The sequence below is a fragment of the Achromobacter sp. ACM05 genome, assembly GCF_019218915.1.
Lineage (GTDB): Bacteria > Pseudomonadota > Gammaproteobacteria > Burkholderiales > Burkholderiaceae_B > Achromobacter > Achromobacter animicus.
The window spans coordinates 1,024,731-1,079,973 of the sequence record NZ_JAHUWQ010000002.1 but is presented as its reverse complement, the minus strand read 5'-3'; the positions used below and the strand labels follow the sequence as shown (position 1 = coordinate 1,079,973).

Annotated in this window: 59 protein-coding genes (2 of these 59 only partly in view); 29 read left to right on the top strand and 30 right to left on the bottom strand. The window is 66.0% G+C overall.

The annotated features are described in order from the left end of the window. The 9 genes from KW836_RS15835 to kdgD (KW836_RS15795) form a co-directional block, all read right to left on the bottom strand. Positions 1-1,090, bottom strand: the 5' portion of a protein-coding gene (locus tag KW836_RS15835; protein WP_218343964.1) for a M14 family metallopeptidase. It extends 20 nt beyond the left edge of the window; the window shows 1,090 of its 1,110 coding nt (coding positions 1-1,090); its start codon is at positions 1,088-1,090; its stop codon lies off the left edge, out of view. 1 nt (position 1,091) lies between these two features. Then, entirely contained in the window at positions 1,092-1,961 is an 870-nt protein-coding gene (locus tag KW836_RS15830) for a VOC family protein (RefSeq protein WP_218343961.1), read from the bottom strand. A gap of 292 nt (positions 1,962-2,253) precedes the next feature. Then, positions 2,254-2,994, bottom strand: a complete 741-nt coding sequence (locus tag KW836_RS15825) for an amino acid ABC transporter ATP-binding protein (RefSeq protein ID WP_056318048.1) — start codon at positions 2,992-2,994, stop codon at positions 2,254-2,256. 18 nt (positions 2,995-3,012) lie between these two features. Then, the gene (locus KW836_RS15820; RefSeq protein ID WP_218343958.1) at positions 3,013-4,113 is read right to left on the bottom strand and encodes an amino acid ABC transporter permease; all 1,101 of its coding nucleotides are present in this window, start codon (positions 4,111-4,113) and stop codon (positions 3,013-3,015) included. 1 nt (position 4,114) lies between these two features. After that, positions 4,115-5,305 carry an amino acid ABC transporter permease gene (locus KW836_RS15815; protein WP_254594260.1) on the bottom strand — a complete coding sequence of 397 codons (1,191 nt, stop codon included), beginning with the start codon at positions 5,303-5,305 and terminating at the stop codon, positions 4,115-4,117. Between the two features lie 3 nt (positions 5,306-5,308). Next, positions 5,309-6,517: an aminotransferase class I/II-fold pyridoxal phosphate-dependent enzyme gene (locus tag KW836_RS15810; protein WP_175121456.1), complete on the bottom strand. Its 1,209-nt coding sequence runs from the start codon at positions 6,515-6,517 to the stop codon at positions 5,309-5,311. Positions 6,518-6,613: 96 nt separating this feature from the next. Then, positions 6,614-7,630 carry an amino acid ABC transporter substrate-binding protein gene (locus KW836_RS15805; protein WP_175121457.1) on the bottom strand — a complete coding sequence of 339 codons (1,017 nt, stop codon included), beginning with the start codon at positions 7,628-7,630 and terminating at the stop codon, positions 6,614-6,616. Positions 7,631-8,019: 389 nt separating this feature from the next. Then, entirely contained in the window at positions 8,020-8,745 is a 726-nt protein-coding gene (locus KW836_RS15800) for a FadR/GntR family transcriptional regulator (protein ID WP_175136454.1), read from the bottom strand. Positions 8,746-9,008: 263 nt separating this feature from the next. Beyond that, on the bottom strand, positions 9,009-9,923 hold the full coding sequence (kdgD, locus tag KW836_RS15795; RefSeq protein ID WP_175121459.1) for a 5-dehydro-4-deoxyglucarate dehydratase: 915 nt from the start codon (positions 9,921-9,923) through the stop codon (positions 9,009-9,011). A gap of 275 nt (positions 9,924-10,198) precedes the next feature. Here kdgD (KW836_RS15795) and KW836_RS15790 point away from each other — a divergent pair, with 275 nt between their 5' ends. Beyond that, positions 10,199-11,185: a tripartite tricarboxylate transporter substrate binding protein gene (locus tag KW836_RS15790; RefSeq protein WP_175121460.1), complete on the top strand. Its 987-nt coding sequence runs from the start codon at positions 10,199-10,201 to the stop codon at positions 11,183-11,185. A 214-nt stretch (positions 11,186-11,399) separates the two neighbouring features. Here KW836_RS15790 and KW836_RS15785 read toward each other — a convergent pair whose 3' ends face one another. Continuing rightward, entirely contained in the window at positions 11,400-12,983 is a 1,584-nt protein-coding gene (locus tag KW836_RS15785) for an aldehyde dehydrogenase (NADP(+)) (RefSeq protein ID WP_218343956.1), read from the bottom strand. Positions 12,984-13,098: 115 nt separating this feature from the next. Next, positions 13,099-14,013 carry a 5-dehydro-4-deoxyglucarate dehydratase gene (kdgD, locus tag KW836_RS15780; protein ID WP_218343955.1) on the bottom strand — a complete coding sequence of 305 codons (915 nt, stop codon included), beginning with the start codon at positions 14,011-14,013 and terminating at the stop codon, positions 13,099-13,101. A 244-nt stretch (positions 14,014-14,257) separates the two neighbouring features. On the opposite strand from kdgD (KW836_RS15780), the gene garD reads away from it, so the two are divergent. The 5 genes from garD (at position 14,258) to KW836_RS15755 (ending at position 19,197) form a co-directional block, all read left to right on the top strand. Beyond that, entirely contained in the window at positions 14,258-15,826 is a 1,569-nt protein-coding gene (gene garD / locus KW836_RS15775; RefSeq protein ID WP_175121463.1) for a galactarate dehydratase, read from the top strand. Positions 15,827-15,885: 59 nt separating this feature from the next. Continuing rightward, entirely contained in the window at positions 15,886-16,935 is a 1,050-nt protein-coding gene (locus KW836_RS15770) for an SMP-30/gluconolactonase/LRE family protein (protein ID WP_218343953.1), read from the top strand. Positions 16,936-17,006: 71 nt separating this feature from the next. Beyond that, complete coding sequence (locus KW836_RS15765; protein WP_175121465.1) at positions 17,007-17,984, top strand: tripartite tricarboxylate transporter substrate binding protein; 978 nt, start codon at positions 17,007-17,009, stop codon at positions 17,982-17,984. A gap of 95 nt (positions 17,985-18,079) precedes the next feature. Then, positions 18,080-18,445: a hypothetical protein gene (locus KW836_RS15760; protein ID WP_255595763.1), complete on the top strand. Its 366-nt coding sequence runs from the start codon at positions 18,080-18,082 to the stop codon at positions 18,443-18,445. A 155-nt stretch (positions 18,446-18,600) separates the two neighbouring features. Then, positions 18,601-19,197, top strand: coding sequence for a DUF4202 domain-containing protein (locus KW836_RS15755; RefSeq protein WP_218343952.1), 597 nt, complete (start codon positions 18,601-18,603; stop codon positions 19,195-19,197). 87 nt (positions 19,198-19,284) lie between these two features. Here KW836_RS15755 and KW836_RS15750 read toward each other — a convergent pair whose 3' ends face one another. The 7 genes from KW836_RS15750 to KW836_RS15720 form a co-directional block, all read right to left on the bottom strand. Then, a complete protein-coding gene (locus KW836_RS15750; protein ID WP_255595761.1) occupies positions 19,285-20,073 on the bottom strand; it encodes a ProQ/FinO family protein in 789 nt (262 codons plus the stop codon). A gap of 82 nt (positions 20,074-20,155) precedes the next feature. Next, complete coding sequence (locus KW836_RS15745; protein ID WP_175136461.1) at positions 20,156-21,628, bottom strand: hypothetical protein; 1,473 nt, start codon at positions 21,626-21,628, stop codon at positions 20,156-20,158. A gap of 230 nt (positions 21,629-21,858) precedes the next feature. Next, positions 21,859-22,080, bottom strand: a complete 222-nt coding sequence (locus tag KW836_RS15740; protein WP_056318016.1) for a hypothetical protein — start codon at positions 22,078-22,080, stop codon at positions 21,859-21,861. Between the two features lie 8 nt (positions 22,081-22,088). Continuing rightward, positions 22,089-22,478: a hypothetical protein gene (locus KW836_RS15735; protein ID WP_175121468.1), complete on the bottom strand. Its 390-nt coding sequence runs from the start codon at positions 22,476-22,478 to the stop codon at positions 22,089-22,091. Between the two features lie 164 nt (positions 22,479-22,642). Next, complete coding sequence (gene hpaI / locus KW836_RS15730; RefSeq protein ID WP_218343950.1) at positions 22,643-23,449, bottom strand: 4-hydroxy-2-oxoheptanedioate aldolase; 807 nt, start codon at positions 23,447-23,449, stop codon at positions 22,643-22,645. Positions 23,450-23,474: 25 nt separating this feature from the next. Continuing rightward, on the bottom strand, positions 23,475-24,998 hold the full coding sequence (locus tag KW836_RS15725) for a UxaA family hydrolase (RefSeq protein ID WP_175121470.1): 1,524 nt from the start codon (positions 24,996-24,998) through the stop codon (positions 23,475-23,477). 6 nt (positions 24,999-25,004) lie between these two features. Beyond that, positions 25,005-26,027 (bottom strand): tripartite tricarboxylate transporter substrate binding protein, encoded by a 1,023-nt coding sequence (locus KW836_RS15720; RefSeq protein WP_218343949.1) that lies wholly within the window; start codon positions 26,025-26,027, stop codon positions 25,005-25,007. Positions 26,028-26,169: 142 nt separating this feature from the next. Between KW836_RS15720 and KW836_RS15715 the strand changes: the two genes are divergently transcribed. Further along, positions 26,170-27,129 (top strand): LysR substrate-binding domain-containing protein, encoded by a 960-nt coding sequence (locus tag KW836_RS15715; RefSeq protein ID WP_218343948.1) that lies wholly within the window; start codon positions 26,170-26,172, stop codon positions 27,127-27,129. 25 nt (positions 27,130-27,154) lie between these two features. Here the strand turns inward: KW836_RS15715 and KW836_RS15710 are convergent, their stop codons facing one another. From KW836_RS15710 to KW836_RS15675, 8 genes are read right to left on the bottom strand one after another with little or no spacing between them, the layout of a single operon-like run. Continuing rightward, on the bottom strand, positions 27,155-28,156 hold the full coding sequence (locus tag KW836_RS15710) for a metal ABC transporter solute-binding protein, Zn/Mn family (protein WP_218343947.1): 1,002 nt from the start codon (positions 28,154-28,156) through the stop codon (positions 27,155-27,157). Continuing rightward, the gene (locus KW836_RS15705; protein ID WP_175136466.1) at positions 28,153-29,058 is read right to left on the bottom strand and encodes a metal ABC transporter permease; all 906 of its coding nucleotides are present in this window, start codon (positions 29,056-29,058) and stop codon (positions 28,153-28,155) included. Before KW836_RS15705 ends, KW836_RS15710 begins: the two co-directional genes overlap by 4 nt. Continuing rightward, on the bottom strand, positions 29,055-29,825 hold the full coding sequence (locus tag KW836_RS15700) for a metal ABC transporter ATP-binding protein (protein WP_246282786.1): 771 nt from the start codon (positions 29,823-29,825) through the stop codon (positions 29,055-29,057). Before KW836_RS15700 ends, KW836_RS15705 begins: the two co-directional genes overlap by 4 nt. Beyond that, on the bottom strand, positions 29,822-30,775 hold the full coding sequence (locus tag KW836_RS15695) for a metal ABC transporter substrate-binding protein (protein WP_218343945.1): 954 nt from the start codon (positions 30,773-30,775) through the stop codon (positions 29,822-29,824). The genes KW836_RS15700 and KW836_RS15695 overlap by 4 nt, the downstream gene beginning before the upstream one ends. A gap of 44 nt (positions 30,776-30,819) precedes the next feature. Next, positions 30,820-31,428: a DUF6162 family protein gene (locus tag KW836_RS15690; RefSeq protein ID WP_218343943.1), complete on the bottom strand. Its 609-nt coding sequence runs from the start codon at positions 31,426-31,428 to the stop codon at positions 30,820-30,822. Between the two features lie 18 nt (positions 31,429-31,446). Beyond that, positions 31,447-31,773, bottom strand: coding sequence for a hypothetical protein (locus tag KW836_RS15685; RefSeq protein ID WP_175121477.1), 327 nt, complete (start codon positions 31,771-31,773; stop codon positions 31,447-31,449). Then, positions 31,770-32,309, bottom strand: a complete 540-nt coding sequence (locus KW836_RS15680; RefSeq protein ID WP_218343941.1) for a thiamine pyrophosphate-binding protein — start codon at positions 32,307-32,309, stop codon at positions 31,770-31,772. Before KW836_RS15680 ends, KW836_RS15685 begins: the two co-directional genes overlap by 4 nt. Further along, positions 32,306-33,481, bottom strand: coding sequence for a PepSY domain-containing protein (locus KW836_RS15675; RefSeq protein WP_218343938.1), 1,176 nt, complete (start codon positions 33,479-33,481; stop codon positions 32,306-32,308). Before KW836_RS15675 ends, KW836_RS15680 begins: the two co-directional genes overlap by 4 nt. A 207-nt stretch (positions 33,482-33,688) precedes the next feature. Here KW836_RS15675 and KW836_RS15670 point away from each other — a divergent pair, with 207 nt between their 5' ends. The 5 genes from KW836_RS15670 (at position 33,689) to KW836_RS15650 (ending at position 38,685) form a co-directional block, all read left to right on the top strand. Then, complete coding sequence (locus KW836_RS15670; protein WP_218343936.1) at positions 33,689-34,153, top strand: DUF2946 family protein; 465 nt, start codon at positions 33,689-33,691, stop codon at positions 34,151-34,153. A 73-nt stretch (positions 34,154-34,226) separates the two neighbouring features. Further along, positions 34,227-35,642: a PepSY domain-containing protein gene (locus KW836_RS15665; protein WP_218343934.1), complete on the top strand. Its 1,416-nt coding sequence runs from the start codon at positions 34,227-34,229 to the stop codon at positions 35,640-35,642. Between the two features lie 88 nt (positions 35,643-35,730). Beyond that, entirely contained in the window at positions 35,731-36,144 is a 414-nt protein-coding gene (locus KW836_RS15660; protein WP_218343932.1) for a DUF2946 family protein, read from the top strand. A 210-nt stretch (positions 36,145-36,354) separates the two neighbouring features. After that, positions 36,355-38,415, top strand: coding sequence for a TonB-dependent copper receptor (locus tag KW836_RS15655; RefSeq protein WP_218343930.1), 2,061 nt, complete (start codon positions 36,355-36,357; stop codon positions 38,413-38,415). Positions 38,416-38,487: 72 nt separating this feature from the next. Beyond that, positions 38,488-38,685 carry a hypothetical protein gene (locus tag KW836_RS15650; RefSeq protein ID WP_175136469.1) on the top strand — a complete coding sequence of 66 codons (198 nt, stop codon included), beginning with the start codon at positions 38,488-38,490 and terminating at the stop codon, positions 38,683-38,685. A gap of 38 nt (positions 38,686-38,723) precedes the next feature. Here the strand turns inward: KW836_RS15650 and KW836_RS15645 are convergent, their stop codons facing one another. Both KW836_RS15645 and ppk2 read right to left on the bottom strand, forming a co-directional pair. After that, positions 38,724-38,978 carry an RNA-binding protein gene (locus tag KW836_RS15645; RefSeq protein ID WP_218343928.1) on the bottom strand — a complete coding sequence of 85 codons (255 nt, stop codon included), beginning with the start codon at positions 38,976-38,978 and terminating at the stop codon, positions 38,724-38,726. Positions 38,979-38,995: 17 nt separating this feature from the next. Further along, positions 38,996-39,817 (bottom strand): polyphosphate kinase 2, encoded by an 822-nt coding sequence (ppk2, locus tag KW836_RS15640; RefSeq protein WP_218343925.1) that lies wholly within the window; start codon positions 39,815-39,817, stop codon positions 38,996-38,998. 236 nt (positions 39,818-40,053) lie between these two features. On the opposite strand from ppk2, the gene KW836_RS15635 reads away from it, so the two are divergent. The 8 genes from KW836_RS15635 to KW836_RS15600 all read left to right on the top strand — a co-directional run bounded on the left by KW836_RS15635 (position 40,054) and on the right by KW836_RS15600 (position 46,801). Next, positions 40,054-40,299 (top strand): hypothetical protein, encoded by a 246-nt coding sequence (locus KW836_RS15635; protein ID WP_218343923.1) that lies wholly within the window; start codon positions 40,054-40,056, stop codon positions 40,297-40,299. Positions 40,300-40,328: 29 nt separating this feature from the next. Further along, a complete protein-coding gene (locus KW836_RS15630; RefSeq protein ID WP_218343920.1) occupies positions 40,329-40,721 on the top strand; it encodes a PRC-barrel domain-containing protein in 393 nt (130 codons plus the stop codon). A 59-nt stretch (positions 40,722-40,780) separates the two neighbouring features. Further along, positions 40,781-41,062, top strand: a complete 282-nt coding sequence (locus KW836_RS15625) for a hypothetical protein (protein ID WP_239213693.1) — start codon at positions 40,781-40,783, stop codon at positions 41,060-41,062. Between the two features lie 19 nt (positions 41,063-41,081). Next, positions 41,082-42,083, top strand: a complete 1,002-nt coding sequence (locus KW836_RS15620; protein WP_218343918.1) for a Ku protein — start codon at positions 41,082-41,084, stop codon at positions 42,081-42,083. Positions 42,084-42,085: 2 nt separating this feature from the next. Further along, a complete protein-coding gene (ligD, locus tag KW836_RS15615) occupies positions 42,086-44,821 on the top strand; it encodes a DNA ligase D (protein WP_218343916.1) in 2,736 nt (911 codons plus the stop codon). A gap of 132 nt (positions 44,822-44,953) precedes the next feature. Beyond that, the gene (locus KW836_RS15610; RefSeq protein WP_255595744.1) at positions 44,954-45,499 is read left to right on the top strand and encodes a cytochrome b; all 546 of its coding nucleotides are present in this window, start codon (positions 44,954-44,956) and stop codon (positions 45,497-45,499) included. Positions 45,500-45,532: 33 nt separating this feature from the next. Continuing rightward, positions 45,533-45,772, top strand: coding sequence for a hypothetical protein (locus KW836_RS15605; protein WP_062839450.1), 240 nt, complete (start codon positions 45,533-45,535; stop codon positions 45,770-45,772). A 177-nt stretch (positions 45,773-45,949) separates the two neighbouring features. Continuing rightward, on the top strand, positions 45,950-46,801 hold the full coding sequence (locus KW836_RS15600) for a symmetrical bis(5'-nucleosyl)-tetraphosphatase (RefSeq protein WP_255595740.1): 852 nt from the start codon (positions 45,950-45,952) through the stop codon (positions 46,799-46,801). 10 nt (positions 46,802-46,811) lie between these two features. Here KW836_RS15600 and KW836_RS15595 read toward each other — a convergent pair whose 3' ends face one another. After that, positions 46,812-47,093 (bottom strand): hypothetical protein, encoded by a 282-nt coding sequence (locus tag KW836_RS15595; protein WP_218343911.1) that lies wholly within the window; start codon positions 47,091-47,093, stop codon positions 46,812-46,814. Between the two features lie 214 nt (positions 47,094-47,307). Between KW836_RS15595 and KW836_RS15590 the strand changes: the two genes are divergently transcribed. Both KW836_RS15590 and KW836_RS15585 read left to right on the top strand, forming a co-directional pair. After that, positions 47,308-48,747 carry an NAD-dependent succinate-semialdehyde dehydrogenase gene (locus KW836_RS15590; protein WP_175121493.1) on the top strand — a complete coding sequence of 480 codons (1,440 nt, stop codon included), beginning with the start codon at positions 47,308-47,310 and terminating at the stop codon, positions 48,745-48,747. 335 nt (positions 48,748-49,082) lie between these two features. After that, a complete protein-coding gene (locus tag KW836_RS15585; RefSeq protein WP_255595738.1) occupies positions 49,083-49,706 on the top strand; it encodes a class I SAM-dependent methyltransferase in 624 nt (207 codons plus the stop codon). 70 nt (positions 49,707-49,776) lie between these two features. Here KW836_RS15585 and KW836_RS15580 read toward each other — a convergent pair whose 3' ends face one another. Next, positions 49,777-50,523, bottom strand: a complete 747-nt coding sequence (locus tag KW836_RS15580; protein WP_255595736.1) for a carbonic anhydrase family protein — start codon at positions 50,521-50,523, stop codon at positions 49,777-49,779. A 244-nt stretch (positions 50,524-50,767) separates the two neighbouring features. Between KW836_RS15580 and KW836_RS15575 the strand changes: the two genes are divergently transcribed. From KW836_RS15575 to ribA, 7 genes are all read left to right on the top strand, one after another. Beyond that, on the top strand, positions 50,768-51,004 hold the full coding sequence (locus KW836_RS15575) for a DUF1049 domain-containing protein (RefSeq protein WP_218343906.1): 237 nt from the start codon (positions 50,768-50,770) through the stop codon (positions 51,002-51,004). A gap of 77 nt (positions 51,005-51,081) precedes the next feature. Continuing rightward, the gene (locus tag KW836_RS15570) at positions 51,082-51,516 is read left to right on the top strand and encodes a hypothetical protein (RefSeq protein WP_175121497.1); all 435 of its coding nucleotides are present in this window, start codon (positions 51,082-51,084) and stop codon (positions 51,514-51,516) included. 40 nt (positions 51,517-51,556) lie between these two features. Continuing rightward, complete coding sequence (locus KW836_RS15565; protein ID WP_175121498.1) at positions 51,557-52,054, top strand: glycine zipper 2TM domain-containing protein; 498 nt, start codon at positions 51,557-51,559, stop codon at positions 52,052-52,054. Between the two features lie 290 nt (positions 52,055-52,344). Further along, positions 52,345-53,001, top strand: a complete 657-nt coding sequence (locus tag KW836_RS15560) for a response regulator transcription factor (RefSeq protein ID WP_218343904.1) — start codon at positions 52,345-52,347, stop codon at positions 52,999-53,001. Position 53,002: 1 nt separating this feature from the next. After that, complete coding sequence (locus tag KW836_RS15555; RefSeq protein WP_218343902.1) at positions 53,003-54,418, top strand: ATP-binding protein; 1,416 nt, start codon at positions 53,003-53,005, stop codon at positions 54,416-54,418. A 108-nt stretch (positions 54,419-54,526) separates the two neighbouring features. Continuing rightward, positions 54,527-54,946 (top strand): YgiW/YdeI family stress tolerance OB fold protein, encoded by a 420-nt coding sequence (locus tag KW836_RS15550; protein WP_218343900.1) that lies wholly within the window; start codon positions 54,527-54,529, stop codon positions 54,944-54,946. 130 nt (positions 54,947-55,076) lie between these two features. After that, a protein-coding gene (ribA, locus tag KW836_RS15545) for a GTP cyclohydrolase II RibA (RefSeq protein ID WP_255595902.1) crosses the window boundary here: on the top strand, positions 55,077-55,243 show its 5' end (the start). It continues 415 nt past the right edge of the window; 167 of the gene's 582 nt are visible here — the first part of the coding sequence; its start codon is at positions 55,077-55,079; its stop codon lies off the right edge, out of view.

Below are 55,243 nucleotides of genomic sequence, written 5' to 3'. Positions count from 1 at the left end.
CGATGGCCTGGCGGGTGATGTGCAGGCCATGCGAGACGACGCTGCGCCGCCACACGCTGGATACCGGTACAAACGCGTCCACCAGGTCCGCGCGCAGTTGCGCATCGCGGGCGGCATCGGGCGTCTGCGGCGCCTTGAAGCGCAGCCATTGGTCCAGCCGCAGCGCGGGCCGCATCTGCAGACCGCGCGTGCCGAATTCGACGACCGCGCCGGCCAACGGACGATCGCCCAGGGCCTGCTGCACGCCGCGGAACACCAGGCCCTGATAGTCGGGGCGTGCCAGGCCGTGCGGGCGCTGGTCGCGCACGCGTTCAGTACCCCACCAGCGCGCGGCCTGCGTTTGCTCGGCGCTGTCTTCGTCGTTGAAGCACAGGAAGAAGGGCTCGCCGTATTCGCCGATGCCGGTGTGCCAGTCGATGAACGCGACACGCTCGCTGGCCGCCAGGTGCTCGTCCACAATGCGCCGCAGCGTGCGGTTGGACCATTCCGGCCCCTGGCCGCCGTAGACGAGGCCGTCCGGATGCGTGTACTGGCCGCTGGCCGTCACGTTGAACAGGGTATCCGCGCCATGTGTGGCCTTGAACGTGTCCAGCGCCTGCGCGGCGGCCTCGTGCGTGGCCTCGGTCCATTGCGCCGGAATCAGGTGGGGATGCAGCGTCGCGTAATGCGGATTGGCGGGATAGGGCCGCGTGTGGTCGACGAAGTTGCGATTCAGGTCGACGTTGTTTTCGGTGGTGCGGGTGTCGTGGGCGTAGCCGTACGGGTTCAGCGCGTGCACCAGGACGACGTTCACGTCGTCGGGCAGGGGATTCGCGCCGTCGGCGGCCAGCCATGCGCGCTGCACCGCGGACCCGGCCGCGCCTTCCAGCCCGTGGGTGCCGCTGATCGCAAGGTGCGTGCGCGGCGCATCGCGGCGGCCCAGGATCGCGACGTCCACGCTCAACGCGTCGCCCTGCGGGTCCTTGAGCGTGGGGTGTTCATAACGGAACAGCGCGGCCCCGCGCGCGGCCGCGTCGTCGACGAAAGCCTGCCGCGCGGAGGAATAGTCGTTGGCAAAGCAGGCCCAGTAATCGGGCAGGGGCTGGCTCATGTCACGCCTCCTGCACGAAGACCTGCAACGCGCCGCCGGCGTCGTCCGGCGCCACTACCAGTTCGCCGCGTGCGTTGGCGCGGTACGTCACCTGGTTGGCGTCAAACAGCGCGCGTGTCTTGTCCAGATTCCGAACGCCGATCACGGAGCCCGCGAACCATCCGCCCTGCGACGCGGCGGGTAGGCCGGTGGGCACGCGAACCTGCGGGTAGCGCGGCTCGAACGCGGCGGGCGTTAGGAAGTCGATGCGCAGGCTTCCGCGCCGCACCTGCAGACCGCCGTCGGGCAGGTCACTGGTCGCGATGGCGCCGAAGACGCGCCCGTAGCCTGCGCGCAGCGAACGGGGCTCGGGATGCAGGACGATCAAGGACTCGATGCGGCGCGCGCCGTTGGCGTGGTCCTGCCATTCGGGGCGGTAAACCAGATGGCGCGTCAGATGGCCGCAGGTGAAGAAGTCGGGCACGCCAAGCAGGCCAGCGGGAAACTGAGTGTTGTTCCAGGCCGCGTCTTCGCTGCCCTCAGGCAGATGCACCGGGCGGCCGCCGCTGATGGGCGGTTCGGCATCGATGCCCAACTTCGCCAGTTCCGCGTGCACGGCCGTGCTGTCTGTGGTCTGCAAGGCAGTGGCCACCGGGCCTTCGTACGCATCGTCAAATCCGCCGAAGCGCGACTGCGCCTTGAGTTCTTCGGGGAACGTCAGCAGTTCAAGATAGTTGGCATCCAGAATGATCGTCTGGTTGCGCGTGCCGCGATGGTGCCGGCCCTGCGGGGCCAGGCTGAAACCCAGCTTGACGTAGCGGTCGGTCGCCGCCTGCAGGTCGTTGACCCGGATGATGTAGTGGTCCAGGCCCGTGACTGAAGGAAGGGACATCGGTATTCCTGTATGCGCTTAGAGAAAGACGCAGTCTGGCCGATGCGCCGTCGCGCTAGAACGATTGAATTCTCATGTCGATATCTGATTTCTGATTCGGCGCCCCTGGGCCGCAGCGGGGCTGCAGCGGCATATTCAAATCACTAATACGCATTCCGGGGGGATGCGGGGCGGCAGCGCCGCGTTCTGGTTCTTTCGGCCGCTTGTTGCGGAGACGCCAAGCAATCCCCAAAAGAAAAAGCCGCCTTGCAGGAAGGCGGCTTGAAGCACTGCTTGGCGGTTTTTCAGCGCGTCAATGCAGGATCTGGCTCAGGAACAGCTTCGTCCGTTCGCTCTGCGGATGATCAAAGAAATCGTCCGGATTGTTTTCCTCGATGATCTCGCCGCGGTCCATGAAGATCACGCGATTCGCCACCTTGCGCGCAAAACCCATTTCGTGGGTCACGCAGATCATCGTCATGCCGCTTTCCTGCGCCAGCGTCACCATCACGTCCAGCACTTCCTTGACCATTTCCGGGTCCAGCGCTGACGTGGGCTCGTCGAACAGCATGACCTTCGGGTTCATGCACAGCGACCGCGCGATCGCCACGCGCTGCTGCTGCCCGCCGGACAACTGGCCGGGGAATTTGGCGGCCTGATCGGGAATGCGGACGCGCTCCAGGTACTTCATGGCCGTGGCCTCAGCCTGGGCGCGCGACTGCTTCAACACCCACATCGGGCCCAGTGTCAGGTTTTCCAGCACCGTCAGGTGCGGGAACAGATTGAAGTGCTGGAACACCATGCCGACTTCGCGGCGGATGGTCTCGATGTGCTTGAGGTCGCTGGTCAGCTCGGTGCCGTCGACGATGATCTGGCCCTTCTGGTGTTCCTCCAGCCGGTTGATGCAGCGGATCATCGTGGACTTGCCCGAGCCCGACGGGCCGCACACCACAATGCGCTCGCCCTGAGCGACGTTCAGATTGATGTTGCGCAGCACGTGGAACTGGCCGTACCACTTGTTCACGTCCTGCAGACGAATGATGGCATCGGACATGCCTGTTCTCCTTCGGGTTTACCGGGCGTGCCCGGTGGCCAGGCGCTGCTCGAGCGCGCGGCTGTATTTGGACATGGAATAGCAGAAGACGAAGTAGATCAGCGAGATGAAGAGATAGGCCTCCACCCCGAAACCTCGCCATGCCGCGTCGGACAGAGCCGCCTTGGCCGCCAGCGTCAGATCGAAGATGCCGATGATCACGACCAGCGACGTGTCCTTGAACAGGCTGATGAAGATGCCCACTAGCGGCGGAATCACGATCTTGAGCGCCTGCGGCAGGATGATCTTGCGCATCTGCTGCCAGTAGTTCAGGCCCAGCGAATCCGCGCCTTCATACTGACCCTTCGGAATCGCCTGCAGGCCGCCGCGCACCGTTTCCGCGATATACGCCGCGGCAAACATGATGATCGCGATCTGCGCGCGCAGCAGCTTGTCGATGGTGAAGCCTTCCGGCAGGAACAGCGGCAGCATGACCGACGACATGAACAGCAGGCTGATGAGCGGCACGCCACGGATCAGCTCGATGTACACGACGCACAGGGCCTTGATGGCCGGCATTTTCGAGCGGCGTCCCAGCGCCAGCAGCACGCCGATCGGAAACGCGAAGGCAATGCCGAAGGTCGCCAGGATCAGCGTCAGCGGCAGGCCGCCCCAACGGGCGTTCTCGACGTAGGTCAGGCCCAACACGCCGCCCCACATCAGGACGGACACGGCCGCCAGTCCCAGCGTCCAGATGAGCGCCAGCTTGCCGTTCCAGAAACGGCGCATGCCGCTGGCCACGATCACCGCGATCAGGATGCCGGTGGCGATCAGCGGACGCCATTGCTCGTCGAACGGATAGGTGCCGAACAGGATGAGCCGGTGCTTTTCAACGATGAACGCCCAGCAGGCGCCGCCCGCGGCGCGGCATTCCTGCGCGTTGGTGGCGTCAAAGCTCGCCTTGATGAAGGCCCATTCCACCAGCGCCGGCACGGCCATCAAGAGGCACCATGCCAGCAGCACGGTGATCAGGATGTTGAGCGGCGAGGAGAACAGGCGCGACCGCATCCAGGCCCAGGCGCCGGTTTGCGCGCCGGGCGGAGCGACATTGGCGCTCAGGGTTTGCGTAGTGCTGCTCATCTCAACGCTCCACCAGCGCGATGCGCTTGTTGTACCAGTTCATGAATATCGAGATCGACAGGCTGACAGTGAGATAGGCGGCCATGATGATGAGGATGCCCTCGATGGCCTGGCCCGTCTGGTTCAGCGTGGTGTTCACCACCGACACGATGTCCGGATAACCGATGGCCACCGCCAGCGAGCTGTTCTTCAGCAGGTTCAGGTATTGGCTGGTCATCGGCGGGATGATGACGCGCAACGCCTGCGGCAGGATCACCAGGCGCAGCACCAGCCGGCGCGGCAGACCCAGCGAACCGGCGGCTTCCCACTGGCCGTTGTTGACGGCCTGGATGCCCGAGCGCACAACTTCGGCGATGAAGGCGGACGTATAGACGGTCAGACCCAGGAAGAGGGCGACGAACTCCGGCGAGAGCGTCAGGCCGCCCACGAAGTTGAAGCCCTTGAGCGCGGGCATGTCCAGCGTCAGCGATGCGCCGCTGGCGAGCCAACCGACGACCGGAAAGGCGACCAGCAGGCCGATGGCCGTGCGTCCCAGCTTGAACGGCTGTCCCGTCGCTTCCTGGCGCTTGGTGGCCCAATGACCCACGGCGATGATCGCCAGGATGGCCAGCCCCAGTCCGCATAGCACCCAGTCCAGCGATGCGCCTTCCAGCCCCGGCACCTTGAGGCCGCGGTTGGAGATGAAGACGCCCGGCAGCGGGTTATGCGCCTGGCGCGGGCCCGGCATGTTCTCGGTGATCAGCGCATACCAGAAGAACAACTGCAGCAGCAGCGGCACGTTGCGCATCACCTCGACGTACACCGAGGTGATCTTGTTGACCAGCCAGTTCTTGGAAAGGCGGCCGATGCCGATGAAGACGCCCAGGACGGTCGCGGCGATCAGCGCCAGCAGGCCCACGCGCAGCGTGTTCAGGATGCCGGCGAAGATGGCGCGTCCGTAGGTGTCGGCGGGCGTGTAGGCGATGACGGATTCGCCGATGGCAAAGCCGGCCTCGCGGTTGAGAAAGCCGAAACCCGTCGCGATGTTGCGCAGCGACAGGTTGTGCAGCGTGTTGTGGACCAGGAACCAGACGGCGGCCCCGACGAGCGCCAGGGCCAGCGCCTGGTACACCAGCGCCCGCGTGGCCGGATCGTTCCAGGAAACCCGGCGCGGCGGCCGCTGCACCGGGTGTTGAGCGGTGTGCTGCGCCACAGTTCAGCCCGCCATCAGGGCGCTGACCGCGACGGCCAGACGGTCCATGCCTTGCTCGATGACCTCGGTGGAGGTCGCGAACGAGAAGCGCACGTACGGCGACAGGCCATACGAACCGCCGTCGATCACGGCCACGCCCGCTTCGCGCAGGAAGAACAGGCTCACGTCCAGGTCCGTCTTCAACTCGCCGTCGGGACCCTTCTTGCCGATCAGGCCCTGCACGTTGGCATACACATAGAACGCGCCGTCCGGCATGGCGCACGAGATGCCGGGGATGGCGTTCAGGCGGCTCACGATGAGGTCGCGGCGCTTCTTGAAGATCCCGACCATTTCCGTAACGCTGGACTGGTCGCCTTCCAGGGCTGCCTGCGCTGCCGCTTGCGAGATCGCGCTAGGGCACGAGGTGCTTTGCGACATCACGGTGCTCATGGCCTTGATCAAATCGGCAGGGCCGGCGCCGTAGCCGACGCGCCAGCCGGTCATGGCGTAGGACTTGGACATGCCGTTGACGATCAGCGTGCGCTCAACCAGCCTGGGTTCGACCTGCACGGGCGAGGCGTGGGCCTGGCCGCTGTACGTGAAGGGCGCGTAGATCTCGTCGCTCAGAATCCACACGTGCGGATGGCGCAGCAGCACGTCGGTCAGCGCGCGCAGCTCGGTGGCGCTGTAGACGGCGCCGCTGGGGTTGCTGGGCGAATTCAGGATCAGCCAGCGCGTGCGCGGCGTGATGGCCGCTTCCAGCGTGGCGGCGTCCAGCTTGAAGCCTTGCGACTCGGGGCCGGTGACGACGACAGGCTTGCCTTCGCCCAGCAGCACCATGTCCGGATAGGAAACCCAGTACGGCGCGCAAACGATCACTTCGTCACCCGGCTCCAGGCTGGCGGTCAGCGCGGCGGCGATGATCTGCTTGGCGCCGGCGCCCACGGTGATCTGGTCCATGCCGTAGCGCACGCCCACGGTCTGTTCGAGGCTGTTGGCGATGGCTTTGCGCAGTCCCACGGTGCCGTTCGGGCTGGTGTAGCGGATGTCGCCGCCCGCGATGGCTTCCTGGCCGGCGCGCGCGATGTGCGCGGGCGTGGGCATGTCGGGCTCGCCCAGCGTGTAGTCGGCGATCTCGCGGCCCTGGCGGCGGAGTTCGTCCACGACGATCTTGGCGGCCATGCTGGGCGAGGGTTTGATCTGTTTGAGTCGGGCGTTGACGATGCTGTTCATGGTGTTGCTGCGTAAAGAGTGTTCTGGCGCGGGCGTGCCCGCAGGCCGGGGAAATGAAGCGCGGCCCCGCACAGGGCGGAGCCGCGGGAGCGATGCTTAGCGCACCGGCCAGCCGTACATCAGGCCGCCTTGCGTCCACAGCTTGTTCAGGCCGCGGTCCAGCTTCAGCGGGCTGTCCTTGCCCATGGCGCGGTCATAGCTTTCGCCGTAATTGCCGACTTGCTTGATGATGTTGTAGGCCCACTTGTCGTCCAGGCCCAGGTTCTTGCCCATGCCCGGCGTCACGCCCAGGATGCGCTGGACGTTCGGGTTGGTGCTCTTCAACATTTCATCGACGTTCTTGGACGTGATGCCGTATTCCTCGGCTTCCAGCATCGCGTTCAGCGACCAGCGCACGACGTTGAACCACTGCTCGTCGCCTTGGCGGACCATGGGGCCGAGCGGTTCCTTGGACAGGTTCTCGGTCAGGATTTCCCAGTCGTCGGGCTTGGCCAGGCGCGTGCGCATGTTGGCGGCGGTATTGGACTTGTCGTTGGTGTAGGCGTCGCAGCGGCCCGATTCCAGCAGACGGAAGTTTTCGTCGTAGTTCTCGACCAGCACGGGCTTGAACGTCAGGCCGCGGCTGCGGAAGTAGTCGGCCAGGTTCAGTTCGGTGGTGGTGCCGGGCTGCACGCAGATGGTGGCGCCGTCCAGTTCCTTCACGCTCTTGACGTTCATCGCCTTCTTCACGATCAGGCCCTGGGCGTCATAGAAGTTCACGCCCACGCCGATCAGGCCCAGCGTGGTGTCGCGGGTCAGGGTCTGCGTGGTATTGCGCGACAGCATGTCGATCTCGCCGGATTGCAGCGCCGTGAACTTCGCCTGCGCGGTCAGCACGTTGCCCTTGACCTTGGAGGCATCGCCAAACATTGCGGCCGCGACGGCGCGGCACATGTCCACGTCCAGGCCGGTCCATTCGCCCTTGCTGTCGAGCACCGAGAAACCGGGAATGCCGGCAAAGCCGCACTGCAGGAAGCCCTTTTTCTTGACGGCGTCAAACGTCACGCCGGCCTGTGCGCCAGACGCGACGCACAGCAGGGTTGCCGCAACGGCGGAGCTCAGAAACTTGCGCATGGAGATTTCTCCTGGGGATCGAAAGTGATTGAAAAGCGGTGGGGTCGAAAACGGCCAAGCGTGCGGGGTCCGCCCCGGCAAGCCGGGGAGGGTGCGTCGCGCATTCGGACGGGGTACGGGAATTGGGGGGAAAAGCGCCGGCTCGTGGCCGGTCAGGCGGTGCGCCGGTGAATGCGCGTGGCGTAGGGGTGGTACGTACTGCGGAGGGTAAGAATGGGGCTCATCGGCGGCACTGGTACGGCAGGTCTTACGGTCACGGAAGACGCAGGCAGTACTGAAGCCGCGTCGTATTACGTTATGCAATAAGACGTATGATGGCAGCCGTCATACAAGTAAACAAGTAAGGGGATTCCCGTAATTGGCATTACGGGAGGGCACGCGAGCGTGGCTTAAATCGCGGGGGGATGGGACAGCAGCTTGCGGTACCGCGCGATGCTGTCGCCCAGGTGGCGGGCCATGGCGGCGCGCGCGGCGCCGGGGTCGCGGCGCATGATGGCCGTCAGGATCGCTTCGTGTTCACGTACGTTGCGGATTTCGTACGTTTCCAGTTCTTCGGGCGTCTTGCCGCCGTGCTTGATGTTCAGATCGAGCATGACGTCGCGCACCGCCGCCTTCAGCAGGGCCGGAAAATGCGGGTTGTTCGACGCGCGGGCGATCGACAGGTGGAATTCATAATCGGCCTTGACGGCGGCTTCCATGTCGCGCGTAGCGCGGTTGAAGGCGTCGAAGGCTTCGACGATGCCGCTCAGATCCGCCGCGCTGCGGCGCTCTGCCGCCAGTCCACAGGCTTCCACCTCAAGGCCCGCGCGCAATTCCATGATGTGCAGCGCCCAACGTGGATCCGTGGCGGGTTCGACGACAAAATCGATGGGCTTTTCGCGGTCTTCGGTCACGAAAACACCGATGCCGGGCTTGCTGACCAGGCGGCCGCTCAGGCGCATGGAAGCCACGGCTTCGCGGATGACGGTGCGGCTGACCTCGAATTCGTCGCACAGCGCGTGCTCGGAGGGCAGCTTGTCGCCGGCGCGGTACTGGCGCCCATCAAGGCGCTTGGTCAGTTCCTCGATAACGAAATCGGTCAGGCGCGAGCGGGGTGGCCGGGCGGGAGTTTGCATTGTCTCTCTTATAGGGAAAATCGCTGCGGGCGAGGCTGGCGGCCTGGCGCGCAGCCGCAAGTGTACGCGGTCCTCTGATGCCCCACGGGTGTCCGGCCCGATGGGATCGGCCGCGCCAACCGCACGCGACCGCAAGGATGCACTGGGGCCATATGACAACATACGGGGCGAAATCCGCCAACTTTTCTTTGCATCAAGAAGCAAAACGCCCTCCAGCGGAGGGCGTTCTGGCGTCTAGTCGCGCACGGTCAAGTGCGGACGGTTTATTCGGCGCCGGACTTCTTGATCAGCGCGTGCAGCATTTCCATTTCTTCGCCGGTCAGGTCGGTCAGCGGTGCGCGCACCGGGCCCGCGTCGTGGCCGACCAGCTTGGCGCCGGCCTTGACGATGCTGACGGCGTAGCCGGCCTTGCGGTTGCGGATTTCCAGGTACGGCAGGAAGAAATCGTCCAGCAGGCGGTTGGTGGTGTCGCTGTCGCCGGCGGCGATGGCGTTGTAGAACTCCATGGCCATCTTGGGCACGAAGTTGAAGACGGCCGACGAGTAGACCGGCACGCCCAGCGCGCGGTAGGCGGCGGCATAGACTTCAGCGGTGGGCAGGCCGCCCAGGTACGAGAAGCGGTCGCCCAGCTTGCGGCGGATGCGGACCATCGATTCGATGTCGCCGATGCCGTCCTTGAAACCGACCAGGTTGGGGCAGCGATCAGCCAGGCGGGCCAGGCTGTCGGCCGACAGACGCGACTGGGCGCGGTTGTAGACGATGACGCCGATGTTGACCGACTTGCAGACCTGCTCGACGTGGGCGGCGATGCCGTCCTGCGAGGCTTCGGTCAGGTAGTGGGGCAACAGCAGGACGCCCTTGGCGCCTTGGCGCTCGGCTTCTTGTGCGTAAGCGATGGCGGTGCGGGTGGGGCCGCCGGCGCCGGCCAGGATCGGCACCTTGCCCTTGCAGGTCTGCACGGCGGTGCGGATGACGTCGGAGTATTCATCAGGGGCCAGCGAGAAGAACTCACCGGTGCCGCCGGCTGCGAACAGGGCGGTGGCGCCGTAGGGGGCCAGCCATTCCAGACGAGCCGCATAGCTCTTGGCGTTGAAATCGCCGTTCTGGTCGAAGTCGGTCACGGGGAAGGAGAGCAATCCTTCCGAGACGATGGCTTTGAGTTCCTGGGGAGTAGTCATGGCTGTCTTCCAAATATAAGGAATGGGTATTGAAAAGGCGGTATGCCGTGGCCGCGGCGTTGTTCGATCCGCGATGTCAGTCATCGTACAACATATAAGTCGGACATACAACGGCTTCCCGGGAGAAATGTTGTCGTACAACAAGCCGAATGTATCTTTTGAATCTAGGAATTTCCCTATATTGAACGGAGAAGTCGGCCGCGCTATCCTCAGCGCTCATTGTCGTACGACAACGTACAAGAACGGCGACAATTCCCAATATCTAGGAGACAAGTTTGAAGGCATTCCCCCTGTTGAGCCGCCTGTCGGCCGTCCTGGCCGTCGCCACCGCTTTTGCCGCACCTGTCCACGCCGCTGACGACTGGCCGTCTGCGAAGGCCATCACGCTGGTCGTTCCGTTTGCGGCGGGCGGCACGTCCGACATTCTGGGGCGCTTGATCGCCCAGGAACTGGGCACGACGCTCAAGCAGACCGTCGTCGTTGAAAACAAGGGTGGCGCCGGTGGCGTACTGGGCGCGGACGCCGTGGCGCGCGCCAAGCCGGACGGCTACACGCTGCTGCTGGGCACGATCGCCACGCACGCCATCAACCCGTCCCTGCTGCCCAGCATCAACTACAACGCGGCCAAGGATTTCTCGCCCGTGATCCTGCTGGGCAGCATTTCCAATGTGCTGCTGGTGGGCGCGAACCAGCCCTATAAGAGCGTGCAGGATGTCGTTGCCGCCGCCAAGGCCAATCCCGACACGATCGCCTTCGGCTCGGCCGGGCAGGGCACGTCGCAGCATTTGTCGGGCGAAGTGTTCAAGCAGCTGACGGGCGCGCACCTGACGCACGTGCCGTACCGCGGCAGCGCGCCGGCTATTTCGGACCTGATCGGCGGGCAGATCCCCAGCTCGTTCGAAACCGCCCTGGTCGCGTTGCCGTATGTGCAAAGCGGCAAGGTCCGCGCGCTGGCGGTCACGTCCGCCAAGCGCACCGCCGTGCTGCCGGACGTGCCCACCATGCAGGAAGCCGGCGTGCCGGGCTTTGACGTCAGCAGCTGGCAGGCCATCTACGCCCCGGCCAACACGCCGCCGGCCGTGGTCGAAAAGCTGAACAAGACGATCGCCGAGATCGTGGCCAAGCCGGAAGTCACCGCCAAGATGCAGGGCCTGGGTCTGGCCTACACGCCGAACACGCCGGCAGAATTCACGGCATTCCAGGCGGCCGAGCAGGCCAAGTGGGCCAAGATCATTGCCGATGGAAAGCTGAAGGCGCAGTGATTGCGTTGTTAAGTATGAAAGCCTGGCGCGGGGAGTCGATCCTCGCGCCAGGTTTTTTTATTGGGTTGGAGTTTTGACGGGGTGAAGCGGGGTTTGCAATGGGCGTCTTAATAGGTGTCTGACACGGGCGCGAAATGGCGTAGGCCCCGGGCCGCGTGGGGCGGCGCCGGGGCCTATTTGTTGATGCGACGCCCGTAATCCAGGCGTCAACCCATTACGCCTTGACCAGCGTGCCGTCCACCATGCGCGTCAGACCCAGCGGGTTACCGCGCTGGACGCCTTCCGGCAGCAGGCCGTCGGGCAGGTCCTGGTAGCAGACCGGACGCAGGAAGCGACGGATCGCCGTGGCGCCCACCGACGTCGAGGCCGGGTTCGACGTGGCCGGGAAGGGGCCGCCGTGGACCATGGCGTGGCTGACTTCCACGCCGGTCGGGTAGCCATTGGCCAGGATGCGGCCAGCCTTGCGTTCCAGTACCGGCAGCAGGGCGCGGGCGTCGTCCAGGTCGGCGTCGTCCACGAACAGCGTCGCGGTCAGTTGGCCTTCCAGATGCTCGGCCACGGCGCGGACCTGCGCGGCGTCCTTGCACGCGACAACCAGCGAAGCGGGGCCGAACACTTCGGCTTCCAGCTCGTGCGAGGCCAGGAACTGGTCGGCGCTGGCGCCGAACACCACGGCGCCGGCGGCGTTGCAGGCGGGGTTCGAGGGTTCCCCGCGGCCGACCGTCGACACGCTGGCGTGGCGCGCGAGGGCATCCGCGCCTTGCTCATAGGCCGAGAAGATGCCCGGCGTCAGCATGGTGGCGGCGCCCTTGGCCTTGACGGCCTCGGCGGCAGCCTGGCGGAAGCGGTCCAGCGCCGGACCTTCGATGCCGATCACCAGGCCGGGGTTCGTGCAGAACTGGCCCACGCCCATCGACAGCGAATCCACGAAGCCCTTGGCGATGGTCTCGGCGCGCGCTTCCAGCGCGGCGGGCAGCAGGAAGACGGGGTTGATGCTGGACATTTCCGCGTAGACGGGAATCGGCACGGGGCGGGCGTTGGCGGCAGCGACCAGCGCCAGGCCGCCGCGGCGCGAGCCGGTGAAGCCGATGGCCGTGATGGCCGGGTGCGTTGCCAGTGCCGTGCCGATTTCATTGCCGGCGCCAAACAGCAGCGAGAACGCGCCTTCCGGCAGACCGTGCTTGGCGACGGCTTGCTGGATGGCGCGGCCGACCAGCTCGGACGTGCCGGGGTGGGCGTTGTGCGCCTTGACGATCACCGGGCAACCGGCGGCCAATGCCGAGGCGGTGTCGCCGCCCGCAACCGAGAAGGCGAGCGGGAAGTTGCTGGCGCCGAACACCACCACGGGGCCCAGGGGAACGTTGGCCAGGCGCAGGTCGGCGCGCGGCAACGGCTGGCGCTCGGGTTGGGCCGGGTCGATCGTGGCGTCCAGGAAATAGCCGTCGCGCACGACGCGGGCAAACAGACGCAGCTGGCCGACGGTACGGCCGCGCTCGCCTTGCAGGCGGGCGACGGGCAGACCGGTTTCCTGGTGCGCGCGTTCGATCAGCGCGTCGCCGATGGCCACGATGTTCTCAGCGATGCTTTCCAGGAATTGGGCGCGCGTTTCCAGCGGCAGGGCGCGGTACGGGTCAAAGGCGGCGCGGGCCAGTTCGGCGGCGCGCGACACGTCGTCGGCGGAGCCGGCGGGGTAGGCGGGTTCCAGGCGTTCGCCGGTGGCGGGATTGATGGCGTGCTGGGCAGCGCCCGCGCCCAGGACGGCGGTCGAGCCGATCAACATCTGGCCGGTCAGGTTCATGGTCATCTCCAAAAATAGGCGCCGATCCGAAGGATGGGCGTTGTCGCCCCCGACGGGTCCGGGGAAAAAAATGCCCCCGGACCGGGGGCAGATAGCAGGTGTCAGTGCGGACCGATTACTCGGCGCCGGACTTCTTGATCAGCGCTTGCAGCATTTCCATTTCTTCGCCGGTCAGGTCGGTCAGCGGTGCGCGCACCGGGCCCGCGTCGTGGCCGACCAGCTTGGCGCCGGCCTTGACGATGCTGACGGCGTAGCCGGCCTTGCGGTTGCGGATTTCCAGGTAGGGCAGGAAGAAATCGTCCAGCAGGCGGTTGGTGGTGTCGCTGTCGCCGGCGGCAATGGCGTTGTAGAACTCCATGGCCATCTTGGGCACGAAGTTGAAGACGGCCGACGAGTAGACCGGCACGCCCAGCGCGCGGTAGGCGGCTGCGTAGACTTCGGCGGTGGGCAGGCCGCCCAGGTACGAGAAGCGGTCGCCCATCTTGCGGCGGATGCGGACCATCGATTCGATGTCGCCGATGCCGTCCTTGAAGCCGACCAGATTGGGGCAGCGGTCGGCCAGGCGGGCCAGGCTGTCGGCCGACAGACGCGACTGGGCGCGGTTGTAGACGATGACGCCGATGTTGACGGACTTGCAGACCTGCTCGACGTGGGCGGCGATGCCGTCCTGCGAAGCTTCGGTCAGGTAGTGGGGCAACAGCAGGACGCCCTTAGCGCCTTGGCGTTCGGCTTCTTGTGCGTAAGCGATGGCGGTGCGGGTGGGGCCGCCGGCGCCAGCCAGGATCGGCACCTTGCCCTTGCAGGTCTGCACGGCGGTACGGATGACGTCGGAGTATTCGTCGGGAGCCAGCGAGAAGAACTCACCGGTGCCGCCGGCGGCGAACAGGGCGGTGGCGCCGTAGGGGGCCAGCCATTCCAGACGAGCCGCATAGCTCTTGGCGTTGAAATCGCCGTTCTGGTCGAAGTCGGTCACGGGGAAGGAAAGCAAGCCTTCCGAAACAATGGCCTTGAGTTCTTGCGGAGTCGTCATGTTGCGCTCATCCCTAAATGGCCGTCGCAGGCGAAAGGTAGGTGCTTGCGAACGGGATGCGGTGGTAAAAGGTGAGTCATCGTACAACATCAATTTGCCGGATTCAAGGCGTGTCCCCATGTGGCGCAGCATTTACAAGGGGAAACCCGAAATTCCTTTCTAGAGCCTTTCAGCGATATTCTCTTGGTTGTACGATAACGTACGGTGCCCGCAGCGGGGCATCCATCAGGCTAAAGGATTCATCATGCAGGTTGCAGTCGAGCAGGCGCCCGTTCTCATCAAGATTCATCCCGACGACAACGTCGCCATCGTGGCCAACGATGGCGGATTGCCGTCGGGAACCGTTCTGCCCGATGGGCTTCAGTTGGTCGACGCCGTGCCGCAAGGGCATAAGGTTGCCCTGACCGATCTGGCCGAGGGCGACGAGGTCCGGCGCTACAACGTGGTGGTCGGCTACGCCGCCAAGGCGCTGCCGCGTGGCAGTTGGATCAACGAGCGCGTCACCACGATGCCGACGGCCCGCACGCTGGAAGACCTGCCGGTCTCCACGCGGATTGCGCCGCTGCCGCCGCTCGAGGGCTACACCTTCCAGGGCTATCGCAACGCGGACGGCACCGTCGGCACGCGCAACATTCTTGCCATCAGCACCACGGTGCAGTGCGTGCAGGGCGTGGTCGAGCACGCGGTCGCGCGCATCCGCCGCGAACTGCTGCCGCTGTATCCCAACGTTGACGACGTGGTGGGCATCGAGCACACCTACGGCTGCGGCGTAGCCATCGACGCGCCCGGCGCGGCGATTCCCATCCGCACGCTGCACAACATCGCCCGCAACCCGAACTTCGGCGGCACGTCCATGGTCGTCAGCCTGGGCTGTGAAAAGTTGCAGCCGGACCGCCTCCTGGCGCCCACCGCCATTCCGATCCGCGCCGGCGAGGGCATGGGCGGCGACGGCGTGGACACCATCGTCCTGCAGGACGAAGAGAACATCGGCTTCGATTCGATGATCCAGCTCATCATGCGCACCGCCGAGCGCCACCTGCAGAAGCTCAACGCCCGCCAGCGCGAAACCTGCCCGGTGTCGGACCTGACCGTCGGCGTGCAGTGCGGCGGTAGCGATGCGTTTTCCGGCGTGACGGCCAACCCGGCCGTGGGCTTTGCCACCGACCTGCTGGTGCGCGCAGGCGGCACGGTGATGTTCTCCGAGAACACCGAGGTGCGCGACGGCATCGACCAGTTGACTGCCCGCGCCGAAACGCCCGAAGTCGCGGACGCGCTGATCCGCGAAATGGCCTGGTACGACGCGTACCTGCAGCGCGGCATGGCCGACCGCAGCGCCAACACCAGTCCCGGCAACAAGAAGGGCGGCCTGTCCAACATTGTGGAAAAGGCCATGGGGTCGATCGTCAAGTCGGGTTCCTCGCCGATTCATGGCGTGCTGTCGCCCGGCGACCGCCTGACACGCAAGGGCCTGATCTTTGCGGCCACGCCCGCCAGCGACTTCATCTGCGGCACGCTGCAACTGGCCGCCGGCATGAACCTGCACATATTCACCACCGGCCGCGGCACGCCCTACGGGCTGGCGCAGGTGCCGGTCATCAAGGTCGCCACGCGCTCGGCGCTGGCGCGCCGCTGGCACGACCTGATGGACGTGGATGCCGGCGTCATCGCCACCGGCCAGGCCTCGATCGAGGAAGTGGGCTGGCAGCTCTTTCAGATGATGCTGGACGTGGCCAGCGGCAAGAAGCAGACCTGTGCGGAAAAACTCAAGCTGCACAACGCCTTGGCGCTGTTCAACCCGGGCCCCGTGACCTGATCGGACCCAATCCGTCCGTAGCGCCATCGCAGAATAAAACCACCGAGAGGAGACAGCCGATGGAAATTGACCCGCAAGTCCAGGCCGGCCGGCGCCGGCTGCTGGGCGCCGCGCTTGCACTGGCCCCCGCCAGTCTGGTGCACGCGCAGTCTTTCAGCTTCACCCCGCAGCAGCGCTACCCGGACCCCTCGGTCCGGATCCTGGACCCGGAATTCGCCAAGTACCGCATCTACAGCAGCAGCGTGGAGCAGCTTGCGACCGGCTTCCGCTGGCTGGAAGGTCCGGTGTGGTTTGGCGACGGGCGTTATCTGCTCGCTTCGGACATTCCCAACAACCGCATCATCCGCTGGGACGAAACCACCGGCCAAACCAGCGTGTTCCGCCATCCGTCCAATTTCAGCAATGGGCTCGCCCGGGACCGCCAGGGCCGCCTGCTGGCCTGCGAACACCTGACGCGCCGCGTCACGCGCACGGAGTACGACGGCAGCATCACGGTGCTGGCGGACCGCTTTGACGGCAAGCCTTTCAATTCGCCCAATGACATCGTGTGCCAGCGCAATGGCGCCATCTGGTTCACCGATCCGCCCTTCGGCATCGGCGGGCACTGGGAAGGCGACAAGGCCACGCCCGAGCTGCCGCATTCCGTCTATCGCATCGATCCTGGCAGCGGCAGTGTGACGCTGGCGCTTGCCGACCTGGCCGGCCCCAACGGCCTGTGTTTCTCGCCCGACGAGAAGGTGCTGTACATCGTCGAATCCCGTCACCAGCCCAATCGCGTGATCTGGGCCTTCGACGTGGGCGCCGACGGCGCGCTGTCCAACAAGCGCCTGCACGTCGACGCGCAGGGACCCGGCGCCATCGACGGCATCAAGTGCGACGAGGCCGGCAACCTGTGGTGCGGGTGGGGCAGCAACGGCTCGCCCGACGCCAAAGCCGAGGACCTGGACGGCGTGATGGTGTTCAACCCCGCGGGCAAGGCCATCGGCCACATCCGCCTGCCGGAACGCTGCGCCAATCTTTGCTTTGGCGGCGCCAAGCGCAACCGCCTCTTCATGGCGAGCAGCCATTCGCTCTATGCCCTGTACGTGGAGACCCGCGGCGCGTCATAGGCACATCCCCACCGCGGCCTCACCAGGCCGCGGGACACTTCAACACACATACCAAACAGTGTGGAGACAGCATGAACCCGAGCAAGAGACAGTTCCTGGGCAGCGCCGCGGCGCTTTGCCTGACGCCCCTGGTGCCGGCATGGGCCCAATCGGCGGAATGGCCGACGCGGCCCGTGCGCATCGTCGTGCCTTACCCGCCCGGCGGCTCGTCGGACATCATCGCGCGCATCCTGGCGCCCCGGCTGGCAGAAGTGCTCAAGCAGACCGTGGTCGTCGAGAACAAGCCCGGCGCCAACGGCAACCTGGGCGCCGGTCTGGTGGTGCAGTCGGCTAACGAAGGCCACACGGTCCTCTTGTGCGACGTCGGCGCGCTGGCGATCAGCCCGTCCGTCTACACGAAGCTGACCTTTGATCCGTCCAAGGACCTGCGCGCCGTCGGTATGCTGGCGTATTCGCCGCACGTGCTGGCCGTGCACCCGGACGTGAAGGCCAAGACCGTGCAGGATCTGGTCGAGCTGTCCAAGAAAGAACGCATCAACTTCGCCGTCACCGCGATCGGCAGCGCGCCTCACCTGGCGGCCGTCGCGGTTCAGCAGGCCACGGGCGCGCAGTGGGAATACGTGCCGTACAAGGGCGGTTCGCAGGCCGTCACCGACACCATCGGCGGCCAGACGCAGATCATCATGAACGGGCTGCTGGCCACGCTGCCGCACATCAAGTCCGGCAAGCTGCGCGCGATCGCGATTTCCAAGAGCGAACGCATGAAGCTGGTGCCGGACATCCCCACCATCTCCGAGCAGGGCGTGAAGGGCTTTGAGTCCGGCACGTGGCAAGGCGTGATGGCCCCGTCCAACATGACCGACCCGGTGGCGGCCCGCCTGCAGATGCTGATGGCGCAGATCGTCACCCAGCCGGACGTCACGGCGCAGTTGAACGAGCAGGGCGCCGAGATCGTCACCAAGAGCCCGGCCGAACTTGCGCAGTTCTTCAGCAGCGAGCGCGCGCGCTGGGCCAAGGTCGTGGCCAGCACCGACATCCGCCTGGATTGAACGGCGCCGATCCCGCCTTGCTAGGGGCGGGGTTCGGGAGCACACTGGAATTGCGTCCAGGCTTCGGCCTGGACCGATTCCGTGGAGCCCGGTCAATGAAACCTTTGTTTGCCGCGGTGCTGGGAGCCTTGGGTGCGTTGTCGGCGCTGGCCGCTGCGCCTGCGCTGGCGCGCGATCCGCTTCCGACGGTGCCATCCCCGCCAACGTCGGCCCGCACCTTGCCGGATACGTGCCTGGGCACCGATTGCCCGCGCATCGTTGACCCGGGCAAGATCAATCGGGATTGCCTGGGCACCTCGTGTCCGGGGTCCCGCTATCCGTCGCCGGCGGCAACGCCCACGCGGCCGCAGGATCAGCCCGGGCTGAAGGCGCCCACCCGGACCTGGCTGCCGCCGATGCCGCCCCGGCCGGGTCAGACGCCAATAGGGCCGCTGACGCCCGCGCCCGCGCTGCCGCGATAGGCGCAGGGCTTGCGCATTATTCGTCGCCAGGCGGCGATCACGAAACGGCATGGTGGACGCACGGCGCTCCAGGCCGCAGGTATGATGGCCTGCTTGCGCCTGTCAATCTCCGCGCCGGCCCACACGCGCCGGGCTTTCCGAAGACACCACACCCCATGAACGACCGCCTGCAGCAGACTCTGCGCCGCTTCGACGACTACAACGCCGCCGACCCCAACACGTTTACCTGGCAAGGCGAATCCTGTCCGCAGGAGCTGTTTCTTGCGCAAAAGCTGCACGAATGGGTCATGAAGCTGGCCCCCGATGCTTCCGAACCGCTGATCCTGGCGTCCCGGTGCCAGCATATCGGCCGCTGGGAAATCGCACGCGCCAGCTATCCCGAAGGCCGCATCGGCTACCTGACGTGGCGCAAGGCGCTGGCACGGCATCACGCCGGCATCGCGCAGGAGATCATGGAGGAAGCAGGCTATCCGCAGGCAGATTGCGAGCGCGTGGCGGCGATCCTGATGAAGCAGGGCATCAAGCAGGATCCGGACGTGCAGGTCATGGAGAACGCGCTGTGCCTGGTGTTCCTGCAATACCAGTACGAGGCCTTTTACCCGGCCCACGAAGACAAGATCGTCGAGATCCTGCGCAAGTCATTGCTGAAGATGGACGGCGCGGGGCATCAGCAGGCCATGACGCTGACCTATTCCGAGAAGGGCATGGGCTACATCAAGCAGGCGCTGGCGGCGCTGGAGCCGGCAGGCTAGATACAGCCGCATCAATGCAGAAAGGCCTGCGCCAGACCGGGAAACATTGTCCCGGCCTGGCGCAGGCCTGAATTGCTTTTGGCGGGCTTATTCGGACGCTTGGGGCGTGACGTCTGTCTGGGCGGCGTCAGTGGGCGTGACGTCTGCGGACGTCGCACCGGCGGCCTTCGTGTCGGCGGCTTTCACCTCTGCGGCTTTCACCTCTGCGGCTTTCACATCCACGGCTTTCACATCAGCGGATGGCACGTCGGCAGGTTGCGTGTCAGGGGCGGCATCAGCAGCCGGCGCCGGGGTCTGGTCAGCAGCCGTCTGCGCCTTTTTCTCGGCCCGTGCGCGGGCGGCGTTGCGCGACGCGTTGCGAGATGCCATGCGCTTGGCGTGACGCGCTTCGTTGGCGGTCACGGCGCCGGCGGGTTCGCCGTTCAGGTCCACGCGCGGCGCGTCCTCGACCATGCTGGCCCAGTAGCGGCGGCCATCGCACCAGGTCTTGACGGCTTCCTTGATCTGCGCCTCGTCGAGTTGCAGTTGCTCGGCGTGTTGCACCAGGTCCGCCAGCACGCCCAGCTTGAGCGGCAGCTTGGGCGCGGGGTTCTTGGGGAAAGCCTTGGGAAAGTGACGTTGCAGGCGCGAAATGGCGACGACCACGGGATCGACCGGCGTCTCGCGCTTTTCGGGACGTGGCGCACGCTGGCCCTTGTCGCCGCCTTGCGCGCGCTTTGCCTTGTCGCCGCCTTGCGGACGCGGACCCTTGCCGGCGCCTTGCGGGCGGCGCGGCTTGTCCGTGCCTTGCGGTCGCGATTCGTTCTTCGAGCCTGCCTTGTCAGGCGACTGCTTGATAAGCAATTCCCGGATCGCGGCTAATTGTTCTAGTCCCATGTGCTACACAAAAAAAAGGTTGAGGCGGCGAGCGTATCCGCTGCGCCGCCAGTTGTCGGCCTTTCAGCAGCCCTGAAAACTTCTACCCGGAGATGACCACGAGCAGCGCCAGCGACAGCAGGATGCCGAACGCGGCCAGGGCAAACGGCAGTAGTAGAACATACACGCCGCGTTCTTGCCCCCGTCCATGCGCCAAACCGGCCGCAATCGACATCCGGACCGGCGAAAAAATCCCCATCGACGTGCCCGAGACGTGCAGCAGCGCGGCGGCCGCGGGCACGTTCAGACCGGCCTGAAGCGCTAATGATAGCTGGGAAGACATGAACAGGCTGTTCGGCGCATTGCCGCTGTTGGCCAGAATGCCGAACGCGCCGGCTAGAAGCGGCGTGATCAGGATAGTCCAGTCGCGCAGGCTCGAGAATAATCCATCGGCATACGCCCGGGAAATGCCCGCGCCCGCGAGCACCTCGGCCATCATTGCGAACAAAAAGACGGACATGACGGCATGACGTCCTGTCATCCACGCGGCGCGTGCCTGAGCCCGCAGCGCGCCCGGGTGGCGTTGCCAGGCAGCTATGGCGACCGCGCCCGCGATCAGCCAGCTTCCGGCGTGCAGAAAAGGCATCCAGGCCGGCAGGTCCGGATAAGGCTTGAAATCGGCCACGCCGGCAAGGCCGCGATTCAGGCCGGGGACGAGCCGCGTAGCCACCAGCCAGGCGATGAGGGCGATGTAGGGCAGGGCGCGGCGTGCGGCGTCCAGCGCTTGCCCGCGATCGGGCCTGCGGTCCGCCAGGAATCGCAGCACGATCAGCGGGCCATAGGCTGCCAGCAGCGCCGTTTCCGGTCCCAGCAGTGCGGTCGCTGCCGTCAGCAAGGCCAGGCTCGCGGCCATCCAGCCCGCTTCACGCCCCAGTTCGGCCACAGGCGCGGACAGCGCCGCGCGTGCGGCAGTGCGCCAGTACAACGCCAGCCACACCCCCATCAGCAGCGCCACGGGCACCATGCTGTAAAGAGCAAGCTGCGTGGCCGGCACCCGCGCGTAGGCCGAGGCCAGCAACGTGCCGCTTCCCATCGCGCCCCAAGGGATGAGTGTCTGGCTGAGCAGCGCGAACACCATGATCTCGCGCGGCTTCAGGCCCAGCGGGCGGATCAGCATCACCGTTCCCAGCATGCCCACGCCGAAGCCCGTGGCAGACTCGGCAAACGGACCGACCAGGAAACAGGCGAAGAAGAGCAGCCGGCGCCGTGCGAGGGGCTCGAGACGCATGGCGTCCGGCGGATTGCCTGCCGCGCCCTTGCTCATGCCGCCCTGCGCCGCCATCTGCCAGAACAGCAGGCCGCCGAGGATGTAGGGGGTGATGATCCAGCCGATCCAGAGTCCGCGTTCCAGGGCAACGGCCAGTTGCGCCAGCGCGAACGGCGCGGGCGCGGCGAGCAGGGCGATGGGCAGCGCCGCCAGCAGGCCCAGCGCCGCGGCGATGGTCGTGTTGACGCGCCCGCTCGCGATCGCGGCGATCACGGTCAGCGCCGGCAGGGACCACAGCAGGTACATCATGAAAGAAACATCCGCATCGCCCGGGTGAAGTCGCGGCGCAAAGCGTATCAGTCTATGGCGGCAGCGGGTAGCCGTGGCGATGGGCGGCGCGAACGTGGACGACGACGGCGGCGGACGGGGTGCGGGCAGGGACGCGGGCGTGCACGCAGACCCCAGACGCAAGAACGCCGGCTGGCGTTTGCACGCGAGCCGGCGTTCGGGGGTGACGGGTCAGGTCGGGATTGCGTTGTCTACTGGTTCGCGCCGCGGATGTTGCCGGCGATACCGCCGGCTGCACCGCCAATGGCGGCCCCGGTCCAGGCACTGCCCCCCGCGATGGCGGCAATGCCGGCGCCCGCCGCGGCGCCCATCAAGCCACCCGTGACGGTGCCTTGCTGTTCCTTGGTCATGTTGGTGCATGCGGCCAGCGATGCCATCGCAATGGCCAGGCCTATCGTGCGGATAGTCTTCATGGCGGCTCCTAGGGGGTGCGTTTCGTCTTGGTGGCAGGCACGACGATCTCAAACCAGATCGTCTCCATGACGGGGCGATCCAATTGGCCCGGATTGGCGGCATACCAGCGGTCGATGGTCTCGCGCACCGAGTCCAGCGTCTGGTTCTGAAGGCCCGCGGAGAACTTGGGCACCAGCGTCTGGGTATCCGGCACGGCCCGGCGTTGCTGATAGGCGCGTTCAACCTCAAGCGCATTGGCCACGCCCAGCAGATAGGCCTTCTTGAGGTTGGCGTCGGAATCGGTCCAGTGCTTGCCGGTGATGATCGGGGCGGGGTCCGAGGGGGCGGCCGTGACAGCCGACCCGACAAGCATCGAGAGGGCTACGGTCGCTGGGCCAAGCAGGTGTTTTACTCGCATCGCATCGCTCCTGTTGGGGGAACAAAAGATAGAAAACAACCTTCGCGCGCGATTCGGGCGGGGGGATCGAGATGGCCGATCGAAAAGCGGTACCGATCAATTTATGCCTGAATGCGTGGTCATGCAAGACCGGATTACAGGACGGATCGGCCGCTTCGGGATGCTCAATAGGCGGCGGACGGGGCGGGCGCCGCGGCGTTCGGGTCCGCGCAAGAGAAGCTTGCCGCCAGCCGGCGGGCGCTATTTGCGTAAAGCAGCACGTCAACGCCTACCGCCACGAAGGTGCAGCCCAGTTCCAGGTAACGGCGCGCCAGCGCGGGGTCCGATGTCAAGGTTCCGGCTGCTTTGCCGTGTTCGATGATGACTTGCATGGCGCGCTCGATGGCGGCTTGCACGTCCGGATGCCCGGGCCGCCCGCGATACCCCATGGACGCGGCCAGATCGGCCGGCCCGATGAACACGCCGTCCACGCCGGGCACCTCGCAGATCGCCTCCAGGTTCGACAGCGCCTGCACCGTTTCCGCCTGCACCAGCAGGCAGATCTCGTCGTCGGCGATTTCCAGGTAGTCCTGACGGGCGCTCCAGTGAGATGCGCGCCCCACGGCGCTGCCCACGCCGCGTATGCCTTGCGGCGGATAGCGGGTCGCGGCCACCAGGGCGCGGGCCTGATCGGCGGTGTCGACCATCGGCACCAGCAGGTTCTTCGCGCCGATGTCCAGCATCTGCTTGATGAGTGCGGTGTCTCCGGCCACCACGCGCACCACGGGCTGGGCGCGGTAGGGCGCGACGCTCTGCAGGGCGGCCAGGGTGCCGCGCAGGTCGTTCGGGGCGTGCTCGCCGTCGATCAGCAGCCAATCGAAGCCTGCCGTGGCGGAAACCTCGGCCAGATAGGGGTCGGCCATCGAGAGCCACAGGCCGACCTGGGCCTGGCGCGCGGCAAGGGCCGTCTTGAAGGGGTTGTGTGCAGGCATGCGTGAAGGTTCCTGAAATGACGGGTCAGCTGACGATGCCCAGATGCCAGGGCACGAATTCATGGTTGCCCAGGCCCAGTGCTTCGCTCTTGGTCGGCGCGCCGGAGGCCGCGCGCAGGATATGGTCGAAGATGCGTTGTCCCATCTGTGCGATGTCTACCTCGCCATCGAGCACCGCGCCGCAATTGATGTCCATGTCTTCCACCAGGCGCGCATACATGCTGCTGTTGCTGGCAAGTTTGAGCGTGGGCGCGGGCTTGGAGCCGAACATCGACCCGCGGCCTGTCGTGAAGCAGATCAGGTTGGCGCCGCTGGCGATCTGGCCGGTGACGGCGACGGGGTCGTAGCCGGGCGAATCCATGAAAACCAGGCCTGCGCGGTCGATGGGCTCGGCATATTCATACACGGCCTGCAGCGGCGTCGTGCCGCCTTTCATGGCGGACCCCAGCGATTTCTCGAAAATGTTGGCCAGGCCGCCTTGCTGGTTGCCGTGGCCGACGACGCCGTTGAACTGCGCGTTGTGTCCGGCCGTGTACCTTTCCCACCAGGCCAGCCGGTCCAGCAGTTTCTGGCCCACTTCCGGCGTGACGGCGCGGCGGGTCAGCAGGTATTCCACCCCGTGGATCTCCGGGGTTTCGGACAGGATCGCCGTGCCGCCGTGCCGCACCAGGATGTCCATGGCTGCACCCAGCGCAGGATTGGCCGTGATGGCGGAGTAGCCGTCCGATCCGCCGCATTCCAGACCGATCTTGAGGTGGCTTGCCGGCACGGGGCTGCGGCGCGCGGCATCGGCCAGCGGCAGCATCTCGTTGATGGCCCGGATGCCGGCCTCGATCGTGGCCCGGGTGCCGCCCGTGTCCTGCATCACGAGCGTACGCACCCGCGCGTCCCCGGCCAGATCCTGCGATTCGATCAGCGCCGACACCTGATTGCGTTCGCAGCCCAGCCCTACGATCAGCACGCCGGCCAGGTTCGGGTGCCGCGCGTAGCCGGCCAGCGTGCGTCGCAGGACGTCGAAATGCTCGCTGGGCGACGACATGCCGCAACCGCTCGTCTGCGCGAACGCCACTACGCCGTCCACGTTGGGAAACGCGGCAAGGCGTTCGGGCGTGAAGTGCTGCGCGATGTGGTGGATGACCGTCGCGGAACAGTTCACCGACGCGAGGATGCCGATGAAATTGCGCGTGCCCACCCGGCCATCCCCCCGAACGTAGCCCTGAAACGTCGCGCGTTCGGCCTCGGGCAGGATGTCGACCGGCCGCACATCGCGGCAGAAGCCCGGATCCCGCTCGAAGTCGGCGAGCGCAAGATTGTGTGCATGCACGTGCTCGCCGGCTTCGATATCGCGCGCGGCCACGCCGATGATCGCGTCGTACTTGCGCACGGGCGTGCCTGCCGGAATCCGGCAGGCCGCAATCTTGTGGCCGCCCGGCACCTGCGCGCGTACCCGCAGGCCCAGCGCCGGGATAGGCATGCCCAAGGCCAGGGCCTCCCGGGCGACCAGCACATTGTCGTTGGCGTGCAGCCGGATCAAGGGATTGGAAGTCACCGGGGATCAGCCTTTCTGCAGCATTTCTTTCAGTTTCAGGCGCGCGATCAGCGCGGTCTCCTGCGCATAGACCGACGCCACATAAGCCTGGTAATCCGGCCCGTCCAGGTACATCACCGGCGCATCGATGCGGTCGGCCACCTGCTTGAAGGCGTCGCTCCTGACCGCAGTGCGGAAGGCCTCGCGCAGCTTGCGCTCGACGGCGGGGTCCAGGCCCTTGGGCGCGCCGATGCCGTTGGGGGCCTCGACCACGACGTCGTAGCCCAGTTCTTTCAGGGTGGGCGCCTCCTTGAAACGCGAGGCGCGCGACTCGCCCCAGGTCGCCAGAAGCCGCAGCTTGCCTGCCTCGACATGCGGCGCCCACGAGCTTGAATCCGCCAGCAGATCGATCTGCCCGCCCAGCACATCCTGCAGGGCGGCCGCGCCGCCCTTGTAGGCAATCGCATTGAAACGCACGCCGGCCGTCATGGCGAACTCTTCCATGCCCACATGCGTCGCGCCGCCGATGCCGGCGTGGCCGTATGTCAGCTTGCCGGGATTGGCCTTTGCGTAAGCCACGACCTCCTGCAACGTCTTGAACGGCGAGCTGGCAAGCACTGCGATGCCGAAGGTCTGGCCCGACGTACGGGCCAAATAAGTCAGCTCGCTGCGCGGATCAAGCTGCAACAGTCCCAATTGCGAGAAACGCGCCACCGAAATGGGAATCTGGCCGATGGTGTAGCCGTCGGGCTGCGCCTGCGACAGCGACTTCGTGCCGATCATGCCCGAGGCGCCCGCGCGGTTCTCCACCACGATGGACTGGCCGAGCACGCCCGACGCTACTTGGCAGAGCGCGCGCATGGACTGGTCCGCGGTGCCGCCGACGGGCCAGGGGCAGATGAAGGTGATGGGGCGCTGCGGATAGTCCGCGGCGCGTGCCAGGCCGGGGGCCAGCAGGCCGGCCGCGCCGGCGCCAGCCATGGCGCCCAGACAGGCGGCGCCCGCCAGGAACCTGCGCCGGTCCCGGTCAGGGGTGGGGATGTGCCTCATGGTTTGTCTCCGATGTGATTATTTTTGTGAGCACCCTCAAGGCTACAAGGCCGCCCGGATCTATTCTCGTGAGCTTATATATAACTATCCAATAGAATTGCCGCATCGATAGATAACAAGTCTGATATGTAAGGACGTTGGTATGGCGCACCTGGACCGCGTGTTCCGCTCAAACCTGAAGCTGCGTCACCTCCAATTGGTGGTGGCGCTGGACGAGTTCCGGCATTTGGGGCGCACGGCCGAGTTCATGGCGGTCAGCCAGCCGGCGGTGTCGCGCATGCTGTCGGAGGTGGAGTCCATGCTGGGTCTCGCGCTGTTTGCGCGGTCCGTGCGCGGCACGGAGCCCACCGACGCGGGCGCTGCAGTGGTGCGCTTTGCGCGCGGCGTGCTGGCGCAGTACGCGCGCACGCGTGATGAGATCGACGCCGCCGCAAGCGGCGCGGCCGGCAAGACGCGGGTGGGGGCGATGGCGGTCGCGTTGCCGGTGCTGCTGGCGCGGGCCGTGCATGCCTTGAAGCTGCGGTCGGCGCGCGCAACCGTCCTGATCGAAGAGGGCGACCTGACCCATCTGCTGCCCAAATTGCGGCTGGGCGAACTGGATCTGTTCGTGGGAAGGCTGGAGCCAGGCTACGCCGCGCCCGATCTGCATGCCGAAGCGTTGTTCGAAGAGCCGATGGTAGTGGTGGCGGCGCCCGGCAGCGACGTGGCAGGCCGCAGCGCACCGGGGTGGGCGGATCTGGCGGCGTTGCCTTGCGTGATGCCGCCGCCGTGGGCGTCATTGCGGGTAAAGCTGGAGCAGCAGTTCCATCATCGCGGCCTGCAACCGTCGTCCGATCTGATGGAAACGTCGTCCTACCTGTCCACGCTGACTTTCATTCGTGAGCGCAATGCGGTGGGATTTCTGGCGAAGTCGGCCGCCCGCAGTTTCGAGCGCCAGGGCCTGTGCCGGATCCTGGACGTGCCGCTGGACCTGGCATTGCCGCCGGTCGGCATCATCACCTTGCGTGAAGCCCGGCTGCCTGCGGCCAGCGCGCACCTGATCGAATGCCTGAAGAACGAGGCAACGGCGCTGATGGCTGATGCGGCAAACGGCGCCGGTTAGGCCGGCGCCGTTCCCGCGATGGGCTTTACTTCGCGGCGGTGGTCTGTGCCGCGGCGGGCGCCAGCGCCTGCAGGAGCAGCTTGGCGTTGGCCTGCAGGTCGGCAACGGGATCGGCCCCGTCGGTGGCCAGCACGACGGCCTTGGCGCCGCCGGCTTCGATGGCCTGGCGCAGTTCCGGCGTGGGCTCGCGGTGCAGCAGCGCTGCGGCCGCGCCGTTGTCCTTGAGTGTGGCGGTCAGCGCCGCCAACGTCTCACGCGCCCAGTCCTTGTCGTCGCGCGCATTCGTGTCGATCAAATCCAGATTGAACTCGGCAATCAGGTAGGGCAGGCGCTCGGACAGGCTGACGACGGCCACATTCTCGGCCTGAGCCAATCCGGCCTGGCTGCTGGCGTTCAATTCGACCAGCGTGCGCTTGATCTGCGCCAGGTTTTCGGCGATGCGCTTGTCGTCGGACGGGGACAGGCGCCCCAGATCGGCGGCGACGATGTCGGCCATGCGGCCCAGGTTGACGATGCTGAGCCACGGGTAGGCGGCAAACTGTCCGCCGGGGCGCGTGTCGCTTTGCAGGGCAATGCCGTTCAGCGCACCATCGAGCGGACGGGCGGCGTCGATTTCGACGATGCGGATGTTGGTGCGCCGCGCGTTGGCAAAGAGCGGATCGTCTGGCCAGATGGAGCGCAGGCCGACCGCGGCGTCCGCCGATGCGGCGGCCTTTTGCAGCGCAGCGCCGCCGCGCCCGCTGAAATACGACGTGAGGCGGGTGGCCGGCAGGTTGGCGGGCGCGGCGCGCTCCACACGGATGGTGCTGCCTTTGGCCAGGCTGTCGGTCAGCGCAAACACGACGGGATGCGCGGCCAGCACGGTGACGCTGCCCGTGGCGGCGGCCGAGGCTTCCGGCTGCGCGGCACGCGCGGCGCGGCCGGATTTGGCGGCTTCCTGGGCTTGCGCCGTGACGGCGGCGCCCAGCGCGGATGCCAATGCCACGGCCAGGGCGGCGCGGCGCAGGGTGACTGACTTCAAACTCATGCTGCATTTCCTTTCAGACCGGGGACCAGGCCGCGTGCCAGGGCCGAGATCGCAAACAAAACACCCGCGACCAGAATGATGGCCGCGCCGGATGGGATCGGCAGTTCCAGTTCGATGGGCAACATGATGCCGGCCAGTGTGCTGAACAGCGCGAACAGCACCGACATCGTGAAAAAGCCCTTGAGCGACTGCGCCAGCATCCGCGCCGCGGCCGCCGGAATCACCAGCAGTGCGCCGACCAGAATGGCGCCGATCACCTTGACCGAGGCCACCGTGACAAGCGTCACCAGGATCACGAACAGGTAGTCCATGGCCTTGACGGGCACGCCGCGCACGGCGGCCAACTGCGGATTGAAGCTGGCCAGCATCAGCCGGTTGTAGTTGGGCAGGGCCAGCGCCAGCGCCAGGATCGCCACGCACGTCAGAACCGACAGGTCGTTGCTGTTGACGGTGAGCACCGAGCCGAACAGCACGTTTTCCAGGATGTGGATGTTGATGCGGCCTGACAGCACGAGCAACAGGCTTGCGCCCAGCGCCAGCGACACCGACAGGAACACGCCAATCAGCGTGTCGGGCGTGAGGCGCGTGCGATTGCTGAGGAAATTGAGCAGGATGCCGAAGATGAGGCAATAGCTGAACAGGCTGCCATACGGCCCGGTGTAGGGCTCGCCCAGCAGGATCCCGATAGCGACGCCGGTCAGCGCGGCATGGCCCACGGCTTCCGAGAAGAACGCAAAGCGCTTGACCACGACCAGCGTGCCCAGGCCGCCCAACACCGGTCCGATGATCAGACCCGCAAGCAGGGCGTTGGTGACGAAGCCGAAGGCTAGCGATTCGGGCAGCACGCCGGATTCCGCCGCGCTCTGAATGAGCTGGCGCAGGTTGTCGAAAAAGGCGTTCATGCGGCGCGCTCCTGCGGCTGATTGCCAACGCGCGGCCGGGTTGAAAAGAGCGCAAGCAGGCGGTCGGGCGTCAGCACCTGCGCGGGCGGGCCGTCGCAAAGCACCTGGCGGTTCAGGCCGGTGACGCGATCGGCCAGGCGGCCGACGGCCTCCAGGTCGTGTTCGATCCACAGCACGGTCACGCGCTGCGCGCGCCAACTGTCCAGCAGTTCTTCAAACACGCGCACGCCGGCTTCGTCCAGCGCCGACATGGGTTCGTCCAGCACGACCATCGATGGGCTGGGCACCAGGCCCTGGGCCAGGAGCACGCGCTGGCGCTCGCCGCCCGACAGCGCGCCCATGCGGCGGTTGCGCTTGTCCTGCATGCCAACGCGTTCCAGCGCGTCGCCGATTTCCTTCGATTTCGCGCGCGACAGGCCAAGGAACGCAGGTTTGCGCTGGCACATCGCGGCCATGAAATCGTTGACGGTCATGGGCAGGCCACGATCGAACTCAAGGGCCTGCGGGATGTAGCCGATGACGCCCGCCCGGTCGCCCGGCCACGCCACGCTGAGCTTGCCGCGATGCGGCATCTGGCCCAGCAGCGTCTTGACCAGCGAACTCTTGCCGCCGCCGTTGGGGCCGACCAGCGCATGCACGCTGCCGGCCGCAACGCTAAAGGCGACGTCGCTGAGGATGTCGGTACGGCCGAGCGTCAGGGAGATGTGGTCGAAGGTCAGCGTGGGACCCATTGCGCCGCCCGGGTGGGCTGTCACGGGGCCGGTCACGCGCCGGCCTCTTCGATGGCGCGCACCACAGTGGCCAGGTTCTGCTTCATTTCTTTTTCGAACTGCTCGGGGCTGTATTCGCCATACGAGATGTGCGACAGCGCATACAGCTTCACGCCGGTCTCGCGCTGGATCGTCTCGACGTACGCGGACGGGAAGTTCAGCTCGGAGAAGATCACCTTGACGTCTGCCGCGCGCAATTGCTCGATGGTGCCCTTGAGCTGCGCGGGGCTGGGCTCGATGCCGTGCGCCGGTTCGACAACCGCAGTGACTTCCAGGCCGAACTCACGCAAGAGGTAGTCGTAGGCGCCATGGATCGTGGCCACGCGCAGGTCCGCGTTGGGTGCTTTTGCAAGCTGGCCAAGGGCGTCGGCGCGCAGCTTGCGCAGACGCTGGCCATAGGCGCGTGCATTGGCGGTGTAGGTCTGCGCGTTGGCCGGGTCGATACGGCCCAGTTCGCGTGCAATGGTGTTGATCTGGGCGATCGAGGCGGTGATCGACAGGAACGTGTGCGGATTCACGACCTTGCCGGAATCGCCGCCGCCGCGTGCGGCCATGCCCACGGCCGCCAGCAGCGGCACCTGCGCGTTCGCTTCGATCACGGGGATTTTCGGCGTTTCGCTGGCGGCGATCATGCGGTCCGCAAAGTCGTCATGGCCGATGCCGTTGAGCACAACGACATCCAGGGTGCCGATGCGCTTGATGTCTTCGGCACGCGGCTCGTAGGCGTGCGGATTGAAGCCCACCGGAATCAGCGGCACGACCTCGGCCTTGTCGCCCACGATGTTGGCGACGTAGCTGTAATAGGGATGCAGCGTCACGCCGATCTTCAGGCGCTTGGCCTCTTCGGCGTGGACGGGCGCGGCGAAGGCGCCGGCCAGCAGCGCCAGCGCGGCGATCGGCGCGGCGCAGCGGCGCAGGAGCTGTGAGAAAGACGAAAAGGCAGACATAAATCCGTAGGCTCGTGTCGGAAGACGAAGGGGGAAGGGCCCGGTCAGGGCTTGTTCTGGCGGGTCACGCCGGCGTCGAACTGAGCGACGACCTGGCGCCAGCCCGCGGCGGCCAGCGCGGCGTCGTCGGTGGCAGCGGGCACGCGGGCCGCAGCATCGCGGGCCAGCCAGACATCAGCCTGGGCGTCCGCGCCATGGTCATGACCATGGCCGTCCTTGGCGTGGCCGTCTTCGGTACGCAGCAGGAATGATCCGGCCAGTGCAACGTCGGCCGTCTGGCCCACGTATAGCGCCTTACCGCTCTGGCGTTGGAGCCGCCAGGCGTGTCCACCGCGCACGGCGGTGCTGTTGTCGGCCACAAACGGCGGCAGCCCCTGCGCGGCCAGTTCTTCAACCGAAGGCAGCGGCTCGCCGGCCTGCAGCGCGAAGCCGATTTCCTCGTAGGCGACCCGCAGGTCGGCGTAAATGCCTTGTTCGGCGGGCGTCAGGTCGCGCCGCGCATCGATCTGGGTGGCGGCGAGCGGCGCGCTTTCGGGCGGCGCTTCACGCAGACCGATATAACCCGCGGCGGCCGCGACGATGACCAGGCAGGCGCCCAGCACCGCCAGCGTTTCGTGTCCGCCGCCCGCGGGTCGGATGACTTGTGTATGCATGCTGCGAAGGGCCTGGGCTTACTGGATGTCGACGTGGTCGATTTCAACGACGTGGCCGGGGCCCGCGTCGAACAGCACGTAGAACTCGCCGTTGGGCCGCTTGAACGACATCTTGGAATCGGCATCCAGCTTGCCCGGCACGATGATCTGTTCGTCGTACGAGATCACGTCCATGGTGACGCCGGCGGCGCCGCTGCCGTCGGAGAATCCGCCGGTGCACTGGATCTGTTCCTTGCCATCGGCCTTGCATTCGGCCATGGGGTTGTGCGCCAGGGCGGTGGCGCTGGCGCTCAGCAGCGCGCCCAGCAGGGCAGCGCGAAGGCCGTTAGCGAAAATTGCATTCATCGGGATGCTCCTTGTTTCTTCAGCCACTCGACGGTGGCGGGGGAGGCCATGGCAAGCGGCCAGGCCGCCTGGTGCACCGAACCGTCCCAGCCTTCCGCGGTGACCCAGAGCTCGGCGTCCGGGGCGGTGCGCGGCGGGATCGGCACGGTGGCAAAAGCCCGGTGCGGGCTGCCAAAGAAAATCGAACCCGCGGCACGCAGGCTGCGCGGTTTGCCCACGCGCACGTAGACAGCGCGGATCTGATCCTTGCAGCCTTCGCACTGGGCCATGGTGAAGGTCTTGACCATGCCGGCTGGATCGGACTGGGGCGGCTCGACCTTCCACTCGGCAAACTTCAGCTTCCAGGGACCCACGTCCAGCTCGCCCGCGGGGCGCTGGCCCAGCCCCATCAGCCCGCGCGACAGCGCCAGGTTGTCGAAATACTTCGGGACATAAATGATGGGCAGGAGGAGCAGCAGGGCGCTCAGGTGGAAGCGCCAGCGGCGCCAGAAACTGGGTTTGGCCGCGGCGGCGTCCAGGGTGGCGGTCTTGCTCATTCGGTCACCTCGCGAGCGGCGGTACGGTCTGCGCGGGCAGGGCGCAGGGCTTTGGCAGTGGCCTGCGCGGTGCGCTTGGTCCAGATCAGGAGGCCGCTGAGCGACATCATGGTCAGCAGGAGCCCAAACAGGAACCACACCAGCTTCAGCCAGAAGCCGCCGAAGTCGCCGGTATGCAGCGGCCGCATGGATTCAGTGAAGAATTCCAGGCCGTTGCGGTCGGACAGGCGGCGCACTTCCTCGACCGCGCCGTTGTACGGATTGATCTTGGCGTACTGGAACATCAGCGGATACGCGCCGCGGCCCGAAATGGTGATCGGGTCATACGCGTTGCCGGGGAAGAAGACGTGCTGCGTTTCCAGGCCGGGCAGTTCGCGCTCGGCAATGGCAACGATCTCGTCGAGCGGCAGGCGCTTGACGGTTTCGCCGGCGGCGACGGTGGGCACCTGATCGCGGGCTACGACAGCCGGCACGCCCTGTGTCGAAATGGTGGTCGCCGTGTCGGACAGGATTGCCTGCGCCAGGAACCAGATCGCGCTGACCGAAATCAGCAGGATGAACCAAACCGACCACAGACCCGACAGGCGGTGGAAGTCGCCCCAGAAAATGCGAGCGCCCTGGCCGACGCGCAGACGCGGCTTCTGAAAATAGGCGCGCCAGAACCGCTTGTAGACCACCAGTCCGGTGATCAGCGACAGCAGCATCGGAATCGACAACAGCGAGACCAGATACCAGCCCCAGCTGTAGCCATTGTTGAACGGGATCAGCAGCCAGCCGTGCAGCGCGCGCATGAATTGGCGCAGGTCGAAGTTCAGGGCCGGACCTTGCACGTGGCCGGTGTACGGGTTGACGTAGATCGAGGTGAAGCGTGCGCCCGGATAACCCACGGCGGCCGTCAGGGCGAACTGCGATTCCTCAGGCCAGGACAGGCGCTGCACCGACGCTTCGGGTTCCTGTTTGGCGATGGAGTCCATCAGGGCCTGGTAGCCCATGCGGGGCGTATCGGCATCGAGCGCCTGGGCGCGAACGGCGGGGTTGATGAGCCAGACGATTTCCTGGCTGATGACGGCGATGGTCCCGGTCGCACAGATGAAGAAAAGGAAAATCCAGATTGGCAAGGCCAGCCAACTGTGGACGAGAAACCATAATTTGGAGCGCGATGGCTTGGCCATTCAAAAGCTATCCGGTAGACAGAAGAGGGTTGCCTGGTCCCCATTTAAGGGAGGCGTCAGGCGGAATTCTAGCAATAATAGTTCTCAATTGTCTTAGTTGACCCTTTGATCGGGCGGGCCGCGCCGGCGCAAAGCATCCGGGATTGGCGGCCCGATGTTTAAAATGCCGGCTTGGCGACGGAAACGGCCGTCGCCCGGAAATCCCGCATGCCCACCCGATCGTCCTGTCCGTCCTCACGTCCAGTCTGCGCCGCCACCCTCGTGCGGCTGTTGCTGCTGCTTCTGCTGGTGGTGCGGGCGTTCGTGCCGGTCGGATACATGCCGGACGCGCAGGCGCTGAAGCAGGGGCGCCTGGAACTGGGCTTCTGTGCCGCGGGCGGCGGGGTGTTTCCCGGCATGTCGGGCAGGGCCGATGCGCACACCGCCCACACCGATTCCTCTCACGACCACCATGAGCACCACGATTCTTCCCAGCACGTGGGCGCCGGCCAGGAATGTCCGTTCGGGCTGAGCGCACACCCGGCGCTGCTCGTGCCGCCCACCGTCGCGCTGGTTCCTGCCTTGCTCGGCTGGTGGGTGCAGGCGCCCCGACTGACCGACAGTCCGCGGCCGCCCATGCCGGCCGCCGGACCGCCGCTGGGACAGCGCGCTCCGCCTCGAATCACCGGATGACATCTGTCGCCGTGCGCGCCAAGCGCACGATTGCCGCCTGCTGCAGGCGGCGTCCGTTGTTTTCGAGAACATCATGTCCACTGAGACCCTGGTTAGTCCGGCCGCCTCCACGCGGCCGAGGGCGGCAAGCGGCAGCGCGTTGCTCGCGCTGATCACCCGGCTGCATTTCTATATAGGCCTGTTCGTCGGCCCCTTCATCCTGGTCGCGGCGGTGACCGGCACGCTGTTCGTGCTGACCCCGCAACTGGAAAATCTCATCTACGCCGACCAGTTGCGCACCACTTCCACTGGCGCGGCGCAACCCCTCGCGGCGCAGGTCCAGGCAGCGCAAAGCCAAGTCGGACCGGGTCCGCGCCTGTTCGCCGTCCGGCCCGCGCCGGGTCCCGGCGAAACCACGCGCGTGATGTTTACGCAGTCCGGCATGGGCAATTCCGAAGCCCGCGCGCTGTTTGTGGACCCCGTCACGCTGAAGATCCAGGGCGACATGGTCGTCTACGGCACCAGCAGCACACTGCCTTTCCGGACCAAGCTGGACTACCTGCACCGCAACCTGATGCTGGGCGACCTGGGCCGCAACTACAGCGAACTGGCGGCGTCGTGGCTCTGGATTGCGACGCTGGGCGGTCTGGTGCTGTGGTTTGCCCGGCGCGGGCGCGACAAGACGTTGGAAGCCCGCAGCCCGCGCCTGCGCGCCCGGCGCTGGCATGGACTGCTGGGGTTGTGGATCGGCATCGGCCTGGTGTTCTTCTCGGCCACCGGGCTGACCTGGTCCAACTGGGCCGGTGCGCGCGTGGATCAATTGCGCGCGCAGTTGGGGTGGATCACGCCGGCGGTGTCGTTGAAACTGCCCGACGCCGGGATGCCCGCCATGGCAGCCATGCCCGAGGGCGGCGAGCATGCCCATCATCATGGCGGCCAGCATGACCACGCCGCCATGGCGCCGGCGCCGGACACCGTGCCGGCGGGCTTTGACCGGGTGTTGCAGGCCGCGCGCAAGGGCGGCATCGACAGCAGCCAGCTCGAAATCCGGCCGCCGCGCGGCGCGGGCCAGGCCTGGATGGTGCGCGAGGTGGACCGGTCCTGGCCCACCCAGGTCGACACCATCGCCGTGGATCCGACCACCTACGCCATCACCAGCCGTGCCGACTTCGACACCTTTCCGCTCATCGCCAAGCTGATCCGCTGGGGCGTGGACATGCACATGGGCATCCTGTTCGGCTGGCCCAATCAACTCCTGATGGCCGCCATTGGCATCGCCCTGACGACGATGATCCTGCTGGGCTACCGGATGTGGTGGCTGCGCCGTCCGGCCGCGGGCGCGACAGGGCAGACGCTGACTCACGCCTGGCGCGAGCTGTCATGGCCCGGACGGATCGGCGTGGCGGCCATCGCGCTGGCCCTGGGATGGAGCCTGCCGGTGATGGGCGTGAGCCTGGCCGTATTCCTGGTCATTGATGTGTTGCGCTGGGTAGCCGCCAGACGCGCTTGATATGCGTCAACGGGCAGTGCAGATGGGCGCGGGCAGACCGGATTCGGGGCCGGAACCGCGCTACCATCTGCGGCGTCAAGGGGATTTGATGTACACAAGCGCCACTGCTGCCAGACGATGGGTTTCGCTGTTCGCGGCGGCCCTGTTCGTCTTTCAGGCGCTGATCGCCTCTGCGGCGCTCGCCGCACCAAGTCCCGCCGGTATGTCGGGCGCCGCCGGCGCCACCACCATCATCTGCACGGCCAGCGGGCCGCGCGTTGTCACCATCGGCATCGAAGGCGCCACGCAAGGCGTCGAGCAGCACAGCGGCGCCATGCCGCATTGCTGCGTTGCCGGCTGCGCCATGTTGGGCGGCGCCACGCTGCCCGGACTGTGGCTGCTTGCCTGGCTGCTGCCTACGCTGGCGCAGCCTGCTACGGCGCCGGCCGCCGACGTTCCTTACTTCTCCAGTGCGCACGCCCGGCTGCAGCAGCAGCCGCGCGCGCCGCCACCCGTCGCCTGACGGCATTTCTCTCAGCATCACCGGTTTGCATCGCGGCGCCCACGGTTGACGGGCGCGCCGCCGGTTAGCGCTTGCTCATATCGCCGCTTTTGGCACGGATCCGTTTGAGGGTCCGGGCGCCGAGGCGCGCCCATGCATGGCCTGTCCGCGCGGGGGTCAACGCCCCGATTGCAGATTCCGACTCAGATTCCAAGTTGATCCAGATTCCCTATGCGCAAGCAACCGCAATTCGTCCGCATGACCTGCCTGGCCGCCGCCGTGGCCGCCACATTCTCCGCCGCCGCGCAGCCCATCCAGGAGGGCGTAACCACGCTCGATCCCGTTGTCATCATGGGCGTGGCGCCCAGCGCGCCGCTGACCTTCACGACCGATCCGAAGCTGCCGCGCCAGCCGCTGCCAGCCAGCGACGGCACCGACTACCTGAAGACCATTCCCGGCTTTTCGGCCATCCGGAACGGCGGCACCAACGGCGACCCGGTGCTGCGCGGCATGTTCGGTTCCCGCCTGAACATTTTGACCAACGGCACCTCCATGCCCGGCGCCTGCCCGTCGCGGATGGACGCGCCCAGTTCCTATATTTCGCCCGAGAATTTCGACCAGCTCACCGTCATCAAGGGACCGCAGACAGTGCTGTGGGGGCCGGGCGCGTCCGCCGGCACCGTCCGCTTCGACCGCGACACACCCCAGTTCACCGAGCCGGGCGTGCGTTTTGACGGCAGCCTGACCGGCGGTTCGTTCGGGCGCAACGACCAGACGGCGGACCTGACCATCGGCAACGAAAAGGTCTATACGCGGATCACCGCCAACCACTCGCATTCGCAGGACTACAAGGACGGCGACGGCAACACCGTGCCGTCGCGCTGGGACAAATGGAACGCGGATGTCACGCTGGGCTTCACGCCCGATGCGGACACGCTATATGAACTGACCGTCGGCACGGGCGACGGCGAGGCGCGGTATGCCGGGCGCGGCATGGACGGCTCGCAATTCAAGCGGGAAAGTTTTGGACTGCGCTTTGAAAAACGTAACCTCGGGCCCGTCCTGAATCAGGTCGAGGCACAGCTCTATTACAACTACGCGGACCACGTCATGGACAACTACACGCTGCGCGCGCCGGACCCGTCCAGCGCCATGGCGATGGCGATGGCCTCGGACGTGGACCGCGCAACCTGGGGCGGACGTGTCGCCAGCACCTGGAATCTGACGCAAGACACCAGCCTGGAGGCAGGGATGGACTTCCAGCAAAGCCGCCACCGCGCCCGCAGCGGCTCGGACACCATGTCCTATCGCAGCCAGCCGTGGGTCAAGGACGCCGATTTTTCCAATACGGGTGTCTTTGGCGAATTGACCTGGCGCGCCGCACCGGACAGCCGCGTGATCGGCGGCGCCCGCGTCGACTGGGCGTCCGTCAAGGATTTCCGGCAGACCACCGGCGGCATGATGATGGTCATGCCCAACCCCACGGCGGGCGAACGGCGCAGCGACACGCTCCCCAGCGGATTCCTGCGCTATGAAAAGGATCTGGAATCGCTGCCCGCCACGCTCTACATCCGGCTGGGTCATGTGGAGCGGTTCCCGGACTACTGGGAACTGTTCTCGCCCAAGCGCGGTCCGGCCGGCTCGGTCAACGCCTTCCAGGGCGTCAAGCCGGAAAAGACGACCCAGCTTGATTTTGGCGCCCAGTACAAGACGGAAACGCTGGATGCGTGGTTCTCGGGGTATGCGGGCTACGTGGACGATTTCATTCTTTTCAATTACACGTCCGGCGGGATGATGGGGGCCACCTCGCAGGCGACGAACGTGGATGCCCGGATTTTTGGCGGGGAGTTTGGCGCGTCCTATGCCGTGACGCCGAGCTGGAAGGTGGGCGCCACATTGGCCTACGCCTGGGGCCAGAACCGCAGCGACGGCCGCGCGCTGCCGCAGATTCCGCCGCTGGAGGCCAAGCTCACCGCCGCCTATGACGACGGCACCTGGTCGGCGGGCGCCTTGTGGCGCATCGTCGCCCCGCAAGAACGCTACGCGCTGAACGAAGGTAACGTCGTGGGCAAAGATTTCGGTCCCAGCGCCGGATTTGGCGTGTTTTCCCTTAATGCGGGATACGTCGTGAACAAGCAGGTGCGGTTGTCGCTGGGCGTGGACAACGTGTTCGACAAGACCTATAGCGAACACCTGAACCTGGCGGGGAACGCCGGATTTGGCTATCCGGCGGGCACGGCGGTGAACGAACCCGGCCGCAGCGTCTGGGCTCGGGTCAGCGTCCGATACTGACCGAAACGGGGTTGGGCACGCTACTTGCTGAAAGGGGGGTGAGGGTCATTCCTTGTCTTATGGAGAAGCAACATGGAAGAGTTCAAGTACACGCCCACCTTGTCCACCCCCCAGCCGATGACCAATGGCGAACGTTGCGCGATGCGAACGCTTGCTGCGGCGCAGCAACTTTTGCACCCGGATCGTCCGCCGGCCGTCCTGATGTCGACGGTCGAAGCCGAATTGGCCAAATATGTAAAAGATACCTACCGGCCGCGCACGGCTTGGTAAAGGCGCCAGGGCGGGGCGCCGCGCACTGACGGCGCCTGTCACGCGATCGGCGCCCGCATCACCAGCGCCGAGATGGTGTGATTTTTCCAGAACATCTGGTGGATACGGGGCAGCAGGGCTTGCAGCTCCGGCTCCGTCACGCCGTCGAACGTGACCAGCACGGCGGGACGATTCCCCTCGCTGGGGACGCGCTTCATGCCGTCCGGCGCGGGAAAGCCGTACTTGACCAGGAACGCCCGGACATCTTCGTCGCTGGTGGTGTCTTCCACCTGATTGATGAGCAGCGCTGCCATGGCGCAACCTCCAGAGATCAGAACTTTTCGGGCACATACCGGAACGGATGTTCCGGCTGCGTGTAGCCCTTGGCCTTCTGCCGTTTGGGCAGGGTGATTTTTTCCCTGGCGCTGACGGTGTAGGGAATGTGTTCCAGCAGGTGGGTAATGATGTTCAGCCGGATTCGCTTCTTGTCGTCGGATCGTCCGACGTACCAGGGCGAGATCGACGTATCCGACGCCCGGAACATCTCGTCCCGGGCACGCGAGTAGTCGTACCAGCGGCTGTACGAATCCAGGTCCATCTTCGTCAGCTTCCAGGTCTTGCGCGCATCGTTGATGCGCGACTGCAGGCGGCGTGTCTGTTCCGCCTCGGTGACTTCCAGCCAGTATTTGAAGAGCAGGATGCCGGAGTCGATCATCACGCGTTCCACCAGCGGCACGGCTTTCAGAAAGGCGTCGACCTGCGCCTGGCTGCAGAACCCCATCACGCGCTCAACGCCAGCCCGGTTGTACCAGCTGCGGTCGAAGATCACGACTTCGCCCGCAGCGGGCAGGTGTGGCAGGTAGCGCTGCATGTACATCTGGGATTTTTCGCGCTCGGTGGGGGCAGGCAAGGCCACGACGCGAAAGACACGGGGGCTGACACGCTCGGTCAAAGCCTTGATCGTGCCGCCTTTGCCGGCGCCGTCGCGCCCTTCGAACACGATGCAGACCTTGGCGCCCGTATCGACGACCCATTGCTGCAGCTTGACCAGTTCGACGTGAAGTTGGGCCAGTTCCCTTTCGTACTGCTTATTGGAAAGCTTGCCCGCCTCGGCCGTCTCGGGATTGTCCTTCTGCTTTTTCTTGTCGCCCATCGTCGCGCTCCGGAAGTCTTCCTGCCACGAATGAACGGCGCACGCGGGCGCCACATTCGATCTGAATATATTGCCGATTCAAGGCGGTTTGGGCTCGCGTTACCAATGGAATTATGGTGCCGCAGTCCGCCGCGCCATTGGGCGCTGGTCACCCGACGAAGGTTTCGGGAACGTTATTTGCTGCCCGGTTCCACGGCCACGTTTCCGCTGGCCGCAGCGAACCTGAGGTGACGAAAATGGAACCAGATCATTCCGTTGGGCAGACATCTTCCCAGGACAACGCCGTAGAGGCGACCTCAACGCCCGACGATTTGCCGGTGCGGCCTGGCGCAGGCTCGCCGACTACGGGCAGCGCGCCGCCGGTCAAGCCGTCGGATGCCAGTGAGAACACGCAGGGCAACGAAGTCAGCAACGAGGACATGGAGCCATCGGACGCCTCCGAATCCAATCCCGATCCCGCCGACTCGCAACGCACGTCCTGAACACAAGAGACCCCCGAGGAGATCCGATCATGATCGTAAAGACTGCAATGCTGGGCGTGGTTGCCATGCTGGGCGCCGCTGGCGTCGTGTCCACCGGCTGGGCGCAGGGCGCGCCGCAGTCCGTGACCGAAGTGCGAGTCGATGTCGCCAAGGTCGAGGCCGGCTACCGCGCCTCGAAGATCATCGGAGCGACCGTCTACAACGGTAAGAAGGAAAAGATCGGCACCGTGGATGATCTGATCCTCGGCCCGCCCGACTGGGCGCCGTATGCGGTGTTGTCGGTGGGCGGGCTGCTTGGCGTCGGCAATCATCTTGTGACGGTTCCGCTGTCGAAGATGCAGGTCGCCGGCGACCAGTTCCAGCTGCCGGACGCCACGAAGGACACGCTCAGGGCGTTGCCTGAATTCAAGTACGCCAAGTAAACCGGCGCGGGGCAGTACGCTCCGCACCCCATGCCTGATCCACGCCCGCAGGAGGCCACATGCAGATCGAACCCGTCGACGAACCCCGCCGTTACGAATCGCCCTCGCGTTCTTCATTGGTTGCGCAGATCAAGGACATCGACGCCCGCAGGCCGGATTTTCCAGGCGAACACATCATCGTGTTTGGCGTGGGCGTGCTGCTGATGCTGTCCGGCATGCGCAGCCGCACGCTGTTGCGGCGCACCCTGGTCACCGCCGCCGGGACCGCCTTGATCGGCCGCGCGGCAAGCGGGACGGGCGGCATTGCCCGCGTCGCCCGCATCGTCAAGCGCCTGGGCTGATCACGCGCAGGAGACCGTCATGGCAGCAAGAACGATATGGAAAGGAGCGATTTCCTTCGGGCTGGTTCACATTCCCGTGGGCTTGCACACGGCCACGACGGAGTCCGGCGTGGACTTCGACTGGCTGGACAAGCGCTCGATGGACCCGGTTGGCTACAAGCGCATCAACAAGCGCACCGGCAAGGAAATCGACAAGGACAACATCGTGAAGGGAGTGGCGTACGAGGACGGTAAATACGTCATCGTGTCGCCCGAGGAGATAGCCGAGGCCTATCCTCGCACCACGCAGACCATCGAGATCCAGCAGTTCGTGGACGCCGGGGGCGTGTCGTTTGTTTATCTGGAGCGACCCTACTACGTCGCGCCCATCAACAAGGGCCACAAGGTGTACGCCTTGCTCCGGGACACGCTGGTCAAGACAGGAAAGATCGGCATCGCCAAGGTTGTGATCCAGACCAAGCAGCACCTGGCGGCGCTGATTCCGTCAGGCGACGCGCTGGTGCTGAACCTGATGCGCTGGGGCGACGAGGTGAAGTCGGTGGAAGGGCTGGATCTGCCCAAGGCGGGCGCCAAGAACATGACGCCAAGCGCCAGCGAGATGAAGATGGCGAAGATGCTGGTCGACGACATGTCCGGCGAATGGGATCCCGAACAGTACAAGGACGAGTTCAAGGCCGCCGTGATGGAGCTGGTGGAGCAGAAGGCGCGCGCCGGCGAGACCGAAACCGTCATCGAGCCGCAGGAAGCGTCGCCCGCGTATGCGGACAACGTCATTGACCTGACCGAACTGCTGCAACGCAGCCTGAAGAGGGGCAAGGGCGGGTCCAAGGCGGCCAAGTCCGACGAAGGCGATGACAAAAAGGCAGCCAAGGCGCCGGCCAAGAAGACAGCGGCCAAGTCGGCCAAGAGCGCAAGCAAGACGGCCAGCAAGTCGGCGAGCAAGGACACGGGTAAAACCGCCAGCAAGTCGAGTGACAAGAACACCGGCAAGACACCGAGCAAAACGCGCAAGGCGGCCTGACCATGGCTGACACGCTGAAGAAGTACCGCGAAAAGCGCAACTTCGAGATCACGTCGGAACCCGCCGAGGGTGGCGAGGCCAACGAGGATGCACGCGCCTTCGTCATCCAGAAACACTGGGCAAGCCGGCTGCACTACGACTTCCGTCTGGAATTGGACGGGGCCATGAAGAGCTGGGCGGTGCCCAAGGGGCCGTGCTACGACCCGGCGGTCAAGCGCATGGCGGTCCAGGTCGAGGATCACCCCATTGCCTACAACCAGTTCGAGGGGCAGATTCCCGAAGGGCAGTACGGTGCCGGCAAGGTCATCATCTGGGACGAAGGCAAGTGGATGCCGGTGGGCGATCCGCGCAAGGGCTATCGCGACGGCCACCTGAAGTTCGACTTGCAGGGCGTGAAGATGCAGGGCCGCTGGGCGCTGATCCGGCTGAAGGGCAAAGAGTCGGAGAAGCAGCCGCCCTGGCTGCTTATCAAGGACCGAGACGATTTCGCGCGGCCCGAGCGGGAATTCAGTGTGGTGGACGAAATGCCGGATAGCGTGGTGCCGCTGCGCAAATCTGCGAAGGCCAAGCCGGCAGGCAAGGGCGGCCAGGCGACAGCCAAGGCGAGTCCCGCAGCCAAGACGTCGCGTTCCGCAGCGAAATCCCGCGCCAAATCCAAAGCTCCCGCGGAGGCGGCGGCTGACGACCAATCCCAGGATCAGGACGACAACACCGCCGACGATCAGTCCGCGTTGCCCGGTGTAGCCGCCGCCTTGCCCGCGCAACTGAAACCCCAGCTCGCCACGCTGGTGGACGGCGTGCCTCAGCATGCGCCGGACTGGCTGTACGAGATGAAATTCGACGGCTACCGGCTCGTCGTCCGGATCGAAGGCGACGATGTCCGGCTGTTTACGCGCAACGGCCACGACTGGAGCGCCAAAATGCCGCATCTGGTCGAAGCCATGCGCGCATTGCCCGCCAAATGGGCGTGGATCGACGGCGAAATCGTGATGCTGGACCGCGAAGGCATTCCGAACTTCCAGTCGCTGCAAAATGCCTTCGACAACGATCGGACACAGGACATCGTGTTTTACGCCTTCGATCTGCCGTTCATCGGGATGCGGGACCTGCGCCAGGAGCCCCTGAGCGTGCGGCGGGCGCTGTTGCAGCAACTGATGGACGCCGCCGAAGACGACCAGCTGCGATTCAGCGAGGCCCTTGAGGCCGCGCCGTCAGATCTGGTGGCAACCGCGTGCAGGATGGGGCTTGAGGGCATCATGGCCAAGCGCCTGTCGTCACCGTACGTGTCCCGGCGCAGCGACACCTGGGTCAAGGTCAAGTGCGCCCGGCGTCAGGAGTTTGCCATCGTCGGCTACACGGCGCCCAAGGGCAGCCGGGCCGGACTGGGCGCGCTGTTGCTGGCGGTCACCGCGCAGGACGGCAGCCTGCGCTATGCCGGCAAGGTTGGCACGGGGTTCGACGACGCAAGTCTGGTGTCCCTGCAAAAGCGCTTGGCGGCCATCGAGACGGACAAGAAGCCGGTCACGAATGCACCCGCAGCGGGTGGCGTTCGCTGGGTCAAACCCGAACTGATCGCCGAAGTGTCGTTCGGCGAATGGACGAGCGGCGGCCACATCCGTCATTCCGTATTCCGGGGCCTGCGGCAGGACAAGCCGGTGAAGGCGATTTCCCGGGAGAAGGCGGTGCCGGTCGAGGACGTAGACGGCGACAAGGGCAACAGGAAATCCGCTTCGAAGGCGGTGCCTGCTGCCAGATCCGCAGCCAGATCTGCCACGGCATCTGCCGGCACGTCTTCAAAGGCATCTTCAAAGACGCCCGCACCCGACTCCGATGCCAAAGCCGCGCCCGGCGGCAAAACCAGCCGCGCCAAGGGCGGCAAGCTCACCAATCCGGACCGGGTCATCGACCCGTCCACCAAGCTCACCAAGCTGGATCTCGCGCGCTATTACGGCCTGATCGCGCCGCTGATGCTGGAGCATCTGAAGGGCCGGCCCGTGTCATTCCTGCGAGCGCCCGCTGGCATCCAGGGCGAGTTCTTCTTCCAGAAGCATCTGGAAGCCGCGATGCCCGGCGTCAAACCGTTGCCCGCCAAGCTTGATCCGGATCATCCGCCGCTGCTCGAAGTCCCGACCGCAGAAGCCATCATGTCCGCCGTTCAGATGAACGTCGTCGAATTCCACACCTGGAACGCCGTCAAGACGTCCATCGACAAACCGGACCGCATGATGTTCGACCTGGACCCAGGCGAGGGCGTGCCATGGCCGACCATGCAACAGGCCGCCAATCTGGTGCGCGTGCTGCTGCAGGAGATCGGCCTTCAGGCCTGGCTGAAGACCAGCGGCGGCAAAGGGCTGCACGTGGTTGTGCCGCTACGCAAGCAGTACGACTGGGACACGGTGAAGCGGTTTTCCCAGGCGATCGTGCAGCACCTGGCCCGGACGCTGCCGCAACTCTTCGTCGCCAAGAGCGGCCCGAAGAACCGCGTCGGCAAGATTTTCGCGGATTACCTGCGCAACGGGTTTGGGGCGACGACGGTATGCGCGTGGTCCGCGCGGGCGCGGCCCGGTCTGGGCATTTCGGTGCCGGTGACGTGGGACGAGCTGGGCAAGCTCACCAGCGGCGCGCACTGGACCATTCAGGACGTGCATTCCCGGCTGGATGCGGGCAACACGCCGTGGGACGACTACGCGCCGCAGTCGCTGACGGCCGCCATGTCGGCGATGGAGTTCGAACCATGATCAGAACGCGTCCACAGCCGTCCTGCCGGCCAGCCGCCATTGCAATTGGTTGCACTCCGCGCCGGGCGCGTTGGCACAATGCCCGGAGCAGGTTTTCCCTTGCGCAGCATGGATCTCCGAAGGAGCCTCCCTATGCCACCCCGCGTCGCCGCCTCAAGCGTGATGGACCACCCGGACGGGTATGGAATCGTCAGCCGCGTCCTGCATTGGCTCATGGCCGTGCTGCTGGTGTGGCAGTTCACCAGCGCGGCGTCGCGGCAGTTTCTGCTGGACACCCCGATCGAGGATTTCTTCTGGGCCTCGCATACCTCGCTTGGCCTGTTGCTGCTGATCCTGGTGCTTGTACGCGGCGCCTGGGCCATCGCCAACTGGGGCAAGCGGCCGGACAGCGGCCTGCTGGCGGGCTTCGGGCATCTTGTCCTGTACCTGATGATGATCGCCATCCCCACGCTGGCGCTGTTGCGCGCCTACGGGCGGGGCAGGGGATATTCTGCCTTCGGCATCCAGATTTTCAGCCCCCGCGACCAGGAGATCGAAGCCCTGGTCGAACTTGGCAACGCCTGGCATGGGCTGTTGGGCTGGACGTTGCTGGCGCTGGCCGTGGGCCACATCACGATGGCCTTCGTGCACCGCAGGGCGGATGGACGGCGGGTCTTGACTCACATGACCAAGGGATGACGGCCGGCGCGGCGGCGGTCACAGGAGGGAATCATGCAGCGCGATGAGCTCTTGGCACTGATGATCTCAGTTTCCGCACCCGCACCCCGTCTGGACGAGTGGGACCGGGTGCTCTCCATCTACGCGGGATACCTGGAAGGCGTCGCGCCCAAGCTGTCTGAAAAGGAATTGGGCAACTTCATCGGCGCCGGCGCCATGTTCTACCGCACGCTGTGTCAGGCGGATTCCTATCGGCAGGAATCGGTTTGGGGGCGCCGTAAGAAGGAGGGTTAGTCCCCGGATGCAAATATTTACATGGGCATGGGGCTTGCTGTCCTGCCGGCACGAAACCATTGATTCGTGCCAGGAAATGGCCAGCGAGAAGGACAGAACATGCTACGCAGACGGGTAAGACAGCCAATCCGCCGACATTCCATCACCCCCGCACCGGGCTTTGCCGACGATTCGCCTTTGGCGGACGACGCACCCGAAGCACCGCGGCCCGCCATCTGGGCGATCGGCGACGTGCATGGCTGCTGCCAGTCGCTGGACGCACTGCTGGCCAGTCCGGAGATCGCGGGCGACCCCAACTGCAGGTTCTGGTTCGTCGGCGACCTCGTCAATCGGGGGCCCTCAAACGCGGAGACGCTGCGCCGGGTCATGTCACTGGGCGACCGCGCGACGGTGGTGCTGGGCAATCACGACCTGCGCGCCCTGGGCGTTGCAGCGGGATGTTTGCGGCCGGACGCCCGCGACACCCTCAACGATCTGTTCGACGCGCCGGATGCAGATGTCCTGCTCGACTGGCTGCGCGCGCGGCCCCTGATCCATGTGCAGGACCGTCACGTCCTGGTGCACGCGGGGCTGTATCCGGGTTGGGACGTGCTGCAGGCCATGGCGCACGCCGGGGAGGTCGAGGCCATGCTTCGGGACAATGACTGGCGCCGTCACATGCGAACCCTCTTGGGAGCAGCGCCGCTCGCCTGGAACGCCAGGCTGGAAACGCAACTGCGTCTGCGCTTCATCGTCAGCGCGTTCACCCGCATGCGCCTATGCACTCGCAACGGGGCGTTGGCGCCCGGCGCCAAGTCCACGCCGGGGCGCTGGCCCCGCGAGACCCTGCCTTGGTACAACCTGCCGCGACGCGCGGGCGCCGACAAGACCATCGTGTTCGGCCACTGGGCGACGCTGGGCCTGCTGGTGCGGTCGGACGCCGTGTGCCTGGACACGGGCTGTGTGACGGGCGGCCCGCTGACGGCCTATCGTCTTTCCGACCGAAAACTGGTACAGGTGGCGCGAGAGGCGCTCGCCCAGGTTGCCTGACCGCAGCCGGTCACGCGAACAGACGGTAAGCCACGCCCAAGCTGAAGAGCAGCGCCGTGCCGATGGCGTAGAACGCCAGCGACAGCCAGGCGCTCAGCGGCACGCGCGCCGGCGCGTCAGCGTCTGCGGGCAGGGCCGATTGCGGCGACGGCAGGACTTCTTCATTGGCGGCTTTGGGGCTGAAGCCCGGGCGGCCCACGGCGTCCGCGGTGCGGGCAACGGGCGCAATGCCCAGGGAGACAAGGCGGGTGCCGGCGGGAGTCGGCGTCAGAACGGGTTCCGGTGAGCTCATGGGAAGCCTCCGCAATGGGGTTGGGTAACGAAAGGCGAAACCCCAACAGCAAGCTGCGTGCCCAACCCTTGCCCGTCAGCCGGACGGTCCGATCACGGCCCACTTCCCGTCTCCCGCCCAAAACACTTACGATACGGCAGGCGCCGGGCGTTTATCGCCGCGCTTGCCCGAATCGACTGACACGTGACGGCCGCATTTCAACCACGGAGCATTCATGAACGGTTACCCAGATACTCTTCTCCTGATCGACAACGAATGGCGCGAGGCCCGCGGCGGCGCGCGCATCGACGTCGTCAATCCCGCCACCGGCCAGAAGATCGGCCAGGTGGCCAGCGCCTCCCGCGAGGACCTGGACGCGGCGCTGGCGGCAGCGCAACGCGGCTTCGAGACGTGGCGCGATACCTCCGCCCACGAGCGTTGCGCGGTCATGCGCAAGGCCGCCGTCCTGCTGCGCGAGCGCGCGGACGACGTGGCACGCCTGCTGACGCAGGAACAGGGCAAGCCGCTCGCCGAAGCGCGTGGCGAAGTGCTGGCCGGTGCGGACATCATCGACTGGTTCGCCAACGAAGCGCTGCGCGTCTACGGCCGCATCGTGCCGTCGCGCAATCCCGCCGCCCAGCAATTGGTCATCAAGGAACCGGTCGGCCCCGTCGCCGCGTTCACGCCGTGGAACTTCCCGGTCAACCAGATCGTTCGCAAGCTGGGCGCCGCGCTTGCCACGGGCTGCTCCTTCCTGGTGAAGGCGCCTGAGGAAACCCCGGCCTCGCCGGCCGCGCTGCTCAACTGCTTTGTCGACGCCGGCATCCCGAAGGGCGTTCTGGGTCTGGTGTTTGGCTCGCCGGCCGAGATTTCCAGCTACCTGATCCCGCACCCGATCATCCGGAAGGTCACCTTCACGGGTTCCACGCCGGTCGGCAAGGAACTGGCCGCATTGGCCGGCCGCCACATGAAGCGCGTCACGATGGAGCTGGGCGGTCACGCCCCGGTGATCGTGGCGGAAGACGCCGATGTCGAACTGGCGGTCAAGGCGTCGGGCGGCGCCAAGTTCCGCAATGCCGGTCAGGTCTGCATCTCGCCGACCCGCTTCCTGGTGCACAAGAACGTCAAGGCCGCCTTCGAGCAGGCCTTCGTGGCCCATGCCGAAAAGCTCAAGCTGGGCGATGGCCTGACCGAAGGCACGACGCTCGGCCCGCTGGCCAACGACCGCCGTCTGGCCGCCATGGACAAGATCGTCAAGAACGCGGCCGAGAAGGGCGCGCGCGTGGCCACCGGTGGTCAGCGCGTGGGCAGCGCAGGCAATTTCTTTGCGCCGACCATCCTGACCGACGTGCCGCTCGAGGCCGATATTTTCAACGAAGAGCCGTTTGGTCCCATCGCGGCCATCCGCAGCTTCGAGAACCTGGACGAAGCCATCCGCGAAGCCAACCGCCTGCCGTTCGGCCTGGCCGCCTATGGTTTCACCCGCTCGATCAAGACGGTGCACGAGCTGTCGCGCCGCCTTGAAGTGGGCATGCTCTGGGTCAACCAGCCCGCGACGCCTTCGGCTGAGCTGCCGTTCGGCGGCGTGAAGGATTCCGGCTACGGTTCCGAGGGTGGTCCCGAGGCGCTCGAGGCGTACCTGGTCACCAAGGCCGTCTCGGTCGTGGGCGTCTAAGCCCGCGTCAGACCCCGCCTGACTAGAAACAGGCCGTATCCGGAACACAACCGGTTACGGCCTTTTCATTTGTGCCGTTGATTCGGGTTTTGAGCCGGATTTCTTGTCGGCGGCCATCCTTTGGATGTCTTTCGTCTGGGCGATTGGCGCGGTCGCCCGCATGCCGCAGAATCGGCGCTGCACCATCCGGCGCCTCGCGCGTTGCAATCTTTCGATCCTTTCGCCGTTCTTCATTTGACAGGGTCGCTTACGCACCGTTGCCGGTCGCGCCCGCCGCCCGCAGGTAAGGTCTCCCTGAACATGTCGCCCCGGAGATAGACGTTTCGATGTTTTCCATGTCGCCCCTCAAGACCCTTGCCCGGCACAAGTCCCACGCTGGCCCGGCCATGAACTGGCTGAAGGAACGCAAGCAGTTCGTCAAGGCGCTGCTGTCCAACCCGGCGGCGGTCGGGGCAGTGGCCCCTTCGAGCGCGGCGCTGGCCGCCGCCATCACGGAATCGATCCAGCCCCGAGCCGGTAAGGTCCTCGAACTGGGCTGCGGAACCGGCGTCTTCACCCGGGAGATGCTGCGCAAGGGGATCGCGCCGTCCAGCCTGGTCCTGGTGGAGCAGGACTCCGAAATGAGTTCCAGCCTGCGCAGCCAGTTCCCGGAGGCAGCCGTCCTGCAGGTGCCGGCGCAGGAGCTGTCTCGGGACAGCCATCCGGAGCTTCACGGCATCAGCGCGGCCATCTGCGGTCTGCCACTACGGAACATGAGCGGCGCGCATCACCATAAGCTGCTGACCGCCGTGTTCGAGGCGATGCCGCCGGGCGGGTCCATGCACTTTTTCACCTATGGCGTGAAGTGCCCGATCTCGGCACGGGTGCTTGAGGATTGCGGCCTGTACGCGCGGCGGGTGCGCTTTGTTCCGATGAACCTGCCGCCGGCCTCGGTATACAGCCTGAGCCGGTTGCCCTGAGGGCAGGGCGGGCGCGCCGCGATCGAGGATCGGTTTGCGCGCCCGACGGGCCGTTTTCGGGCGGGGTCCGCTATGCCAGGAAGGTCAGCATGCCGTTGCTCAGGTCGTACATCGACCCGACGATCTTGATCTTCCCTTCCTTTTCCAGCCCGGCAAGAATCGGGCTGTTCTTGCGGATGGCCTCGACGGTGTGCAACACATTCGTCCGCGCCACGGCGTCCACGAACTGGCCATTTTTGCCGTTCCGGTCTCCGGTGTACGTCGTCGCCTCGACCGCCGGTTTGATGACGTCCAGCAGGGCAGTCAGATGGCCTAGCTGTACGTTGTCGATCGCCCCGGCCACTGCGCCGCATGCCGTGTGCCCCATCACCAGAATCACCTTCGCGCCCGCCGCCGCGCAGGCGAACTCCATACTGCCCAGCAGATCGTTGTTGGAGATGTTGCCGGCGATGCGCCCGTTGAAGGTTTCGCCGATTCCCGTGTCCAGGATGATCTCGGCTGGGGCGCGCGAGTCGATGCAGCTCAGGATCACCGCCGCGGGAAACTGGCCAAGGGCGCTGGAACGCTTCTGCGCAAGATAGTCGTGCTTCTGAGGCTTGCCCGCCCGAAAGCGCGCATTGCCCCGTTTCATCATGTCAATCACCTGGTCCGGCGTCATCGCGTCACGCTGCGCCTGCGTCAGTGATGCGGCTGGCGCGTCGCCGGGCGCAAACGCCAGGCCAGCCATCGCCGCCGCGCCAACGCTGGCCTTCAACCAGCCGCGCCGTCCCAGGTCCAGAGGGTGCCCAGCCATGCAACAATCCTTGATCGCTTCCATGAGGTGTCCCCTATAAGCAGCCCACAACGATAGACCGCGGGACGCGGCTATTCGATGATGGGCCGGCCACACATGCCGCTTTTGCGGCGAGAGACATTCTGTTCCTGTTTGCGGCGGCGAACAATGACGGCTGCACGCGGCCCTGTTTTTCTTGTTTTCGCGCCGGATGAGTGGCATAGTTTTTCGCACGACGGGCCCCAGGGTGGCTTCGGGGCGGTTCGACAACGAATACGAAAGGCGCCTCATGCGTTACCTGTACATCGTATTGATCGTGTTGCTCACGGCAATGGTTTTGTCGTTCAAGATCCAGAACTTCGAATCCGTCACGCTGACGCTCTGGACCTCCACCTTCACTTTGCCGGCGTCGGTTCTTGTCATCGGCGTCTACATCCTGGGCATGCTCACAGGCGGCTTTCTGCTCAGCCTGCTGCGCTCCGCCTTCCGAGGGGCCACCGCCCGTCCCGCCGGGCCCACCCCCTGACGATTCCCCAAGCGCCACCCGGCTTGCCGCCGTGCGCCCGCAGTCAGGGCGCGAACGCGTACTTAGGAGCAATCCCGATGAAAAGGCTATTCCTTGTCCTGACCACGTGCGTGCTGGCCGGCTGCGCCGGCACGGTCGCAACGAAGAACGATCTGGCAAAGTACGGCACGCCACCCAGCGACGACGACCTGTACCAGTACATGTCGTCGCTGCGCGACACCATGCCGCCGACCCGGTACGTCAGTTATCGCGACAAGGGGTACGCGGAATCCGTGAAAAAGACCACGGTCATAGCGGAGGACGGCAAACCGGTGTCCGCCTGGCAGTACGACTTTGAAGTCGCCGGCTACGACCAGCCAGGCCCCGAGCAGCCGCAGTGGACCGCGCGGCGCGTCGTGTTCTTCAATGGCCGCGCGATAGGCGGTTTCGATGCGAATGGGAAGTTCATGCGCACCAGCGCCCAGCCGCCAGCAGCGGCCGCGCCCGCACCCACGCCGGCGCAGCCGCGCTAGGCCTCGGCATTCCCCATTGCGCCGTTCCGGAGAACCCACCATGCAAAAGCCTCAGCAGGCCGCCCCGCGTCGTCCCCTGACCCTTATCGCCGCAAGCGGCATTCTTGGCCTGGCAACCGTCCTTGCCGGTTGCGCCAACCCGTCCGCGTCGTCCCGCGTCTACACCTTCGACCAGGCGCAGCGCGCCCAGACCGTCACCCTTGGCTACGTCATCGGCGTGCGGCCCGTCACCATCCAGGCCGCCCAGACCTCGGGCCTGGGCGTCATCGCCGGCGGCGCGCTGGGCGCCGTGACGGGCAGCGCCGTGGGCGGCGGTTCGGGGCGCCGTATCACCACCGTCGGCGGCGCGGTTGGCGGCGCCATGGCAGGCAACGCCATCGAAAACGCCAGCGCCCGCCGGGCAGGGCTGGAAATCACCGTGCGCCTGGATTCGGGCGACGTGCGCGTCATCACGCAGGAGGCAGACGTGCCGATTTCGACCGGCCAACGCGTTCAGATCGTGACGCAGGGCGGCGTGAGCCGCGTGGGCGGGATTTGACGTCGATGTAGTGCCATTCAAACCGTGATTGCCGCTGGATGCGGAGATTAGGCGGCTTATTCTCCGCAAATTTTGCGGAGAATAAATCGCTCGAAGCTCACCACCACCCAATGGGCCGCCATCGCCAACTGTTCGCCCGATACGGCACTGCGCGACATCACCGATCTCCTGAATCGGAACATGCTCCGCAAAGCGGCCGCGGGCGGACGCAGCACGAGCTACGAATTACCGGAATGACGTCCCGCCGCCAGGCTTAAGATTCGCTTCATCCTGTCGCGTATAGTCAGCGCATGCGTATCCTACTGGCCGAAGACGATGTATCCCTGGGCGAGTCGATCGAATCGTGGCTGGAGCTGGACGGCTACGTCGTCGACCGCGTCACGCGCGGCGATCTTGCCGAGACCGCGCTTGCCACGCACGACTATCATTGCGTCCTGATCGACCGCGGGCTGCCCGGCATGACGGGTGACGACCTGCTTCGGCGATTGCGGGCGCGGCGCGACAACGTGCCGGCCATCATGATCACCGCGCGCGACGCGGTGCCCGACCGCATCGAAGGCCTGGATCTGGGTGCGGACGACTATCTGGTCAAACCGTTCGATCTGGAGGAGCTGTCCGCCCGCATCCGCGCCGCCTTGCGCCGCCGCGACGGCAACGCCACGCCGGCGCTGGAACACGGCGGTGTCTCGCTCGACGTGGCCGGCAAGCAGGTCCGTTACCACGGCGCGCAGGTGGAGCTGACGGCGCGGGAGTTCGCCATCCTGCACGCGCTCATCCGCCATCCCGGCCACATCGTGTCCCGCGCGCAACTCGAAGAAGCCCTGTACGGCTGGGGCGACGAAGTCGAAAGCAACACGATCGAAGTGCACATCTACAACCTGCGGCGCAAGCTGGCGGCCGACCTTATCAAGACGGTGCGGCGCCAGGGTTATCGCCTGGCCGACTGACATGCGCTGGCGCAAGAAGACATCCAGGACTCCATCCAACGCCGCGTCGAAGGCCCCGCGCGGCTATTCGCTGCGGCGGCGCCTGATCGGCACGACACTCGGCTCCAGCATCCTGGTCGGACTGGTCAGCACCCTCATCGTGCTGGCCATCGCTCGCAAGGAGGTCAACGACGCCTACGACGACTGGCTGGAAGAGGGCGCGCGGCTGGTGCTGGCGCTGGGCGAAGGCAGCATCGGCCGCGTGGCTGGCGAGCGGTCCCCGGCCGACGCGCAACCCGCATTGCGGTTGGACTACCAGCTCGTGTCGCGCACGGGCGAGGTGCTGCTGCGGGGCGAAGACGCGCCCAAGCGGCCGTTCGTGGACCCCGAGCGGCGCGGCGACCGCTATTACGACGTGCGCGCCGACGGCGAGGACTGGCGCGTGTATGTCCGCCATCACGACACGCTGGGGTTTTCGGCACAGGTCGGTCAAGAGATGGACGAACGCACCGATCTGATCTGGGACATGCTCGAATCGCTGGCGTGGCCGCTGGTCGGCCTGTGGGTCCTGTTGGGGCTGATCAACTGGTTTCTGATCTGGCGGCTGCTCAAGCCGCTTGCGCGCATGACGCGCGGCATCGAGGGCAAGTCGCCGACGGACCTGTCGCCCGTGGCCGAGGAGAGCAGGGCGTATGAAGTCCAGTCGATCACGGCGGCGCTGAACCGTCTGCTGGGCCGGCTGGATCATGCGCTGGAAGCCGAGCGGCGCTTCACCGCGGATGCCGCCCACGAACTGCGCACGCCGCTCGCCGCGCTGGCGTCGCGGATCCAGGTGCTGCAACGCAGCCATCCCGCCGAACAGGCGCCGGCGCTTGCCGCCCAGTTGCAGCGCCTGCGCGCCGACATGATGCGCACGACCAGCCTGGTCGAAAACCTGCTGCAGCTGGCGCGCCTGGACCCGCAATCGGCCGATGCCATGCCCCGCGAGCGCGTTGATGTGCCCGGCCTGCTGCAGGACGCCGCCGACGCCTGCGCGCCGACGGCGGCGGCGCAGGGCACTACGATAACGATCGATGCGCGCGAAACGGCACTGGCCGGCAACCGCGATGCGCTCTTTACCGCCTTGCGCAACCTGATCCATAACGCGGTGTCGTACGGCCGCCAAGGCGGCCAGGTGCGGGTCGCTGCCGAACGCGCGGGTCAATACGTCGCGCTCAGTGTGAAGGACGACGGCCCGGGCGTGGCCCCGGCGGATCTCGAGCGCTTGACGCAGCGCTTCTATCGCGTGCTGGGCACCAATGTGCCGGGAAATGGCCTTGGCCTGTCCATCGTCGCGCGCGTGGCAGACATGCACCGCGGGCAATTGCAGTTCGGACCGGGGCTGGACGGCCGGGGGCTGGGTGTGACGCTACTTGTGCCCATCGATACGAAGGCCTGACGACATCACGGTCGCATCCGTGCCCAAAGCTAAGGTCTGCTTCATCTTCGGGGCGTCAAATGGCGCCATGTTCAACAACGAAGCGCAATCCGCGCAAGGAGCTGCACCATGACCCAGACTACCCGTCGTTCCACGTTCATCCGCACCTTCCTGGCCAGCACCGTGCTGGCCGGCGCCGCCGTGGCAGGCGTGGCGCACGCGCAGGGCTACACGGGCCCCAGCACCGGCAAGCCGGCGGCGCAGGGCTATAGCGGCCCCAGCACGGTGGCCGTCACCACGGTCAAGGAATTGCTGGCCAATGGCCGCGATGACCAGAACGCCATCCTGCGCGGCCGGATCGTCTCGCACGACGGCGACGATCACTACACTTTCGACGACGGCACGGGCCAGATCCGCGTCGAGATCGACAACGACGATTTCCCCGCCGGCCAGAAGATCGACGACAAGACCCAGGTCGAACTGCGCGGCGAACTGGACCGCGATCGCAACAACGTCGAGTTCGATGTGGACAGCGTCCGCGTGATGTAAAGAGCGTGCGGCGGGCGCATACGGTATTCTGTCGGCCTCAAGTCAATACCCGTACCTGTTTGTCGTGAACCCCGTAACGCCCCCCGCCGCGGTCCAGCTGCCCGAAGCCACCATCCGCGCCACTGTCCGGTTGCCCATCCGTCTTGCCGACGGCTCCGAGGCGCAGGCGTTGGCGTACAGCTTTCACGGCCTGGCTGACGCCCGAGACCATCTCGCCCTCAAATTCGGGCAACCCGGCCCGCAGCCGCTTGTCCGCCTGCATTCCGAGTGCATGACCGGCGACGTCTTCGGCTCGTT

Coding starts and splice junctions, on each gene's coding strand:
- KW836_RS15830 (WP_218343961.1), bottom strand. CDS start 1,961: ATGTCCCTTCCTTCAGTCACGGGCCTGGACCACTACATCATCCGGGTC.
- KW836_RS15825 (WP_056318048.1), bottom strand. CDS start 2,994: ATGTCCGATGCCATCATTCGTCTGCAGGACGTGAACAAGTGGTACGGC.
- KW836_RS15820 (WP_218343958.1), bottom strand. CDS start 4,113: ATGAGCAGCACTACGCAAACCCTGAGCGCCAATGTCGCTCCGCCCGGC.
- KW836_RS15810 (WP_175121456.1), bottom strand. CDS start 6,517: ATGAACAGCATCGTCAACGCCCGACTCAAACAGATCAAACCCTCGCCC.
- KW836_RS15805 (WP_175121457.1), bottom strand. CDS start 7,630: ATGCGCAAGTTTCTGAGCTCCGCCGTTGCGGCAACCCTGCTGTGCGTC.
- KW836_RS15800 (WP_175136454.1), bottom strand. CDS start 8,745: ATGCAAACTCCCGCCCGGCCACCCCGCTCGCGCCTGACCGATTTCGTT.
- kdgD (WP_175121459.1), bottom strand. CDS start 9,923: ATGACTACTCCCCAGGAACTCAAAGCCATCGTCTCGGAAGGATTGCTC.
- KW836_RS15785 (WP_218343956.1), bottom strand. CDS start 12,983: ATGAACCTGACCGGCCAGATGTTGATCGGCTCGACCGCCGTCCTGGGC.
- kdgD (WP_218343955.1), bottom strand. CDS start 14,013: ATGACGACTCCGCAAGAACTCAAGGCCATTGTTTCGGAAGGCTTGCTT.
- garD (WP_175121463.1), top strand. CDS start 14,258: ATGCAGGTTGCAGTCGAGCAGGCGCCCGTTCTCATCAAGATTCATCCC.
- KW836_RS15770 (WP_218343953.1), top strand. CDS start 15,886: ATGGAAATTGACCCGCAAGTCCAGGCCGGCCGGCGCCGGCTGCTGGGC.
- KW836_RS15765 (WP_175121465.1), top strand. CDS start 17,007: ATGAACCCGAGCAAGAGACAGTTCCTGGGCAGCGCCGCGGCGCTTTGC.
- KW836_RS15760 (WP_255595763.1), top strand. CDS start 18,080: ATGAAACCTTTGTTTGCCGCGGTGCTGGGAGCCTTGGGTGCGTTGTCG.
- KW836_RS15755 (WP_218343952.1), top strand. CDS start 18,601: ATGAACGACCGCCTGCAGCAGACTCTGCGCCGCTTCGACGACTACAAC.
- KW836_RS15750 (WP_255595761.1), bottom strand. CDS start 20,073: ATGGGACTAGAACAATTAGCCGCGATCCGGGAATTGCTTATCAAGCAG.
- KW836_RS15745 (WP_175136461.1), bottom strand. CDS start 21,628: ATGATGTACCTGCTGTGGTCCCTGCCGGCGCTGACCGTGATCGCCGCG.
- KW836_RS15740 (WP_056318016.1), bottom strand. CDS start 22,080: ATGAAGACTATCCGCACGATAGGCCTGGCCATTGCGATGGCATCGCTG.
- KW836_RS15735 (WP_175121468.1), bottom strand. CDS start 22,478: ATGCGAGTAAAACACCTGCTTGGCCCAGCGACCGTAGCCCTCTCGATG.
- hpaI (WP_218343950.1), bottom strand. CDS start 23,449: ATGCCTGCACACAACCCCTTCAAGACGGCCCTTGCCGCGCGCCAGGCC.
- KW836_RS15720 (WP_218343949.1), bottom strand. CDS start 26,027: ATGAGGCACATCCCCACCCCTGACCGGGACCGGCGCAGGTTCCTGGCG.
- KW836_RS15715 (WP_218343948.1), top strand. CDS start 26,170: ATGGCGCACCTGGACCGCGTGTTCCGCTCAAACCTGAAGCTGCGTCAC.
- KW836_RS15710 (WP_218343947.1), bottom strand. CDS start 28,156: ATGAGTTTGAAGTCAGTCACCCTGCGCCGCGCCGCCCTGGCCGTGGCA.
- KW836_RS15705 (WP_175136466.1), bottom strand. CDS start 29,058: ATGAACGCCTTTTTCGACAACCTGCGCCAGCTCATTCAGAGCGCGGCG.
- KW836_RS15695 (WP_218343945.1), bottom strand. CDS start 30,775: ATGTCTGCCTTTTCGTCTTTCTCACAGCTCCTGCGCCGCTGCGCCGCG.
- KW836_RS15690 (WP_218343943.1), bottom strand. CDS start 31,428: ATGCATACACAAGTCATCCGACCCGCGGGCGGCGGACACGAAACGCTG.
- KW836_RS15685 (WP_175121477.1), bottom strand. CDS start 31,773: ATGAATGCAATTTTCGCTAACGGCCTTCGCGCTGCCCTGCTGGGCGCG.
- KW836_RS15680 (WP_218343941.1), bottom strand. CDS start 32,309: ATGAGCAAGACCGCCACCCTGGACGCCGCCGCGGCCAAACCCAGTTTC.
- KW836_RS15675 (WP_218343938.1), bottom strand. CDS start 33,481: ATGGCCAAGCCATCGCGCTCCAAATTATGGTTTCTCGTCCACAGTTGG.
- KW836_RS15670 (WP_218343936.1), top strand. CDS start 33,689: ATGCCCACCCGATCGTCCTGTCCGTCCTCACGTCCAGTCTGCGCCGCC.
- KW836_RS15665 (WP_218343934.1), top strand. CDS start 34,227: ATGTCCACTGAGACCCTGGTTAGTCCGGCCGCCTCCACGCGGCCGAGG.
- KW836_RS15660 (WP_218343932.1), top strand. CDS start 35,731: ATGTACACAAGCGCCACTGCTGCCAGACGATGGGTTTCGCTGTTCGCG.
- KW836_RS15655 (WP_218343930.1), top strand. CDS start 36,355: ATGCGCAAGCAACCGCAATTCGTCCGCATGACCTGCCTGGCCGCCGCC.
- KW836_RS15650 (WP_175136469.1), top strand. CDS start 38,488: ATGGAAGAGTTCAAGTACACGCCCACCTTGTCCACCCCCCAGCCGATG.
- KW836_RS15645 (WP_218343928.1), bottom strand. CDS start 38,978: ATGGCAGCGCTGCTCATCAATCAGGTGGAAGACACCACCAGCGACGAA.
- ppk2 (WP_218343925.1), bottom strand. CDS start 39,817: ATGGGCGACAAGAAAAAGCAGAAGGACAATCCCGAGACGGCCGAGGCG.
- KW836_RS15635 (WP_218343923.1), top strand. CDS start 40,054: ATGGAACCAGATCATTCCGTTGGGCAGACATCTTCCCAGGACAACGCC.
- KW836_RS15630 (WP_218343920.1), top strand. CDS start 40,329: ATGATCGTAAAGACTGCAATGCTGGGCGTGGTTGCCATGCTGGGCGCC.
- KW836_RS15625 (WP_239213693.1), top strand. CDS start 40,781: ATGCAGATCGAACCCGTCGACGAACCCCGCCGTTACGAATCGCCCTCG.
- KW836_RS15620 (WP_218343918.1), top strand. CDS start 41,082: ATGGCAGCAAGAACGATATGGAAAGGAGCGATTTCCTTCGGGCTGGTT.
- ligD (WP_218343916.1), top strand. CDS start 42,086: ATGGCTGACACGCTGAAGAAGTACCGCGAAAAGCGCAACTTCGAGATC.
- KW836_RS15610 (WP_255595744.1), top strand. CDS start 44,954: ATGCCACCCCGCGTCGCCGCCTCAAGCGTGATGGACCACCCGGACGGG.
- KW836_RS15605 (WP_062839450.1), top strand. CDS start 45,533: ATGCAGCGCGATGAGCTCTTGGCACTGATGATCTCAGTTTCCGCACCC.
- KW836_RS15595 (WP_218343911.1), bottom strand. CDS start 47,093: ATGAGCTCACCGGAACCCGTTCTGACGCCGACTCCCGCCGGCACCCGC.
- KW836_RS15590 (WP_175121493.1), top strand. CDS start 47,308: ATGAACGGTTACCCAGATACTCTTCTCCTGATCGACAACGAATGGCGC.
- KW836_RS15585 (WP_255595738.1), top strand. CDS start 49,083: ATGTCGCCCCTCAAGACCCTTGCCCGGCACAAGTCCCACGCTGGCCCG.
- KW836_RS15580 (WP_255595736.1), bottom strand. CDS start 50,523: ATGGAAGCGATCAAGGATTGTTGCATGGCTGGGCACCCTCTGGACCTG.
- KW836_RS15575 (WP_218343906.1), top strand. CDS start 50,768: ATGCGTTACCTGTACATCGTATTGATCGTGTTGCTCACGGCAATGGTT.
- KW836_RS15570 (WP_175121497.1), top strand. CDS start 51,082: ATGAAAAGGCTATTCCTTGTCCTGACCACGTGCGTGCTGGCCGGCTGC.
- KW836_RS15565 (WP_175121498.1), top strand. CDS start 51,557: ATGCAAAAGCCTCAGCAGGCCGCCCCGCGTCGTCCCCTGACCCTTATC.
- KW836_RS15560 (WP_218343904.1), top strand. CDS start 52,345: ATGCGTATCCTACTGGCCGAAGACGATGTATCCCTGGGCGAGTCGATC.
- KW836_RS15555 (WP_218343902.1), top strand. CDS start 53,003: ATGCGCTGGCGCAAGAAGACATCCAGGACTCCATCCAACGCCGCGTCG.
- KW836_RS15550 (WP_218343900.1), top strand. CDS start 54,527: ATGACCCAGACTACCCGTCGTTCCACGTTCATCCGCACCTTCCTGGCC.